The organism is Mesorhizobium sp. M0601 (assembly GCF_040320845.1).
Lineage (GTDB): Bacteria > Pseudomonadota > Alphaproteobacteria > Rhizobiales > Rhizobiaceae > Mesorhizobium.
In genome coordinates this window covers 1-57,671 of the sequence record NZ_JAMYQK010000032.1, presented here as the reverse complement: position 1 = coordinate 57,671, position 57,671 = coordinate 1, and the positions used below count along the sequence as shown (strand labels likewise).

42 protein-coding genes, 2 pseudogenes and 1 riboswitch (1 of these 45 running past the window's edge) are annotated in these 57,671 nt (G+C 61.6%); of the genes and pseudogenes, 20 read left to right on the top strand and 24 right to left on the bottom strand.

Annotation, left to right across the window (positions count from 1 at the left end):
* The 7 genes and pseudogenes from NKI41_RS24240 to trbL all read right to left on the bottom strand — a co-directional run.
* On the bottom strand, positions 1–236 hold the 5' portion of the coding sequence (locus tag NKI41_RS24240; protein WP_352502868.1) for a Tll0287-like domain-containing protein. It extends 523 nt beyond the left edge of the window; only the first 236 of its 759 coding nucleotides appear in the window; it begins with the start codon at positions 234–236; its stop codon lies off the left edge, out of view.
* A 303-nt stretch (positions 237–539) separates the two neighbouring features.
* Positions 540–827 carry a DUF2274 domain-containing protein gene (locus tag NKI41_RS24235; RefSeq protein WP_352502869.1) on the bottom strand — a complete coding sequence of 96 codons (288 nt, stop codon included), beginning with the start codon at positions 825–827 and terminating at the stop codon, positions 540–542.
* 41 nt (positions 828–868) lie between these two features.
* A pseudogene (locus NKI41_RS24230) lies at positions 869–976 on the bottom strand (DUF2274 domain-containing protein); the annotation flags it as partial.
* Entirely contained in the window at positions 973–2,187 is a 1,215-nt protein-coding gene (locus tag NKI41_RS24225; protein WP_352502870.1) for a TraB/TrbI/VirB10 family type IV secretion system protein, read from the bottom strand. The gene NKI41_RS24225 and the pseudogene NKI41_RS24230, both read right to left, overlap by 4 nt.
* Positions 2,184–3,248, bottom strand: coding sequence for a P-type conjugative transfer protein TrbG (gene trbG, locus NKI41_RS24220; protein ID WP_502901236.1), 1,065 nt, complete (start codon positions 3,246–3,248; stop codon positions 2,184–2,186). Before trbG ends, NKI41_RS24225 begins: the two co-directional genes overlap by 4 nt.
* Entirely contained in the window at positions 3,245–3,931 is a 687-nt protein-coding gene (trbF, locus tag NKI41_RS24215) for a conjugal transfer protein TrbF (RefSeq protein ID WP_352685427.1), read from the bottom strand. Before trbF ends, trbG begins: the two co-directional genes overlap by 4 nt.
* A complete protein-coding gene (gene trbL, locus NKI41_RS24210; RefSeq protein ID WP_352685426.1) occupies positions 3,928–5,298 on the bottom strand; it encodes a P-type conjugative transfer protein TrbL in 1,371 nt (456 codons plus the stop codon). The genes trbF and trbL overlap by 4 nt, the downstream gene beginning before the upstream one ends.
* A gap of 638 nt (positions 5,299–5,936) precedes the next feature.
* On the opposite strand from trbL, the gene ltrA reads away from it, so the two are divergent.
* Positions 5,937–7,463, top strand: coding sequence for a group II intron reverse transcriptase/maturase (gene ltrA, locus NKI41_RS24205; protein WP_352685425.1), 1,527 nt, complete (start codon positions 5,937–5,939; stop codon positions 7,461–7,463).
* Positions 7,464–7,591: 128 nt separating this feature from the next.
* Here the strand turns inward: ltrA and trbK-alt are convergent, their stop codons facing one another.
* The 6 genes from trbK-alt to trbB all read right to left on the bottom strand — a co-directional run bounded on the left by trbK-alt (position 7,592) and on the right by trbB (position 12,855).
* Complete coding sequence (gene trbK-alt, locus NKI41_RS24200; protein ID WP_352685424.1) at positions 7,592–7,960, bottom strand: putative entry exclusion protein TrbK-alt; 369 nt, start codon at positions 7,958–7,960, stop codon at positions 7,592–7,594.
* A 12-nt stretch (positions 7,961–7,972) separates the two neighbouring features.
* Positions 7,973–8,722, bottom strand: coding sequence for a P-type conjugative transfer protein TrbJ (trbJ, locus tag NKI41_RS24195; protein ID WP_502901235.1), 750 nt, complete (start codon positions 8,720–8,722; stop codon positions 7,973–7,975).
* Complete coding sequence (gene trbE / locus NKI41_RS24190; RefSeq protein ID WP_352685423.1) at positions 8,719–11,226, bottom strand: conjugal transfer protein TrbE; 2,508 nt, start codon at positions 11,224–11,226, stop codon at positions 8,719–8,721. Before trbE ends, trbJ begins: the two co-directional genes overlap by 4 nt.
* Positions 11,227–11,237: 11 nt before the next feature.
* Entirely contained in the window at positions 11,238–11,501 is a 264-nt protein-coding gene (locus NKI41_RS24185) for a VirB3 family type IV secretion system protein (protein WP_352685422.1), read from the bottom strand.
* Positions 11,501–11,764, bottom strand: coding sequence for a TrbC/VirB2 family type IV secretion system protein (locus tag NKI41_RS24180; protein WP_352474837.1), 264 nt, complete (start codon positions 11,762–11,764; stop codon positions 11,501–11,503). Before NKI41_RS24180 ends, NKI41_RS24185 begins: the two co-directional genes overlap by 1 nt.
* Before the next feature lie 74 nt (positions 11,765–11,838).
* Positions 11,839–12,855, bottom strand: coding sequence for a P-type conjugative transfer ATPase TrbB (gene trbB / locus NKI41_RS24175; RefSeq protein WP_352685421.1), 1,017 nt, complete (start codon positions 12,853–12,855; stop codon positions 11,839–11,841).
* Between the two features lie 517 nt (positions 12,856–13,372).
* On the opposite strand from trbB, the gene NKI41_RS24170 reads away from it, so the two are divergent.
* Entirely contained in the window at positions 13,373–13,630 is a 258-nt protein-coding gene (locus NKI41_RS24170) for a type II toxin-antitoxin system VapB family antitoxin (protein WP_352492342.1), read from the top strand.
* On the top strand, positions 13,630–14,016 hold the full coding sequence (locus NKI41_RS24165) for a type II toxin-antitoxin system VapC family toxin (protein ID WP_352685420.1): 387 nt from the start codon (positions 13,630–13,632) through the stop codon (positions 14,014–14,016). Before NKI41_RS24170 ends, NKI41_RS24165 begins: the two co-directional genes overlap by 1 nt.
* Positions 14,017–14,243: 227 nt before the next feature.
* Here NKI41_RS24165 and NKI41_RS24160 read toward each other — a convergent pair whose 3' ends face one another.
* Positions 14,244–14,537, bottom strand: coding sequence for a GSU2403 family nucleotidyltransferase fold protein (locus tag NKI41_RS24160; protein WP_352685434.1), 294 nt, complete (start codon positions 14,535–14,537; stop codon positions 14,244–14,246).
* Between the two features lie 14 nt (positions 14,538–14,551).
* Positions 14,552–14,782 carry a hypothetical protein gene (locus tag NKI41_RS24155; RefSeq protein WP_352502878.1) on the bottom strand — a complete coding sequence of 77 codons (231 nt, stop codon included), beginning with the start codon at positions 14,780–14,782 and terminating at the stop codon, positions 14,552–14,554.
* A 375-nt stretch (positions 14,783–15,157) separates the two neighbouring features.
* On the opposite strand from NKI41_RS24155, the gene NKI41_RS24150 reads away from it, so the two are divergent.
* Together NKI41_RS24150 and NKI41_RS24145 are read left to right on the top strand one after the other, a co-directional pair.
* Positions 15,158–15,832 (top strand): Crp/Fnr family transcriptional regulator, encoded by a 675-nt coding sequence (locus tag NKI41_RS24150; RefSeq protein ID WP_352685433.1) that lies wholly within the window; start codon positions 15,158–15,160, stop codon positions 15,830–15,832.
* 425 nt (positions 15,833–16,257) lie between these two features.
* Positions 16,258–16,476 carry a DUF3072 domain-containing protein gene (locus tag NKI41_RS24145; protein ID WP_352502879.1) on the top strand — a complete coding sequence of 73 codons (219 nt, stop codon included), beginning with the start codon at positions 16,258–16,260 and terminating at the stop codon, positions 16,474–16,476.
* Positions 16,477–16,710: 234 nt separating this feature from the next.
* Here NKI41_RS24145 and NKI41_RS24140 read toward each other — a convergent pair whose 3' ends face one another.
* On the bottom strand, positions 16,711–16,836 hold the full coding sequence (locus NKI41_RS24140) for a hypothetical protein (RefSeq protein ID WP_352612592.1): 126 nt from the start codon (positions 16,834–16,836) through the stop codon (positions 16,711–16,713).
* A 640-nt stretch (positions 16,837–17,476) separates the two neighbouring features.
* On the opposite strand from NKI41_RS24140, the gene NKI41_RS24135 reads away from it, so the two are divergent.
* Both NKI41_RS24135 and NKI41_RS24130 read left to right on the top strand, forming a co-directional pair.
* Entirely contained in the window at positions 17,477–18,370 is an 894-nt protein-coding gene (locus NKI41_RS24135; RefSeq protein ID WP_352685419.1) for a hypothetical protein, read from the top strand.
* A 669-nt stretch (positions 18,371–19,039) separates the two neighbouring features.
* Complete coding sequence (locus tag NKI41_RS24130) at positions 19,040–19,345, top strand: hypothetical protein (RefSeq protein ID WP_352612590.1); 306 nt, start codon at positions 19,040–19,042, stop codon at positions 19,343–19,345.
* Between the two features lie 713 nt (positions 19,346–20,058).
* On the opposite strand, the gene NKI41_RS24125 is transcribed toward NKI41_RS24130, so the two are convergent.
* Positions 20,059–20,229 carry a hypothetical protein gene (locus tag NKI41_RS24125; protein WP_352612588.1) on the bottom strand — a complete coding sequence of 57 codons (171 nt, stop codon included), beginning with the start codon at positions 20,227–20,229 and terminating at the stop codon, positions 20,059–20,061.
* Between the two features lie 358 nt (positions 20,230–20,587).
* Here NKI41_RS24125 and NKI41_RS24120 point away from each other — a divergent pair.
* The 11 genes and pseudogenes from NKI41_RS24120 (at position 20,588) to NKI41_RS24070 (ending at position 44,543) form a co-directional block, all read left to right on the top strand.
* A pseudogene (locus NKI41_RS24120) lies at positions 20,588–21,418 on the top strand (IS5 family transposase).
* 225 nt (positions 21,419–21,643) lie between these two features.
* Positions 21,644–22,279 carry an Lcl C-terminal domain-containing protein gene (locus NKI41_RS24115; protein WP_352685418.1) on the top strand — a complete coding sequence of 212 codons (636 nt, stop codon included), beginning with the start codon at positions 21,644–21,646 and terminating at the stop codon, positions 22,277–22,279.
* Between the two features lie 374 nt (positions 22,280–22,653).
* The gene (locus tag NKI41_RS24110; protein WP_352685417.1) at positions 22,654–23,784 is read left to right on the top strand and encodes a hypothetical protein; all 1,131 of its coding nucleotides are present in this window, start codon (positions 22,654–22,656) and stop codon (positions 23,782–23,784) included.
* Entirely contained in the window at positions 23,781–25,109 is a 1,329-nt protein-coding gene (locus NKI41_RS24105) for a hypothetical protein (protein ID WP_352502899.1), read from the top strand. The genes NKI41_RS24110 and NKI41_RS24105 overlap by 4 nt, the downstream gene beginning before the upstream one ends.
* Positions 25,106–28,954, top strand: coding sequence for a hypothetical protein (locus NKI41_RS24100; RefSeq protein WP_352502900.1), 3,849 nt, complete (start codon positions 25,106–25,108; stop codon positions 28,952–28,954). Before NKI41_RS24105 ends, NKI41_RS24100 begins: the two co-directional genes overlap by 4 nt.
* Positions 28,951–30,291: a hypothetical protein gene (locus NKI41_RS24095; protein ID WP_352685416.1), complete on the top strand. Its 1,341-nt coding sequence runs from the start codon at positions 28,951–28,953 to the stop codon at positions 30,289–30,291. Before NKI41_RS24100 ends, NKI41_RS24095 begins: the two co-directional genes overlap by 4 nt.
* Positions 30,288–32,333 (top strand): hypothetical protein, encoded by a 2,046-nt coding sequence (locus tag NKI41_RS24090; RefSeq protein ID WP_352612577.1) that lies wholly within the window; start codon positions 30,288–30,290, stop codon positions 32,331–32,333. Before NKI41_RS24095 ends, NKI41_RS24090 begins: the two co-directional genes overlap by 4 nt.
* A 64-nt stretch (positions 32,334–32,397) precedes the next feature.
* Positions 32,398–34,470: an RICIN domain-containing protein gene (locus NKI41_RS24085; protein ID WP_352685415.1), complete on the top strand. Its 2,073-nt coding sequence runs from the start codon at positions 32,398–32,400 to the stop codon at positions 34,468–34,470.
* 65 nt (positions 34,471–34,535) lie between these two features.
* On the top strand, positions 34,536–37,373 hold the full coding sequence (locus tag NKI41_RS24080; RefSeq protein WP_352685414.1) for a leucine-rich repeat domain-containing protein: 2,838 nt from the start codon (positions 34,536–34,538) through the stop codon (positions 37,371–37,373).
* A 25-nt stretch (positions 37,374–37,398) separates the two neighbouring features.
* Positions 37,399–43,860 carry an RHS repeat-associated core domain-containing protein gene (locus NKI41_RS24075; protein ID WP_352685413.1) on the top strand — a complete coding sequence of 2,154 codons (6,462 nt, stop codon included), beginning with the start codon at positions 37,399–37,401 and terminating at the stop codon, positions 43,858–43,860.
* A gap of 32 nt (positions 43,861–43,892) precedes the next feature.
* On the top strand, positions 43,893–44,543 hold the full coding sequence (locus NKI41_RS24070; protein ID WP_352502906.1) for a hypothetical protein: 651 nt from the start codon (positions 43,893–43,895) through the stop codon (positions 44,541–44,543).
* Positions 44,544–45,264: 721 nt separating this feature from the next.
* Here the strand turns inward: NKI41_RS24070 and NKI41_RS24065 are convergent.
* The 7 genes from NKI41_RS24065 to NKI41_RS24035 all read right to left on the bottom strand — a co-directional run bounded on the left by NKI41_RS24065 (position 45,265) and on the right by NKI41_RS24035 (position 53,610).
* Entirely contained in the window at positions 45,265–46,254 is a 990-nt protein-coding gene (locus NKI41_RS24065; RefSeq protein WP_352685412.1) for a substrate-binding domain-containing protein, read from the bottom strand.
* Between the two features lie 73 nt (positions 46,255–46,327).
* A complete protein-coding gene (locus NKI41_RS24060) occupies positions 46,328–47,383 on the bottom strand; it encodes an ABC transporter permease (protein WP_352685411.1) in 1,056 nt (351 codons plus the stop codon).
* Positions 47,383–48,900, bottom strand: coding sequence for a sugar ABC transporter ATP-binding protein (locus NKI41_RS24055; protein ID WP_352502908.1), 1,518 nt, complete (start codon positions 48,898–48,900; stop codon positions 47,383–47,385). The genes NKI41_RS24060 and NKI41_RS24055 overlap by 1 nt, the downstream gene beginning before the upstream one ends.
* Entirely contained in the window at positions 48,897–49,895 is a 999-nt protein-coding gene (locus NKI41_RS24050; protein WP_352540063.1) for a LacI family DNA-binding transcriptional regulator, read from the bottom strand. The genes NKI41_RS24055 and NKI41_RS24050 overlap by 4 nt, the downstream gene beginning before the upstream one ends.
* Before the next feature lie 297 nt (positions 49,896–50,192).
* Positions 50,193–50,648: a CopG family transcriptional regulator gene (locus NKI41_RS24045; RefSeq protein WP_352470524.1), complete on the bottom strand. Its 456-nt coding sequence runs from the start codon at positions 50,646–50,648 to the stop codon at positions 50,193–50,195.
* A complete protein-coding gene (locus NKI41_RS24040; RefSeq protein WP_352685410.1) occupies positions 50,632–52,629 on the bottom strand; it encodes a conjugal transfer protein TraG in 1,998 nt (665 codons plus the stop codon). The genes NKI41_RS24045 and NKI41_RS24040 overlap by 17 nt, the downstream gene beginning before the upstream one ends.
* A gap of 525 nt (positions 52,630–53,154) precedes the next feature.
* Positions 53,155–53,610, bottom strand: a complete 456-nt coding sequence (locus NKI41_RS24035; RefSeq protein ID WP_352470526.1) for a YybH family protein — start codon at positions 53,608–53,610, stop codon at positions 53,155–53,157.
* Positions 53,611–54,742: 1,132 nt separating this feature from the next.
* On the opposite strand from NKI41_RS24035, the gene NKI41_RS24030 reads away from it, so the two are divergent.
* Positions 54,743–56,287, top strand: a complete 1,545-nt coding sequence (locus NKI41_RS24030) for a Fic family protein (protein WP_352470527.1) — start codon at positions 54,743–54,745, stop codon at positions 56,285–56,287.
* Positions 56,288–56,469: 182 nt separating this feature from the next.
* Positions 56,470–56,586: riboswitch (TPP riboswitch) on the top strand.
* Positions 56,587–56,689: 103 nt separating this feature from the next.
* Positions 56,690–57,671 (top strand): phosphomethylpyrimidine synthase ThiC (locus NKI41_RS24025; RefSeq protein WP_352685409.1); only part of this gene is annotated, 982 nt, incomplete at its 3' end.

The following is a 57,671-nucleotide window of genomic DNA, read 5'->3' as shown; positions in this document are numbered from 1 at the left end:
ATGGCCTCTCTCGTAATGCGCTCACCGTCGAGGTGCTTGTCGCCAAGAGCAGGATCATTGATGAGCGTCTGGTAGTTCGAGATGATACGTCGCCCCGCACGGAGCAATTCCGCGAGTCGCGTTCCCGTCGCGACATCCTCGGTAACTCCCGCTCCGATGGCAGACGACACGGCGAGCGCGCAGCCGACAAGAACAGCGGCAATGAAAGTCCGCGTCAACGTTGACATGCCGGACATTTCCGTTTCCCTTCCAGGAAGGCCACTAGCAGCATAGCACGATAAAAGCCGGGGAGGCAGCGACAAACTTCGAAGCTCAGGGAAGGAGGGAACGAAATTCGCCATCTGTTCCGAAGCGTCCCTGGCGTGTAACCCATCTCCGCCGAACGTCCCTTACACCCCATTGCCACCCCATTGCCAACCCACAGCCTCGACCAACTGGATGACGGCTTCGGGTGATGGCCGTGAATTGGTCCGGAGCAAGCGAGCTTCCGCTTAGGTCGGAACCGGCATTTCGCTCAGGGTAAAGCCACCAGGACAGCTTCAGGCAGAGCCATCACCTTCAGCACCGCTTCGCGTCGTGCTGCTGGCTGGAGACGCCGCTCGTTGACGGGCACGGCCGGCCTTCGCCTTACGGCTGCGCCAGCCGCGATCCGAACCGACGAACGCTTCCAGCATGTGCGGAATCAGGGCAGCGGTGTCCACGGGTTCATAGAGCCGGCTGTGCTCGGCCGCATACTGGTCGAGTTCCTCCTTGAGGGGCTCCGGCAGGATGATCGTCATGCGGACGACACCAACCTTCGGCAGCCGACCGAGCCTCAGATCAGGCATTGTTCACCTCCTGCTTGTGAGACAAGGACATGTTGACTGTTCAGATAATCAACATAGGCAACGACGTCGCGATGAACGGCGGCAGGCAGTTCGACGGTGATCTTGACCGGACGGTCATCGGGAATGGCGGAAAGTTTCAGGTTGGTCATGATGAATCCTTTGACGTGCCGTAAGGCACAAGAACAAGGTCGCGATTGACAATCACGCGAACCGGGAAACCGGGCCGCACGGTGAGCGTAGGCTGGACATAGAGCTGATTGCGCACGAGCTGCTGGCCAATATCGGAGGCCGAATCCTGCGTGCTTTCGCGGATGGCCTTGGCGATTTCGCTTTCGTCGTCGCTGGACCCAAGCGATGTCCCAATGCCCAGTAATGTCGAGAGTGCTGCGGCCCGGAACATCTGGCCCCAATGACGGTCGACCTCGTCCTCCAGCCCGGAAAATCCTTCAGCGTCTGCGCCCTGCTGGCGCTCCAGGACGATCGAGGTGCCGTCAGGCATGATCAGCCGGTTCCAGACCAGCAGCACGCGCGACTGGCCGAAGGCGACGTGGCTGTCGTACTGGCCGATCAGCCTCGCACCCTGCGGGATCAGGAGATGGGATCCTGTCGGGCTGTCATAGACATTTTCCGTGACCTGAGCGGTGATCTCGCCGGGCAGGTCGGAGCGGATGCCGGTGATAAGGGCAGCTGGAATGACGCTGCCGGCTTGCACCACATAGGGCGAGGCCTTCGCGGCGAGCCGATCGGGGCTGACTGTGCGACGGTCTGGCTCGGCATTGACGAAGGCCAGCTTGCGATCCTGCCCGTTTTGCGCGGCGCCAGGATCGATCGGTGGCGGCCCCAGCGGCGGAATCAGACCAGATTGGGTGTCCGGTTCTATGACTCTGCCGCCAGGATCCTTTCGTCTGGGACCAGGTCTCGTGTTCGTATCGGTGAAGAGCTTCGCCACGCGTGCGGCCTCGATCTCGGCCAGTCGGCGCTGCTCCTCCGGATCGGCGCGCGGTCCACTGACGTTGGACGCCCCAATCGGCTGGCCGCGCTCCTGCGCGCGCAAGATCGGCCGGCCCAAATCGCCAGGCAGCGCGGGGCCGAGTTGCGGAACACCTGCATAGTCCTTCGGCAGCTTCTGTAGCCCGTCGGCCGTTGAGCGGTTTTCGGTGGTGAAGAGCTCGGGCGGCTGTTCGGTTCCGCGCTGTCTGGTGTCGAGCGCCCAAATCAACGTGCCGAGGATCGCAGCGCTGGCAACTCCACCGACGCCTATCAGCACCTTGCGCGACAGTCGCGTGACCCTGGCCGGTTCGGGCCGAAGGCGCAGTTCCGCTCGAATGTCCTGGTTGGGTGCATTTGCAGGGTCGCTCATCGGAACAGCCTCGTGCTGGGCGAGGTTCGTTTGCCGTCCGTGCGCACGATGCGGACGCGCTTTTCGCTTGTTTTGTCGCCGAGCCTCAATTCAGCGGCGGCAAACAGCCGATCAACGACGTAGTAGTTCTGGCGAGCACGGTAATTGACCAGCTCCGAGCCGCCCGATGGGCCGATGACAAAGAGCGGCGGCATTTCACCTTGCCCTATGCCCGACGGGAACTCGATGTAGACTTTTGCACCGTCATCGAAGGCGCGAAGCGGCCGCCAGGGCGCCATGTCGCCTTCGATGCGATAGCGAAAATTCAGTTTCTGGATGTCGACGCCGGACGCGACCGGCTGTGCGGCGGAAGCCTGCGCGTTCTGGCGCCGCAGCGCAATCAGCTGGTCCTGCGGGTACTGCCAGGAGACCGAAGCCATGTAGGTCTTTTCGGTCGAGCGCAGCTCGAGATGATAGGTGCGGCGGTCGCTGTTGATGACGAGATTGGTCTGCAGATCCGGCCGTGTCGGCTTCACAAGAATATGGACCTGCTGGCGCTCCCTTGCCCCACTTTGCGTATCGCCGATGATCCAGCGCACCGTGTCGCCGGCGGCCACAGGCCCGGAGCCGACAAGCTGCTCGCCCGGCTGCAAGGCGATGTCGGTGACCTGGCCGGGCGCGGCATAGATCTGGTAGAGCGCGCCCTCACTCCACGGATAGAGCTGGATGGCATTGACGAACCCGTCGCGAATCGGCTGCATCCTCGCTGCCTCGTTCGCCTGGCTGATACGCTGCTTCGGATCGGTCGGCTCCGGCTCCACCTTCGTAGCGTCGACTGGTTTCAACTGACCAGGCAGCGGAAGCGGTTTCGGCACTTCCACCACTTTGACCGGACCAGGCGGGTCGACCCTGCGCACCGCAGGCACCGCATCGTCGTAGGCGATTTCCGGCGGAATGTATTTCTTCGATGCACAGCCGGCGAGCGCCGTTGCCGACAGCAGTGCCAGGGCAAGCCTACGTGCCTCGGGCGCATTGTGCGTGACCGGTTTCGCCGACGTTCTTGTTGGTGCTGCACGCATCATGAAAACTCCTTCGACCAGCTGATGGCGTTGACATAGACGCCAAGCGGATTGGCTTTGAGCCGGTCAGCGTCGCGGGGTTGCTGAATCACGATTGTGAGGATTGCGGTCCAGCGCTCGGTGCCGGCCAGGTTGCCATTCTCGTAACGGCGCTCGACCCAGGCGACGCGAAACGAATCGGGGGTAGCACGGATGACGCTGGAAACCTCGATGGCGATCTGGAGTTTGCCCAATTTGGCAAAAGGGTCGTTCAACCGGACGTAATCATTGAGGGAAATGGCGCCGCGGTCTGTGGTGTAGTCGTAGGCGCGCAGCCAGTTTTGGCGGACGATGACCGGGTCGGCCGGAATGCTTCTGACCTGTTCGATGAAGCGGGCCAGATGCCAGGCGACCTGCGGATCGGTCGGCCGATAGTCGGCAACGGCCGGAGCGACAACCTGCGCTTCACCGAACTTGTCGACCTCCACCACCCAGGGAACCACTGAGCCGCGCGTTGACTGCCAGACCAATGCGAGTGCAAAACCGCCGGCCAGGACGAGAGAGCCGAAGGCCATCAGCCGCCAGTTTCTCGCCTGGACGCGAGCCGAGCCGATGCGCTCGTCCCAAATCTGGGCTGCACGCTGATATGGCGTCTCGGGGTGAGGCGTTTTTGCGTAACGAACGAAAGGGCGTCTTAAGGGGGTCATCGGCGGTCGTCCTGATCGAGGGAAACATTCATCGAGCCGCCCCCATCATCACTCGAGTGAACTGAATGCGCGGCGACGCTGGCGCCATGGCTCATGACCTGGCTACGCTTCATTCGTTTTGCCCATGCGGGCGGGGCGTCGGAACTGGTTTCGGAGGTCGACCAGTCACCCGAGGAAGCCGTTCCCGACGATCGCTCTCCACTCGTCGCACTCCAAGCCGCAAAGCGGCCGGCCTCATAGCTGTCAGACAGCGCCGACGCGGCGCGCGACATGGCCTGCTTCACCGGTCGAACGGCAGCGCTGGCACCGGCCCTGGCGACACCCGCCACGCCGGCGGCGACCGAGCCTGCACCACCTCTTCCAGATGTCGCTGCGCCAAGTTCCCAGGCGGCCGAAGTGCTGCCGGCCAGATGCGCGCCGCCGCGTGCGGCTGCTGCCGACATACGCGCACTGCCATTGAGTGCGCCTGCCGCGCCGCTCAATCCGGCGCGGGCACCCATAGCGCCAGCCACGCCAAGGCCGCCAGCGACGAGGCTCGTGCCAACAGCGGCACCTGCGCCCAGTTGCGGGGCACCGGAGACCAGCCCCGTCGCAATGCCGGGACCGAAGATCGACAGTCCCATCAGCGACAGAGCGCCCAGGACAAGCGACAGCGCATCCGTGATTGTGGGCTGTTCGGCGCCGAAGCCTTGGGTGAACTCGCCGAACAGGCCCGAGCCGATGCCGACGATGACGGCAAGGACCAGTATCTTCACGCCGGAGGCAACGATGTTGCCGAGCACTTTTTCGGCAAGGAAGGCGGTCCGGTTGAACAGCGCAAAGGGTATCAGCACAAACCCGGCAAGCGTCGTCAGCTTGAATTCGACCAGCGTGACGAAGATCTGGACGGCCAGAAGAAAGAACGCAATCAGTACGATCGCCCAGGCGATCATCAGCACTACGATCTGGACGAAATTCTCGAAGAACGATACGTAGCCCATCAGCTGGCTGGCGGCCTCGAGGATCGGATTGCCGGCATCGATGCCGACTTGCGCCACGCGGCCCGGCTGCAGCAATGCCGAGCCTGAAAGTGCCGAGCCTCCAGCCTTCAGGCCGAGCCCGGAAAAGCTCTCGAAGACGATCCCGGCAAGACGGTTGAAGTTGCCGATGATGAAGGCAAAGAAGCCGATATAGAGCGTCTTCTTCACCAGTCGGTGCAGCACGTCTTCATCAGCACCCCATGCCCAGAACAGGCCGGCCAGTGTGATGTCGATCACAATCAGGGTCGAAGTGAGAAACGCAACTTCCCCACCGAGCAGACCAAAGCCGGAATCGATGTAGCGAGTGAAAGTCTCGAGGAAGCGGTCGATGACGCCGGTGTCGTTCATGTGCGTTAGGTCCTAATCAAAGAAAGGAGTGCTTTGATTTTATTGTCGTTTCTGATCTCGCAGGGTGAGAGACCCTGCACGTCGTGTGACGCAACATGCGGCGATGAGCGGATGGGTGAGGCAAACCGGGTGCTTCCGGGGAGCCATAAATCAGCAGAACCCATCAAAGCCGGACGGACGGGGACTTCCGATCCCGTAGCCGGTCCGGCCAGCGAGCTTGCCATGGCGAGGGAAACCGAACCGATGGCGGACGCCTCGTCAGACACTGGAACCCGCCAACTCGGAAGTGGGCGGGCCGGCACGTGGTGCGAACCGCGAGCCGGTGGAGCGCTGGTCCTTGCTATGGGTACAGGGACCGGGGGCACGCAGCGTGCTGCGGGCCAGCCTCGATATGGGTTTGCGTGGTATCGAGGCCGGATTCCACACGGGGTACAGTCGGCGCCTAAAGCAGGCGAGAGATCAGTTGCGGAACCTAAGAACCCTGTCATCGCTTCCGACGCTTTCGAGCGGTGGATGGCTGAAGCGACCAGCGATCGCGGTGATAGGGGGCGGAGCCTTCGTAGTAGTCCGGGGACGGGAAAGCCGTCCACATGGCGAAGGGAGGCAGTGGATACAGCAAGCAGGCAGGAGGTGGACGTATGTCCGACGTGGTGAATACCTCGTTTGTCCTCGACATGCAGCGCAAGCTGTATCGGTGGAGCAACGAGGACCCCGACCAGGTCTTTGTTGATCTGTTCAATCTCGTATGCGACCGCAGAATCCTGAACGAGGCTTGGCGAAGGCTCGCCCGCAACAGCGGCAGCCAGACACCGGGCACTGACGGGATGACGCGGCGCACGGTCGAACAACGTCCCGGTGGCGCAGCGGGGTTCCTCGAAGAAACTCGAGAGGCGCTCCGCAATGGAAATTATTGCCCGGAACCTGTCAGGCAACGGCTCATCCCGAAGCCCGGCAAACCCGGACAGTTCCGGCCACTCGGCATTCCCACGTTGATCGACCGTCTGGTGCAGATGGCTTTGAAGCTGATCCTGGAGCCCATCTTCGAGGCGGACTTCTATCCGACCTCCTACGGGTTCCGGAAAGGACGGAGCACCCATGATGCCCTGGAGCGAATCCAGAGATTCCTTCAACCGACGAAGCGTGGACCTTCGGTCTATCGCTATGCCATAGAGGGTGACATCAAGGGCTGTTTCGACGCCATCGATCACCACGTCATGATGGAGGGAGTGCGACGACGCATCGGCGACCGCAAGGTGCTGAAGCTGATCCTCGCATTCCTGAAGGCGGGCGTGATGATCGAGGGGACCATTCGTCACCCTGTGACCGGCTCGCCGCAAGGCGGGATCATCTCGCCGATGCTGTCGAATATCTATTTGACGGCCATCGACGAGCGGTACGGGCGATGGTCCATGCGCCCCCGTGAGCCAAGTGTAAATGCCGCTGCTCGAAGGGTCAAAGACCACAAGAAAGGCAGGCCGGTGTTCTACATGGTGCGATACGCGGACGACTTCGTCGTCCTCGTTGACGGCACGAGGGAGCAGGCGGAAGCGGAAAAGTTCGCGCTGGCGGAGTTCCTGAAAACGGAGCTTCGCATGGAGCTGTCGATGGAAAAGACCCGGATCACCGACGTCGGGGAAGGCTTCGACTTCCTCGGCTACCGGGTGGTGCAGACCAAGGCGCTCCGTACGGGACGTCTCGTTGGCAACCTCTTCATTCCGAAGGGCAAGCTGAACGACCTGCGCCACAAGATCAAGGGTATGGTGACGGGCATTCCCACGGGAAGTGCGCTCGGCCAGCTCATCGACAATCTCAATCCTGTCCTCACGGGGTGGAGGAACTACTACCGATATGCCACCAAGGCTTACCGGGAGTTCAGCCATCTCGACTTCTGGATATGGCAGCGCGTGGGGCGCTGGTTGAGGAAGAAATACCCGAAGGCAACGTGGCCGACGCTGCGACGCCTTCACTTCCACAGCGCTCCGGGAAAGCGAAGGCAATGGACCGACGGGTCCAAACGCCTGCAGTTCCTCTCCGAGGGAGGAACCATGCGTTACCCGGACCAGAGCATAGCGAAACCGAACGGATGGAATACGGAAGAGGAGCACCGCCAGCGCGAAAGCGTGCATGCCTTCTGGGACGCATTCCAACGCCTCAGACATATCTGAGGACCACCCATGGACGCGCGAGCGCCCATGCATGGAGAGCCGGATGCTTGGAAACTTGCACGTCCGGTTCGGGAAGAGGGATGGAGAAACTTGTCTCCGAAAGGGGATGGAGCGCTTCATCTCTACTTTCACGGCGCCACCGTTTCGGGATAGGGCCGGTCTTCCGCGAAAGGCGGCGTTGGCGGTTGGAGCGGCGGCAGCCGGGTCGGGTCCTTTTCGATCGACGGAGCCACGTTTGGCATGATCGGGCGGGATGGCCGCAGGAAGCGTCGGCGGCCTTCCGCCCAGGCTTTCCTGCAGGCGTCGTCATCGATCGCCGCCATGCCGATGTCCCGGCATCGGGCAAGCTCGACGCTTGCCGGCTCGCCGCCCGGATATGCGGAGCGCGGGGAGGACGCGTCCTGCGAGCCGCCGCCGCGCAGCGCCATGGAGGCGGCGGTCATGGCGGCGCCAAGGGCAAGAACGGCTGTTATCCGGGCGGCGATCTTGAGATCCATGCGGTCTTCGCCTCAGTCGTGGAACATTTTTACGGATGACGCGCTGTAGCTGCTGCCCGTCATGAAACGGCTGAACTGTTCCCGCGCCTGCTCCTGTGCGGCCGCCCGCCTCGCCTGTTCAAGGGCGTCGGCTCGTCCTTGTGCCGCCAGCATCGCGGTGAGGTCGGCAACTTGCTTGGCCTGTACGGCAAGAAGCTGGTTGCCGGCCTGCGTCGCCTGAAGCACGCCGACCGCGGACTGGCTGGCACCAACCAGCGCACTCGTCTGCTCCTGTGTCTCTGCGATGTTGTCTACTGCGACGGCGCCGGTCTTCAGCGAATGCTCAAAGGCCGACACCGAGGTCTGCCAGCGTTGACGCGCGCCGTCGACAAGCTGCTGGCTGGAGAGTTCCGAACCGAAATTCTCGTAAGCGGAGGTAAACTGGCTCTCGATCTCCTGGACGCTATAGGCCAGCTTGTCGGCCTCGCCGAGCAGGCTCTTCATCTCGGAAAAATTGGCCTCGATCTGGCCAAGCAGCGAGGTTGGCAGGGAGGTGAGATTCTTCGCCTGGTTGATCAGCATCTGCGCTTCGTTCTGAAGCGAGCTGATCTGGTTGTTGATCTGCTCCAGCGCACGCGATGCCGAAAGCAGGTTCTCGGCGTAGTTCTTTGGGTCGAACACGATCAGTGCCGATGCCGGTGCCGATGACAGCGCCGTCGCGACGACGATTGCGCCGGCTGCCGCCATGCGACGGATACGCCGACCTGCAAGAACGGAATTCATGAGGGAAGCTCCTTTGTGGATTGGTCGATCACGCCAGTGAGATTGGGAATGAGGTCTGCCGCCCAGGAGAGACCACGGTTCGTAAGCCAGGCTTCGAGGAAATGGTCTCGCCCCGCCTCGGCGATTATCCGGTCGATCGCGGCCTGGTCCGATTTGGACGATGCGGCGCAGAGCGCCAGCGCGATCGGACCAAGCCCCAGCTCGAACAGGCGGTTGCCGCGGCGGCTTTGACAGTAATAGTCGCGCTTCGGTGTCGCTCGGGCGACGATCTCGATCTGGCGATCGTTGAGACCAAAGCGTCGGTAGATCTCTGTGATCTGCGGCTCGACGGCGCGCTCGTTCGGCAAGAACAGCCGCGTCGGGCAGCTTTCGACGATGGCCGGTGCGATTGGCGATCCGTCGATGTCCGAAAGCGACTGGGTGGCGAAGACCACGCTGGCGTTCTTCTTCCTCAGCGTCTTCAGCCATTCGCGCAGCTGGTCAGCGAAACCGCCGTCGTCGAGCGCGAGCCAGCCCTCGTCGATGAGCAGCAGTGTCGGCCGGCCGTCCATCCTCTGCTCGATGCGGTGGAACAGATAGGCGAGCACGGCGGGCGCTGCACCTGTGCCGATCAGGCCTTCGGTTTCGAACGCCTGGACCGAAGCCTCGCCCAGCCGCTCGTGCTCGGCATCGAGCAGGCCGCCATAAGGGCCACCGATGCAATAGGGAAGGAGCGCCTGCTTCAGCGGCGAAGATTGCAGCAATACGGACAGGCCAGTCAGCGTCCGTTCGTGGACGGGCGCAGAGGCCAGCGACGTCAACGCCGACCACAGATGTTCCTTTACCTGCGGCGTGATGGACACGCCTTCGCGCAGAAGGATGTCGACAAGCCAGTCGGCCGCCCAGGCTCGCTCTGGCGTATGATGAATATGGGCGAGCGGCTGTAGCGAAACGGTCTGAACGTCGTCCGACAGATCGGCTAAAGTGAGCAAGGGCAACGGATCGTCAGCCCCCTGCCCAGTTCCGGCATTTCTTCCGAGATCATGCCAATCGCCATGCATGGCGAGCATGGCCGCGCGGATTGAGCCGCCGAAGTCGAAGGCAAAAACCTGGCTGTGCTCGTAACGTCGGAACTGCAGCGCGATCATCGCCAACAGGACCGACTTGCCGGCACCGGTCGGGCCGATGACGAGGGTGTGGCCGACATCGCCGACGTGAAGGCTGAACCGGAACGGTGTGGCGCCTTCCGTTCTGGCGAAGAACAGCGGCGGGGCGCCAAAATGCTCGTCCTCAGTCGGTCCAGCCCAGATCGCCGAAAGTGGAATCATGTGGGCGAGGTTCAGAGTCGAGATCGGCGGCTGGCGGACATTGGCGTAGACGTGGCCGGGGATGCTGCCGAGCCAAGCCTCGACCGCGTTGACGCTTTCGGCGATGCAAGTGAAATCCCTGCCTGAAATGACCTTTTCGACCAGGCGCAGCTTTTCGTCGGCAATTGCCGGATCAACATCCCAGACCGTCACGGAGGCGGTGACATAGGCTTCGCCGATCTGATCTGAACCGAGATCCTGCAGGGCCGCGTCCGCATCGGCCGCCTTGTTGGCGGCGTCCGTATCAACGAGGACTGACGCCTCGTTGGTCATCACCTCCTTCAAAATTGCGGCGATCGATTTGCGTTTGGCGAACCACTGGCGACGGATCTTCGTCACCAGCTTCGTCGCGTCGGTCTTGTCGAGCATGATCGCCCGCGTGGACCAGCGGTAGGGGAAGGCAAGCCGATTAAGGTCGTCGAGAATCCCCGGGAAGGTCATGGTCGGAAACCCGGTGATGGTGAGTGTGCGCAGATGCGCATCGCCAAGCCTCGGCTCTAACCCGCCGGCTAACGGCTGATCGACAAGCAAGCCATCGAGATGCATCGGCGTTTCCGGCACGCGAACGCGATGCCGCTTGGTCGAAATTGTTGAGTGCAGGTAACTCAGCGTCTCGCCATCATCGAGCCAGTCAGCTTCGGGAACGAAGCCTTCGATGAGGTTGAGCACGCGGTCCGTGCGATCGACATAACTCTTCAGGAGCTCCCAAGGATCGACGCCGGTCTTTTGCCGGCCTTCGTAGAGCAAGCTCTCCATTCGCGACGCTTCCTCGGCCGGAGGCAGCCACACGAAGGTGAGAAAGTAGCTGCTTTCAAACAGCACGCCGGACCCTTCGAACTGTTCGCGCCGCTCGATGTCGAGAAGTGTGGATGCGCAATCCGGGAAGCGGCTGTCGGGGTAGCCGCTGGCGGAATTGCGCTGCGCTTCGACAAAGATCGCCCAGCCGGAGCCGAGCCGGCGCAGCGCGCCATTGAGCCGCGCGGTCGTGCCGACCAGCTCCGCCGGCGTGGCGGAGTCCAGGTCCGGCCCGCGAAAACGCGCCGTTCTTTGAAAACTGCCATCCTTGTTGAGCACCACGCCCGGCGCCACCAGGGCGGCCCAAGGCAGATAGTCGACGAGGCTGGCGCTCTTGTTTCGATATTCCGCGAGGTTCATCACGGCGAAAAACCTCAACAGCCGAAATGCGCGGGATAGCGCAGGTGCCGGCGAACCACGTCGACGAACTGCGCATCGCGCTTTGCCGCCCAGACGGCGGCGAGATGCCCGACCGCCCAGATGACGAGCCCCGCGATCCACAGACGAAGACCCAACCCGACCGCGCCTGCCAGCGTGCCGTTGGCGATAGCGACCGCGCGCGGCGCGCCGCCGAGCAGGATCGGTTCAGTAAGCGCGCGATGCACCGGCGCGAAAAAGCCACGGACTTCCTCCTCCATCAGATCAGCGCCCCGCCGCCGAAGGAGAAAAAGGACAGGAAGAACGAACTTGCCGCGAAAGCGATCGACAGCCCGAAGACGATCTGAATCAGCCGACGAAATCCGCCCGATGTGTCGCCGAAAGCGAGCGACAAGCCAGTGACGATGATGATGATCACCGCCACGATCTTGGCGACTGGTCCCTCGATCGATTCGAGAATTTGCTGAAGCGGCTCCTCCCAGGGCATGGAGGAACCGGCAGCATGGGCGGGCGCAATCGTCATGATCGCGGCGGTCGTCGCATACGACAGCTCCACGGCAAGTTTGCGGATAGCCGATGAATTGAAGCGGATCGGGGTCATTCTGAAGCTCCAAAGGGCGAGTGGTGATTCACGGTCATTGTGGTCTCGAGATTTGCTTCCAGGGTGCGGTAGTCACCGGTGGCCGCATCGAGCCCGTCGACAAAGGCGATTTCGACGAGCCGGCGCGCGGAGCCGCGGCCGGCGAGGACGGCGACGAGGTCTATGGTTTCGGCTATCAGCGCGCGCGGGACCGTGACGACGGCCTCCTGTACGAGCTGTTCCAGTCGCTGCAGTGCGCCAATGGCAGAATTGGCGTGAATGGTGCCGATGCCGCCGGGATGGCCGGTGCCCCAGGCCTTCAGCAAATCGAGCGCTTCGGCGCCCCGTACCTCGCCTATCGGGATGCGGTCGGGCCGAAGCCGCAATGATGACTTCACCAGATCGGACAGCGAGGCGACACCATCCTTTGTGCGCAGCGCTACAAGATTGGGCGCAGCGCACTGCAACTCGCGTGTGTCCTCGATCAGCACGACGCGCTCGGCGGTTTTAGCCACCTCCGCCAAAAGCGCGTTGACCAGCGTGGTCTTGCCCGTCGATGTACCGCCGGCCACCAGCACGTTCTTGCGTGTCTCCACGGCAAGCTGCAGGACGTCAGCCTGGCCTTCGGTCATGATGCCGGCAGCGACATAGTCTTGAAGCGTAAACACCGCGACTGCCGGCTTGCGGATGGCGAAAGTTGGTGCCGTGACGACAGGCGGCAAAAGGCCCTCGAACCGTTCACCGGTCCCGGGCAGTTCAGCCGAAACGCGCGGCGAGCCCGAATGCACCTCCGCACCGACATGGTGCGCGACCAGCCTGACGATCCGTTCGCCGTCTGCCGCGATCAGTGTTTCATTGCTTGCAGCGAGTCCTTCGCTGAGACGGTCAACCCACAGGCGACCGTCGGGATTGAGCATCACCTCGACAATGGCTGGATCGTCAAGGAAGCCTGCGACCGCCGGGCCGAGGGCGGTGCGCAGCATGCGCGCGCCGCGCGATACCGCTCCCTTACTGGCATGATAGTTGGTCGCCATGCGGGTCCCCGTTTCTCGCCACGAACTGGTTCTTGCCGCGGTCGGGGATCATTAGAAAAGGCAGGAGCGCCGGCCTTGCAACAAGCAAAACCGGCGATCGTGGCATGACGTGCAGAGACTTGCGAGATGCGGTGCCGCTACCGCGACAGCTCAGCAACCCGGTGCCCGACTGGCCATCGCCGCTCCAGCAGAACAGGCGGCTATATTCAAGAGGTGGCATCGCGACGGAGGATCAGCGCCTCGTTAGGTGCGTCTGACAGGATGAAGGGACTGCTTTCACGCTCTATGGACCGCTGCCGGAACGCTCTTTACCGGGGCCCCGGTAGAGTTCCTCGCCGGCCGTCGTCGGATTGGAGTCGACAGGCAGCTTCGGGAGACTGCGGTCGCCGCTTGGCAGGCGTCGGCCTGGCGATTGTCGTGGTCAATCCGGCGCGGGTAGGCGAGGCTAGCAGGTATGTTGAAGAGCGTAGAGAACTCTGGTAGAAATTGCCAGAAAGGTAGATTTTTGGAGCTTCTCGTGTCCCTGAACATCAAAAATCCAGCCACCGTTGCTCTCGCCGATGAACTCGCACGCCGCCAGGGTATCAGTAAGACAGCAGCCATTCATCAGGCCCTTAGCGAGCGCTTGCACCGCTTGGGCTTTGGAGAGACCGCTCAGGAGCGTCTGCTGGCAGAATTGCGCGCCATCCGAGAAAGAGTGGCACGATTGCCTGAACTGGATGGTCGCAGCGACGAGGAGATCATCGGGTATGACGAGCATGGAATCCCTAACTGATGGTGATCGATACCTCAGCTGTTGTAGCGATCCTTCGAAGCGAGCCTGAGGCAGCAAGGCTGGAACGAGCGCTGGTCTCCGACCCAATTCGTCTGATCCCGGCAACCTGCGTGCTCGAGGCACGCATGGTGCTGGTCAGCAGGCGCGGCGAACACGCGTTGGCTGAGATCGATCTTTGGCTGCGGAAAATCGAGGCCGACATCATTCCTGTCGACTCCGAATTGGTTGATCTTGCGACCCAGGGTTGGCTGACCTACGGCAAGGGCCACCACCCGGCGGCGCTGAATTTTGCCGATTGCCTCTCCTATGCTTTGGCAAAGCGTGCAGACGAACCGCTGCTTTTCATCGGCACAGACTTCTGCCAAACGGATATCGAACCGGCATGAGCACGAGATTGTAAGATGATCGGCTGTCTCCAGCTTGAACCTGTAATAGCACCCAATTAGTTTCGGCTCTGTCGGCTGGGCCTGCATCAAGGGGCGTCATGCCAACTTGGTCCAAAAGCAGAGCAAGCTGGCGTCTTTCGTCCTTCCGATCTGGCGCTGCTGGGCCGCGTCTTGGATGGATTGGAAGTTGAGGGCCAATCCAGCCGGCCAACTTGTAACTCAGACATTCACGGCCGCGACGCTGGCTGCACGAATAAATGATGGGCCTCGTCGAAAACAGCCCTGGGGAGGGCCCGAAGCTCGCTTGCTTCGTAGGTGAGATGCTCGAGATACTGCGTCGTCAGCCGGATAACCACTTGCGCTTGGGCCAAGTCACGACCGCGCTTGACTGGCTCGCGATCAGCTCGTTTTGAGACCCAGAATTGTGAGCAGCAAAAATACGCGGATCGGGAACCACGAGCCGTAACGGTCCGCCTTTTCCATCGATGGCGATTGCTTCGAAAGCAGGGGCGTTTTCCAATTATGCCAGACCAGATCAGCAGTGTGTGGGACCGCGAACCTGTTTTGAGAGGTACTTGAACTCACCTTCGGGCAATTGGCCGCGCAGGTGTTTGGACGACACGCGCGCGGCATCATGGCCCACCAGATTCGGATTCGCGGCCAAGAGGACGACGTCGGCATAACTGTGCCTGAGATTCTGCTCGAGATCGCCGGCGGAACGCAGCCTCAGATGGTCTTTGAAAACGTGCTCTACGGATCGAGCCATGCAACATCTCCATTTGCGGCACCGAAGAGACATTCAGCCGGAGGGTTCTGGCGGTGCCGAAAGGATGCGAGTGCGGTTGTTCCTCTGCTATGAGACAGGGGCGCGGAGGCCCGGAGAGGTGGACATGCCGCATCGACCGACGGATAATTGTCGGGACTCGCCGGTTTGAAAGGCGTACTCTGCTTTGATCGGTGATAAACATTAAGGGCATCGCCGGCTGTGAGCGAGCATCGTGCTTCCGCCCCAATTCGGGAGGGAGCCATGAGCAGCCCCAACACCTCCAAAATTGGCGTCGCAAACTCAGAAGACCGCGATCGGGCGCCACAGCCAATTCCTAGCCCAGAGCCTGTATACAGAAACGAACTGCTGCGGCGCATGTCTCCGGCCGACCTTCAATTGCTCAGGCCTCACCTTCACAGTAGCTTTCTGCCATTGAGGACGCAGCTCGAAACCGCAAACGCCGCTATCGAGGCCGTCTACTTCTTTGAGACGGGGATCGGCTCGATGGTGGCGAAACTCCGGCCGGAGGTCGACGCCGAAGTTATAGTCATTGGTTTCGAGGGCATGACCGGCTCGGCGCTGATCATGGGCGGCGATCGATCGCCGCACGACTGCTACATTCAAGCGGATGCCGAGGTTGCCAGCATGGACGCCGAGCCATTCACAAAGGCGCTTTCCGACAGCCCGACGCTGCGGCTTTTTCTGCTGCGGTACGTGCACTACGCGTGGATCCAGGCAAGCTATACCGCCCTCGCCAATGCGCGTTTGAAACTGGAAGAACGGCTGGCAAGATGGCTGGTCATGTGCAACGACCGCATAGAAGGCGACCGGCTGCCGATTACCCATGAATTCCTGTCGGTCATGTTGGGTGTACGACGGCCGGGCGTCACCCTGGCACTTCAAATGCTGGAAGGCCGCGGTCTGATCAGGTCAAATCGTGGCGAGGTCATCGTCCGTGATCGAACTGGTCTCATCACCTTGGCAAACAGCTCATATGGCCAGCCGGAGGCGGAATACGCCCGCCTGATCGGCGAGCAGGCATCTCCATGATCCGCGCCAATATCGAAGTCCGCCGATGGGATGAGACAAACTACCTAAAGCGGCAGGCCATCGCTAATGCTGGGCGGGGGGTCTCGATTCGCGAAGGGCAACCCCTGCTGGTTGCGACCGTTGAGTGAGGGACGCCGAGTCTCTCCCTTCCCGCAAAGAATTGATATGTTGAGACCGGAGGCTCTGTCAGCGCCGTTGGCGACCAGAGCAGGATATGGCTGCCAGTCCGGCGCGGGAACCACCATCCAGCCGCAGTCGACGTGTTGTCCGGGTCCCGGCCAGCGTCGTCGTTACTCCGACCGATCCCACACACTGACCAGGTCGGTGACGAGCAGCCCTGCAAACGGTCTGAGAAACCCTACCAAATGTGGCGGAACAAATCATGATCGTTTCTCATTGTGCTGATCAATCAAGGGAGATTGACCATGGGCGACCGGCACAACCCAAAAATCGAGGCATCGGCAAATGTCGGAAAAGACCCGGAAGATTGGGTCAGCGGAGATGACCCAATGACTCCCGCACAAGCCTCATATCTGAAAACTCTGGCCGAACAGGCCGACGACCCTGAGGCCTATGCCGACGGCCTTAGCAAGGCGGAAGCTTCTAAACGCATTGGTGCACTCCGGGAAAAGTTAGGCCTGTAGCGTCCGCCCGTGGCTTTTCGTCTCTAGCAAAGGACAGCCGATCGGATTGGATTGGGACAGTTTTGGTGCAGGTGACCCGCAATGAATCTTCTGAATTCAGTGCATTGTGGCTCGACCGGCGATCGAGACGACAAACGGCGGATGGGAGCGGCTCATAGGGTACAACAGCCCGGCATTCGCCCTAAACCCACCGAGACCTCGCACCCCCCGATCCAATCCTACTGTCGAAACAGATCAGGCCCTTCCGACGAGGGCGATGGTAACCAAAGACACAAACAGGACAAGGGCGATTGCAGCGCCCCAGAAGAAAACTTTTTCGGTGCCGCGTTGCTCTTCCTCGCGAGATATGTCTTTCGCCATTGTATGCATCCTTTGCGAAGGTCAGCGACTGAGCAACGTGCTGTGCCAAGGCTGGGTTCCCGATAAACTACTTGCCCGCTTCGCACTGTGAGACAGTTCTCGGAATGAAACTCCAACCGTCGGTTGGTGGACGCATCGCACCTGGTGCATCTAAAGTTCGCGTGGTCCGCGCGCACCGGGCATGTCCGACCCCCCGCTCGGTGCAACAGCGTTTGATCGACCCGCCGCATCAACCTGTGCGGCGGGCTTTTTTCCTCACGCGATGGAACACCGGCGCGCAGGAAAAGTTCTGCCCACGCAGCAAACTCTTTCCCTCATATTTTTGCTGCCAGATCGGATATCTCCGATCGGCCCGCGTCGTTCTTATCCTCCGGCGACGCGGGCTCGCCGTCCTGCTATCGGTCGAGGAACCACAGAACAACCGAAAGCACGATGCTGTCAGGACCCGGTGCCAATCGGAGCACAAACGTGAAGTTCTCACGCGGATCCTGGTCAACCGTAGCGGCATATGTAAGGCGGGAGCGTCTTCACCGATCGCCTCATCGGCTTCCTCGTGCAGGTCTAACTATACGTTCTGATGTTCTTGGACCCAAATGAGCTGCACCGCGTTGTTTGCGCGCATGCTGTGCTTCGCAATCTGATGGAAAAATCCGACGCCCCTGCTGCACCGCAGACAGCTCCTGGTGCCGAAGCGCGCTTTCCGTACGATCGTGCGGCGGTTGAGCGGTTTCGACAGACATTCCCGCGCGCCAGGTGGAGTGACGAGCGCCGAACCTGGTTCGTGCCAGGAAAGACTGCAGAGCGGCGGATCCAGCGCTGGCTTGCGCAAGAGGCGGATTTGCGAGCAGCACATGATGACAGCAAGGGACGGGATGCCTTCGCCTTCGATCCCCTGTCGAGCCGGTATCTGGAAGTCGCGGACGACCTGCGCATTCGCACGCCTTATTCGCGGACGGTTCTTGAGGAACTGCGAGCCGTTCCATGGGCGAGCTGGGACGACGAACTGCGGGCCTGGAGGGTGCCTTTCCGCTCGTACGAGGAGTTGAAGCGCCATTGGCCAAGCATCGAAAGGGCCGCAGGCCGCGCAGAACCGGAGGAGAGGAAACGGCGACGAGAAGCGTCCAAAGATTCCGAGGAATATAAAGCCGCCAGATTGCGGTATGCCGAACGCAGGCGACGTCGCTATCCACTGCCCCCAGACGATTTACCCCGGCTTGGCCGTGCCGTGGCAACGGAGCAATACGGTATCGTGGTCTTCACCGAGATTTCGGGTGAACTCGTCGACACCTCGCAGATAGCAGCGTTCTATCCGCATTTGATCGAGGCGAACGTCGACCACATCTGGGGCCGATGGCGTCCGGCGACGTTGGCTGAATTGATTAGAACATGGCCCGCTCGGCGTGCTGCCGGATTACCGGAACGGCAGCGAGGCTGGTGGCAACCGACGCTGGCCGAACTCAGGATAGCTCGCCAAATAGCTCGAAGCCTGGCGCGAAGAAGGGCACAAGGCTTATGGCATTGTTCTAGCTTTTGAAGCTGAGGCCGTTTTCCACCGTCTGTCCGGTTGCCCTAGTGTTGAGATGTCACCCCGATCGGAGCCTTCCATGTGCAACGATTGCGAACAACATACGGCTTGGCTGAACATTGCTCGATGATGACGTCGCTGGCCTTGAAGGTCCCATGCATGAAACCGACTTGACGTGCGCGTAGGCGCACGACACCAGCATCGATGATCCGGCTCCAATAACCCGCGTGGCAGTAAAGCCATCGACCGGCTTCTATGACGTTTGGAACGCACCGGCCGGACCTAGACTAACGGTGGGCGGGTGGTCAACTTGCCTTCCGAGGGAGCTTGGGAGCAGCACACGATTCCTGCTTCCGGCGTGGCGTTGCTCGAATTTGCCAGAACGATGTACCTGAACGCGAAAGATTCATGTCCGCTTCACGCTCAGCGTTTATGCCATCGCCGGACTGCGATGAAGTCCGCCGCTCCGCTACCGTGTGGCGGGCGCGCCAAGGTCATCCTGAAGGTCAAACCGTTTCTGCAGAATTTTGACGCACAAGGCCGATCCGAGGCCAACTGGGAGTGCATACCAGCTTGGAATTGTGCGGAACCGTACGAAGTCGATTGCAAGCAACCAACCTGGTTGGCCGGGCATTAATTTAGCAAAGCGTGAATTAGGAAGGCATCGGGAGGAAGACCATGCTGCACGTTAACATGCCTCGCGAATTTGAGGTCGGCGATGAGGTGGCGCTGGCAGGTATCGTGATCGCGATTCTCCCCAGTGGGCGCGCCAGGGTGAGCATTCCTTCGTATGACCATCCTTATACGATTGATCCGCCACCGAAAGTCCGGGCCGGCGACAGAGTGGTTCTTGTTGGGGACGTCACCCGCGTCGATCGCGGGGTGAACAAACTCACTGTGCGGATTGACTGCGGCGGGGTGATCACTGTCGACAATTCGGCGATTACTCGGCTGAGAAAGCGCAACCGGACTTCAGCGGGTTGACGCTCCGGATACACTGCCAGCGTCGGCGCAGGGAAGATGCAAGCGCCTTTGAACAGCCCAAGGGTGCGGCGCCGTCCGATAGATGGGAGCTCGACGGCTAGGGCACGCGTCCAGCGCAGCGCGTCCCTGGCGTCTTCCGGGTTACTGGTGAAGCAAGTCAGATTCGGGCCATCGCAAGCGCGCTTCACCTGCCGTCCGCTCTCGGCAACAGGCGGCCCGCCCGTCCAAGACGCGTAGCATGTGCCTTCGCGTGAAGGCACGCGGGCATCGCGATCGATCGTAACCTTTCTCTGCAACGAGCGCCTGTTCGCCGATCAGCAATTTCAATCGCGACAGGCTCCGGTTGGTGCGCATTATGGAGATCACATGTTTGTCCCGGCCGCGATGCCGGCAAAGGTCTGCTTCGGAGCGTCGCGAGGCAACTGGGCGACATGTTGCGGTGGAGCAAGCCGCCTGGGTTAAGAACCCGGCCACTGACGGCCATGCCGGTCAGTGGCGGCCACGACCGCACCGACAACGCCCGCAACGGCAATCAAGTCGTCGCTGAAAGCCCGCAAGGTGTCTGTCACGACATAGCGTGCCGGCGAAGCTCCGCCCTGGCGACCGGGATTCGTTGTAGGCCGACCGGACGGCAACGCCGGCCAGATGAGCGAGAACTCGGTGTTGGTCTCGATCAGGGTTGACGTTCGTCGACGACCGTCGGTAATTGCCGACTACGAGTCGAGGTCGTAGGGCTCGTGGCCCAGCTCGTTGTGATGAAGCGCCTCTGCCATACACCTGATATCGAACGCCTGGCCGCACGCCGGGCAGACGACATAATACTCCTCCTCCCGAAGTGGCGAAGCGTCGTGGTCTTGGGGAAGGACGATATCATCGTCGGGCATTGGGTCCTCCGGCAACCCGCCCGCTATGCTGGAACGCTTGCCGGCAGGATTTGTTTCAAAGTTATTGCGCCTGAGGAAAGGATCCGATGTCCGGTTTTGACAGCGATGCCGTCCCACCGGGCTGTTCAAAGTGATTATCATCTGCAACCTTTGGTTACGGCACGGGCAAGAACCTTTTCCTCCGGCGGCAAGGCTCGAATTCAACCAAGCATGCGCGGTCGAAAGACCTCCAATTCGGCAACGCACACTGCTGGCCGAGATCGACTGTGGAAACGAATGCCGAGGGGGGTGGAAGCGGTTGAGTGGCCCCGTCCGTTGTGATTCGTTTGAGTTGTCTAGACTTGAACGGGATCACGACATGGGTTGGACGGAGACCGCCCGCCGGCGATATTGCCGCGCGGGGCAGCGACATGCAAACGCGTTGACGGACAGGGAATGGGCGTTGATCGAGCCGTTCCTGTCGGGAACGAAGACAACGGGACGACCGCGGACGACAGAACTTCGGGCGGTCGTGGACGCGCTTCTCTACATCGCCTGGACCGGCTGCCAATGGCGGGCATTGCCCGACCGGTTCCCGCCGGTTTCGACGGTTCAACGCTAGTTCTATGCCTGGCGGGACAACGGGCTGTGGAGACCATCAACTTGCACTTGGTGGCTGCGGCACGCCTGCGCTGGTCGCGAGGCGAGCCCGAGCGCCGGTGTCATCGACAGCCAATCGGCAAAGACCACGGACGTTGCCGGTTTGCGCGGTAACGACGCCGGCAAGAAGGTCAAAGACTGCAAGGGCCATATCATTACCGACAGCGAGGGACACTTGGTCGGGCTGAGGGTGCACGCAGCCGACTTCCAGGACAGGGATGGGGCAGTCGGCGTCATCGCCTCCATTCGACGGCCTTATCCCTGGTTGCGCCATCTGTTCGCCGACGCCGGCTATGCCGGAGAAAAACTGTCGCAGGCTCTGGCCAATCTCGGCACATGGACCATCGAAATCATCAAGCGCTCCGACGCAGCCAAGGGCTTTGAGATGCTGCCACGACGATGGGTCGTCGAGCGAACCTTCGCCTGGCTGGGACGTTGTCGCCGGCTCGCCAAAGACTTCGAGGCGACCATCGCCAGCGCCGAGGCGTGGATCTTCATCGCCTCGATCGGCCTCATGCTTCGCCGCATGGCAGCTCCGCGTCGTGCGTAACCGAGTTTCGAGTCAGGCTCTTAGAGCTTGTTCTCTGGCTCGACGGCGCAGAAACGACCGAGGATTACTTCCAGACCAGAATTGATCGTTCGGCGCATATGAGCACAAGCCAATACTCCCGGTTGCTCGATGAAAGGTTAAAGCGATCGGTGTTCGGCTCGAGGATTACTGCACGCATTCGCTTGGTGGACCAATGCTTCGATCATTTACAAGGCAACCCGGGAAGTGCAGGAACTTTCAATTATTCGCCGGTTCAAGTACGCTTCCGATTGCCATGTCGAACGCGCGGTCAAGGAGGAGGAAGGCATGCATCGGATCGCCACTCTTGCGACTTTCAGCATAGGGCTTGCCTTTTTTGCAACCTTATCAGCGTCACAATCCCAAGCTGCACCTTGCGGTATCGTGCACAAGCAAGCCCGCCAGCCGCTGAGTGATCAAAATTTCTGGTTGCTCGCTGAACATGACGGCAAAGCTTTCGTCGACCAACGCACTTGCCTTGTTGCCCGGCTAGACAGGCTTGATCAACCCGCAACGCTGAGCGATGCGATGGGGTACTGCGCCACGCTCGGGCAAGGCGGGCCGCACGGCGACATGGGCTGGGAGCTTCCGACGATGGCGGAACTGACGAGCCTCGATTCGGCAGACTGGCCAAGTCAGCGCGAGGCGTTCGCGCAATACAAGCTGCCGCCGCTCGCACGTAGCGAAACCGAATACTGGACCCGCACTGAATGGCCGGGCCTGGCAGGGTCCTTTGCGGTCGTTGCCTTCAGTGCCCCCACCACTCTGGTGCGTCCGCTTGAAGCGTCCAAGAAGGCAGGCGTATGGTGCGTTTTTGGGGCGCCCGCCACAGGCTTGGACTAGCTGCCTGGCAGCCCGCGCAGATTGGTTGAGGTTAGGGCCCAAGGCCAGATCGTGACCTCCCGCATTCGAACCGTGGGCGCCGCACGATGCTTGGACGGGGCCAAGAGAGCGGAAAAGACAACTCTTTACGATGCGTTAACTGCATCAACACTTAGGCACGCATTTCCGTAACGGAATGCAAAAAGCCACGTGTATCGACAGACAAACCGTTCTATCTTACTTTAGCAGTGCATTTTAAAGCGAAGCTGAATTTGAATTGGCCACGCCTTCGGCGGCCAATTTCCGCTGTAGCGAACAAATACCAGAAGTAGCCTGCTAGCATATTGCCAGTAAAGAGCAATGAGGCCGCCGTTTCGACGGTGAGGGAGGCTTTTGTGCATTTTCCTTTGGTCGTTGCGTTGAAGAGGTACATCTTCAATCGAGCGATCATCGTCGCGGCGTTTCTTGTGCACGGCGAAGGAATTGACCCCGCTGCAGCCCAGCAAATCTGCGGCCCCGCGCTATCGCAGTGCGACCTGCAGACCGACCCCGCATGCCTTGAACGCACCTATGCGTGCGGTGAATACGATACCGTTATCCAGTCGCTCTTCGTCGAGCGGTTCGAACCGACGCCCGACCAGAAATACTTCGTCGGCGCCTCATTCTACGGCCGCCACATTCGCGAACGTGCCGCCGGCGTGCAGTGCGAGATGGTGAAGTTCGCGCGCGAATACCTGACCGACTATCTGTCCGGCGTCGAGACCGAGTTCACCACCAGCGGCTCCTTCGGCACGGTGCGACAGATGGATCAAATCTATCATGCCGCGCAGATGCTGACCGACCTCGGCAGCGTAACCGGTTGCCCGGAATCGGCACTCACACGCGCCGCCGTCGAGGACATCGCCCGCAGTGAGGCCGTACGCTATGCGCGCTCGGTGTTCCTGCAGCCGCCGCCGGAAGCCCGTTCCTCGTTCGAAACGCTGCAAGGCGCGCTGAGTGGCTTCGTCAGTCGGGCGTCAGACCTCGAAACGGGCATCGCGCTGCGCCGCGTCGAGATTAAGTCGGCCGACACGCACTTGAAGGCGATCCGCGCCATTTTCGCGGAGATCTTCGGACCGGTGAGCGGTGCGGGCGCGACGCTGGTCGCCAACACCTCAATCCTCGACGGGTTGGCAGCGAAGACGACGCAGATGCTGCGCTCCGTCGAAGTTTCGGAGGAAGAGTTCAAGCGGGCGCTCGGCAACGTAACGCCTGAGCAATACGCCAATCTTAATCGCAAGACCGTCGCTAGCGCTGAGGACTTTCTCAAAGTCTCCGCCTTCCACATCAATATGATCGGGGTGCTGCTCCCGACAGATCCGGCAAAGCCCTTCTGGCGACTGGATGCCGAGGTTCATGCCGACAACGCGGCACAGGGCGCATTCAATGATCTCACCAAGATTAAGGCGGACTGGAAGGCGCACGGCGCTGCGACCGGCATCTGCGCCCAGGCAGGCGCAGCCGACAGGGTGTGGTACTGCCGATGACAAGCTTCCGAGACATCGCGTTATCCGTCATCGTCAGTTGCGTGTTGGCCAGCGAAGCCGGCGGCGCATCGATTCTGGAGCGCGCTTACACATCGGAAAAACTTGACGGCTTCTGGAACGCCACGCTCTCGAACGCGACGCCCGAAACGACCCGGTTCAGCTTGCTCGCCCCCGGCCCCGTCGCCGTCGAACCGAGTCACGAGGCGACGCAGCCCAATTTCGGCCTGCCCTTCGCCGGCGAGGTGATCGGCGAGGCATCTGCCCCCTCGGGCGGCAGCCGCAGCGTCGGCTTTCCGGTCATCCCGCTTTCGGCCGACGACGCCTCGGTGCTGATGCGCCGCCTCGCCTGGGCGGAGATCTATCTCAGCCGCTACCGCTTCTTCGCCCCGGTCTCGACCGATAACGCTGAAGAACTCGCCGCCCTCGTCGGGCGACAATACGCAGCCGCGATCGAGGCTTACCTGATCACCGGGCGGCTTTACTTTTCCGGGGCCGACTTGCAGGAGAAATGCCGGCATCTGACGCGTATGAACGAGATCGATGCTGGACCTTTGTCGGGCGCAAGCGCGGATGCGCTGCCTGCTGCCTGGCGCCCGCTATTCCCGATCGTTGGGGCGGTGCGTGCACGGCTCGGCTCGGACGCGCTGGCAAAGCTGGTCTGTTCGGCCAAGCCAGTGCGTGGGCGGGCCGAGACGACCGGCCTCATCGAGACGCGGGTGCGCGAACAGATCGTCAAGGCGGTCAGGACGAAGGTCGACGACACGCTCAACCTGATGAACGCCGCTTCGACCCAATATCAGTCGCTGGTCAACGAGATGGACGTGACGATCAAGTCGGCCGAGGTGATGGAGTTGGAGCGAGTACTCGGCAACGCTCAGGCCAACATGGTGCTTGTCAAGGAGGACCAGCTGAAAGCAGCCGAGACGATCGCCACGCTGCAGGCCGTCGATCTCTCCAGCCTCAACCAGCCGGATTCGCTGAAGGAGTTCGAGGACGGTAAGGCAAGGATGGCACAGATCGTCGGACAAATCGAAGGGGTGATGACGGCTCTGTCCGGCCTCGCGCATGTCGTCGACGATCCGACGATCACGTCAGAGCTTTCTTCCTGCGCAGGACTGGCCGGCGCGTATTCGACGCTCGACCTCACGCTGGACACCGGCGCGCTGACTGCGAAGATCAATGGGCCCTACGAAGACTGCATCAATCATGCCCGGGCGGTGGTCGGGCGGTTCCAGAATCCTTCGCTTTCCAAGGCGCAGATGGCCGAACTTGCCCGGCACGTGCGCCAGATTTCCGAGGTTCTTCTGACGACGGGGCAGCCATGAGACGGTTTTTCCTGCTTTGCGGACTGGTTGCCGGCGTCGTCTTCGGCGCTGCGGGAATGGCGCGCGCGCAGGACTGCATGGCGCTCGACGTCGACGCGGCGGCCGGCCATGCCGGCGAGCTGACGACCCTGCTGAAGATCGCTAATTTCCGCGCCGACGTAAAATATATGGGTGAAGTCGCCACCGAACTCGAACAGTTCCTGACGACCTGCGGCGACGAGGCGACCGGACGGCTGGCGATCGTGTGCGATTTCGACTGCCATCTGCAACTCGGGCGCTACCGCCTGTTCCTCGCGGCCGACATGCCCTTCCTGTCGTCGGCGAGCGGTGTCAGCCGAAACGATACGCCGGTTTCGCCGCAGGCGGCGCAGGAATTCGGCCGGCAAGGCATCGAGATCGTCGACAGGGGTCTTCGCATTCTCGCGCGGCAACAAGGCAACGACCAGGGAGCCGCGGCGGGAGCGGATGCGAGTTACCGCAGCTTCGTGCGGCAGTTGACGGCGCTGTCCTCGCTGAAGATCCAGTTGCTTATGAACACCGGCGACGTCTGGTACCAGACCCTCTCGGAGGCGCGCGTCAAGGCGCTCGACTTCCTGGTCTACGATACGTTGGGCGCTGTCGGAGGCGCCGGCCTCGACAGCCAACCCAACCTCTCCAAGGCCTACACCAATTACGAGGCCGCAATGTGGGTGCTGGTCGAGACGCAGATGGATATTCCGGGCGAGTCCACCTACGACGACTTGCGCGCCGACCTGCTGCTGCAGCACAGCGACCTCGATGCCCGCATGGACAGCGTGCACAAGGGTTTCCTGTTCCTCAACATCGACCCCATGCAGTTCACCACGATCCCGTTCGAAGAACTGCAGCAGGCCCTGGCCGAAAGCGAACAGCGACTGACCGAGGTCGAGCGCAATGTCGAGGCGCTGGTTGAGCGGTGGTACGCGAACAAGGAAGGCCAAGCGACCCGCGCGATCGATGAGGAGCGGACGATCCGCAGCCAGGAAGTCAACCTGATCGCCCACAAAATCGGCAAGCTGGAGCACGAGGCGCAGACCTTCGCCACCACCGTCCAGCAAGAGATCAACGCGGTCGACGCCGAGAAGGACACGTTCGGCTATCGCCAGCAGATCAGGTCGCTGGAGATCGAGCTCGGCACCAAGATCGCCGAGTTCGAGAACCAGCGCCGTCAGATCAATGACAGGCAGGAACTCGATCTCATCGTCCTCTCCAAGGAGGCCGAAGTCGAGCGGCGCAACGAACTGCGCTGGCTGCTGAATTGGGAAATGACTCAGATGAACCTCGATCTGCAGATTTCCTCGCTCGAGAGCCAGATCACCGAATATGCCCGCCAGACCGAGCGCAACGCCAACCAGCTCGAACAGGCGGTTCGCCAGCGGCAGATCCTCCAAACCCAGATCACCAACAACCAGGGTGCGATCGCCCGCGCCAACGACGCAATCACCGAACTGCAACTGCGCCAGACCGATCTCTATCAGCGCCGCCGGGCCGTCGACCGCGAACAGCTTTGCGGCATCGAGAACCAGCTCGCCCTGATCGGAGAGGCGCCGGCCCATCCATTCACCCCGCTGCTTGCGGGCGAACAGCCGTGCCAGACAGTGACGCCGGCCTTCACGCGCAACCAGTATGTCGCCCAGATGTGCGGCCCTGATGGACAGTCGGGCCTCAGGGCTCAGCTCTTGGCCACACAGACCCAGGCCAGGGCTTTCCTGATGAAGTGCGTCATCGGTGACGCCGATTTCGCCGACGTCGAGCCGCTGATGTCCGACCAGCAGATGATCACGTCGAACGTCTCGCTGCCGCAGGAACTGGCGAACGTCAGTTGCGGCTCGTTCACACAGACGGAAACCGACTTCGCCAAGAAGCTCTATGAAGCCGAGCGTGACGCCTATGCCAAGAAAAAGGCGGACCTTGAGGAAGCCCGCGACCAGGTCGACGGCCAGTTGACCGAAGTGATCGCCTGGTTCGCTGCGTTCAACGGCACGACGCAGGCCGCGCAGATCACGCTCACCGCCATCCAGGCCGCCTACGCGATCTCCGCGGCGATACCCGAGGTCAACGTCTGCGCCTGCGGGCTCGCCAGCGGCGCGGCGACCAAGATCGACACCTCCAAGGTCGTCAAGGCGTCGCTCGAAGCGGCACAGTCGATCTTGTCGACGATCATCGCGACCGGGCGGGTGACGCAGGAGAACATCAACCAGATCAACGGCCTGCAGCAGAGGATCACGCAGCTGCGCCAAGCGAATGAGGAACTCGACCTCGACAAGGCGCTCAAGGCCCGGGCGCTGATCGACACGCATTTCCAACTCGCCGGCCGGCTGGCGCAAGGGGCCGAAGAGATCAAGGAGCTGACACTGCAGGGCTCGATGGCGGCGGTCGACTGCCAGAGCCAGGATCTCGGCATCGACGAACAGGTGGCGCGGCTCACGTCCGACCATGAACGAATACTTGCCGGACTCGATCTTCAGGCGCGCGAAAACGACATGCTCAGTTTCCAGATCACCGACCAGCAGCGCACGATCGACCGGCTGACCAATGAGATCGCGATCCTCAATCTCGAACTCGACAAGCTGTCCTTGTCGGAAGCTCAGCTCAACGAGGACAATGCACGTGTTGCCGAACTGGTCGCGGCAACCAACGGCCGCATCGAGCGCGTTCGCGCTGCGCAGACGACCGTTACCGGCCTCGCCGAGAAATCAAATGCCTCGACCAACCTGATCAACGAACTACGCGACAGGCAGAGGGACAAGATGCTGGCACTGAACGATGCCGAACTCGCCTTCGTCGAGCAGCGCATCACGCAGTCGCGCGGCAACACCGAGGAACTCGTCGCGGGCCTGAACCAGGCCAAGGATCTCGGTCTCAAGAGCCGCGCGCTCCAGGACAGCATCCTGAAGTTCCAGGGCAATATTCAGGCGGAGGTGACAAAGCAGCAAGAAGACATGACCAAGCTCGTTACCCAAATCGACGATCCGGCGACGGGCAAGAATCTGTTCATCGCGACCCAGGACACCGTAGCCGACCTGATGAAGGGCATTCCCGAATATCTGGTGACCAAGCGGCGCGTGCTTGAGACCGCCAACCGGCTGATGCACCTGATGCGCCGCCGCTTTGAAGTGGTGCAGGCCTTCACCGGCGAGGCCGCGACTGTGCCCGAGGTCTATGTGCGCAACGCAACCCAGCTGCAGGCAATGATCGACGACATTGTCGCCAAGCGCTTTTTCGACGAGCGGCAGATCAATATCGATGTCGCCCAGATCGTAGTGCCCGCCAATTCCGGTTTCGCCCGCAAGCTGGCGCTCGACGAGAATGTCGAGTTCGAGGTTTCGCCCTTCGCATCGACCGACGGGCTGATGAAAGCGAACGGCTATTTCGCGCTATGGGCGCCCAACAAATTCCGCGAGCGCAAGAATCTGACACTGATCGATGTCTTCGTCGGCACCGACTACCAGTGCACTGGCGCGCAGTGGAACCGCTTCGCCTTGCAACACCGCGGCAGCGGCTTCGTGTTCAAGCCGCTGACCAAGGGGTCGAACGAGGTCCGCGCCGACATTTCGGTCGGGCCGGAGCGGGTCGCCTTGCAGACCTTTTTCAACCAAGCCGACAGCGGCGACGAGATCAGCCGGATCATCCGCTATTGGGTTCAGGATCGCTACCAGGCGCGCAAGTTCCCCCGCGCACCCGGACCGTCGAACGACACCAGCCTGATCCTGCCCTATCTCGGCGCGCCGCTGATCGGCTCATACCGGCTGTCGCTGCAGCCGAGCGATTGCCCCTTCGACGGCGCTGTGTTCACCCTCTATTTCATCTTCGCGAGCGCGCCATGAGAGCGATCATCGCCACAGCGGCGCTCGGCATGGCGCTTGGCGCGACGGGAGCGGCCGCGCGCAACCTCTTCGTCGACAATCTTGCCGGCTATAGGATCGAATCGCGTGTTCTCGACGCTCCAAACTGCGAGGGGCCGGCCATTCCGGACGGCACGCTGAAAACCTTCGAGCAAGGCCTCTGCGTCTTCCACCGCCCGGCCCGCAGTCCCGAAGACAGCCAACGCGCCGCCAATCTAATGCGGGAGGCGCAGACACGCGGACTGCCGCCCGTCCACCAGCAGCTTGCCGGGCTGATTTCAGGTCTGGCGACCTGCGCCGAGGCGACGCGTCACCTCGACGCCTACCGCGCTTCGGGGAACCAGAGCCGGATGGAGCAGACGCTGTTCTGCCGCGACCGGCGGCACAGCCAGGCTGACTTGAATGCAATCGAATGGAACCATGCGCTGTTCGAGTATGCCGACGGGCTCGCTTCGAACCGGACGCTCGATCAGAGACTGGCGGAGATGAGCGCCTGCCAGGCCGGGCCATTGAGCGCCGATTTCGACGCCCAGTGCGGCCTGATCTCCAATCTGTCTGACACCGAGATCAATGCCTTCGCCGACGGAGCGGCCGGCAAGGTGATCGAAAACTACTTCGCCAGCGTCGAGAGCCCGATTACGGCGATGTTTTCCCGCAAGCTGAAGCGTGCCGAGGGTCTGGTGCAGAGTTCGCGCGCCGGCATCGACGGTATCAAGGCGGGCGCCGACGCGGTGAACAAGGAATACGCTGCGCTAAACCAGGTTTACGAGGCGGCGCGCGACACCAAGATGGGGCCGATCTACAACGCCTACCGCGAAGCGATCCTGAGGGCGACCTCGATCCTCGACGAGTTCGACCGCTGGAAAGGCGGCCTGTTCATAACCTCGGAAAACATCAACCTGATGCCGAAGATCACCGAACGGTCGGGCGAGATCGCGGGCGAGAAAACTCGCGTCGAAGGCCTAGCATTCGCAGCCAAGGCGAGCGGCCTGATCACCGACATCAAGCGCATCATCAATGCCGACGCCGAGAACCGCGCCGCAGTCGCCGCGCTTTGCCGCATCTACTTCTGCGAACTGACCAACCGCCGGGCAATGGCCGACGTCATCCGCACCTGCCGTCGGCCGGCGCTCGCCAACAATCCGCTGTGCATCGGCCAGAACGGGCAGATGAGCAATGGAACTCTCAAGGTCGATTTCCAGGGGCCGCACTCGATCTCGGTCAAGGAGCTGTGCCAGTCGGCCGGCCTCGATCCGTTGATGACCGAAGTCAATATGGAGCCCACCCGTGCGGCAAGCTGCCTGAGCGAACTGAGATGAGACAGGCGGCCGCATTGCTCACCCTGTTTCTCGCCAGCACTTCGGTGGCCCCCGCCGAGCCGCAGCTTGACGCTTTCGTCACCGATCAGAACAAGGACGTCTATGTCGCGCTTTTCGACGGCAAGGCGGTGGAGCTTGCCGGCTGCGCCAGCGCCGGCCAGGCGAAGCGGCTGCTGCACCTGCCTGACACCGCTATCGTCTCGGAGGCAACGTTCGCCAAGCTTCAGACCGAAAACGGCTTCGGCGCGCAGCCGCGCTTGCCATGCCCCGGCACGGCCTTCGATATCGACTGGCCGGCGACGACCGCCATCTGGGCCGATGTCGAGGCATCGGGCAACTACTATCTCCCCGCCGTCTCGGGCAGCGGTTATTTCGCCGTCCCCGCCGCCTGCGCGGAGATCAAGGCAGCGCTCGCCATCCGCGAGCGGTTGCAACTCCCTGGCGTACTGCAGGGCTTCGTCGCGCCGCCCGATGTCGGGACACCCTTCGTGTTCGATTGCGGGCGCGCCGATCTTGGCGGCACATCGAATGTAGCGGTGGCGAGTGCGGCGCGCTGGAGTCTGCACCGGTTTGAAACCTTCCTGAGCGCCGAAAGCATTGGCGACACGATCTATGTCGTGCGCTACGCGCCGCCGGGCGAAGGTGCGCAGCCCTCCTACCTGCCGATTGTGCGCCTTGACGGCAAGGCGACGCGCGACATCATTGCCGATGCAGCCGGAGCGGAAGCGGCGGAGAAGAAGCTGCGATCATTCTTCGGCATCGCTGAGGCCGAGGCCGTAACCCTGCTCGGCGCCGACGCGGTGGCGGCGCTTCGTTCGGCGCCCTTCGTCGACCTGTGTCTGTCGAATTGCGATGGCTATCAGCGCGAGCACTCGACCTTCGCGCAGCCGGGTATTGACCTCGGCCTGACGCCGCTGTCAGCCGGCCTGTCCATCACCTCGCTTGACTCCCTCGGCAATGCGCGGCTGGATTGGATCTTCGCGGAGGGGCGAAGCCTGTCATTTACGGGTTGCCCGCGTCTGACGTTGGCGCTCGGCCTCTCCGCCCCCGGCATTGGCGACTGGATGGGCGAGACGGATCGCGCGCTGACAGCCGCTCCGGCGCCGGGTACCGGGTTCGACTGTCGGGGTTCGGCCGGCGATACGTGCCTTCGCCGCATCAATGATGGCGGCACGCTGACGCTGGCGCAATTCTCTGCCGAGGGCGATTGCGCCGGGCGGGCGAATCTCAGGCTCGAACTGCCCGCATCGGTCCAGATGCCGCAGACGCTAATCCTGAAGGGATTGCCGTTCAAGACCGTGCACATGGCGCCGGCCCCCGGCGTTGCCCGCACGCGGCTCGTCGGCACCGCCAACCGAGTGCCTGCCGGCACGTCGTCATGCATCCTGTCAGCCACAGGCGTGATCATCGTCGCCGATGGATTGCCGCGGCTCGAACTCGAGCGGATCGATCTGGCGCGGGCAGCCGCTCAAACGACCGACGAGGTCGTCGCCGTGATCGCGCAGAATGGCGCGGTCGCGCTCGACGATGTGACTATCGGCACCGTGGCGGACGGACTGTCGCCGATCGCGCGGGGCGCGTCGCTGTGCCTGGCGGACCTTTATGCGCGCGGGCTCAGGGTCGAAGCAGACATGCTGGCGATCCAAGGCGTTCGGGCACGGCTGCTGATCTCGGCCCAAGCGCCTGCCCGCTCCAGCATTGTGCGCGCACGCTTCGGCGCGGTGCTCACCTCCGACAGCCTGATGCGGATGGCCTTCACCGACATCGCCGCCGCTAATCCGCTAGTTCTGCGCGGCGCGGTCGTGGCGGGTCGCTCGGACGGGCTCGCGCCCATGGCCGCTGGCCTTACGGTCGGCTCCGCCATCCAGCTCGAGCGCGGTTCGTCGGCGAATTTCACCACCTCGACGGTGTCCGGCTTCCGCTGCGCGGTCAGTTTCGCCGACAGCGCCTCCAGCGCCAGTTTCCTGCTGCCGGGCAACGACATTGCACACGACAATACCAGCCGGGCCTGCGGGCCAGGCCGCTTCAGCCTGGTCGAATAGAGCGGAAAGGAGAAACCAGATGACCCGCATAGCCCGATCGCTGCTCCTGCTGGCGCTGCTTGCGGTGATCGGCGCCGGTCGGGCCCGAGCCGAGGAACCGAAGCTCGTTCTGTTGGAGGACCCGACGCTGAACGTCACTCGCTTGCACTATCCCCTGCTCATCTCCGAAGGACGCGGCTACCGCATTCGCTGCAGTGTTCAGGCGGACGAGGAAGCAGTGATCCGCGGACTGGGCTTAGTAACCGTCCCGTCGCAAATGCTGAGCGCCGTCGACAATGCGGTCATCGCGGCCGACCCAGCCGCCAATCCGCTGTTGTGCCCATCCGACGAGCACTACCCGATCAAGGTCTTTGCGCATGATAGCGGCAGCGGGCTCGTCTACTACCTGCAGTTCCCGACCGATTTCGGGTCAACATCCTTTTCCGACCAACTCTACATTCCCGGCTGCGCGCCGTTGGTCGAAGGGTTAAAGCTCAACCTCAATCAGGCGATCGAGGCCGACCCCACCCCTTTCTTTGCCGGAAAGGTCCATACCATCGCATGCCTGGCGGGCCCGCCGCTTGTCGGACGGCCGACGACCTTTGCCAGTTGGTGCATCAAGAACGACCTTGATCCTGCCCAGCAGACGACGGTCGAGGAGCTGCTCGAGCTGACACCCGGCGGTGCCTCCGCGTTGGGCAATCCGGCGGCGTGCGCAAGCGCGCAGGACTTTCTCGCGTCGAGCACGACGCTCGACCTTGCCGGGCGACGGCTGACAAATCTCGAGCCACTGGCGACACTTACCCATCTGACGCGCCTGACCTTGTCCGGCAATGAAATAGCCGACACGCGCGATCTGGAAAAGCTGACCAAGCTTACCTTTCTCGATCTGTCGCGAAACAGGATCAGCAACATCAACGTGACTGGCGTGATGAAGGATTTGGCCGACGCCGACCTCAGTTCCAACCAGATCGCCGACCTGCGGCCGCTCGCCTCGGCGCGGGCGCTGACGCGACTGGTTCTGGCCAGCAACAAGATCGCCGACGTGTCGCCGTTGCGGTTTCTGCAAGAGCTCACGGCGCTCGACCTGTCGAAAAACCGCGTCACGGATGCGCGCGCCTTGATGGGCCTTACCGAACTCACCTCTCTTAACCTGCGCGCGAACCGTCTGGCCACGGTGCAGTCCGTCAGCGCCATCCTGCCATTCAAGCCTTCGCTGGACGGCAATCCGGTCTGCATCAGTCGACCGGAGCAATCGACCGCGGCCACCGGGAAAATTTTCGAAGCCTGCATCACGGCGATCAAGGAGGGAGACGTGGTGCTGGCAAACATGCAGACCGGCAAATGCCTGGCAGTTTCCGAGGGGCGCCTCGACACCAACGCGCCGGCCGTACAGTTCAACTGCGACGGCGACCAGTGGCGCCGCTGGAAGCTGGTCGAGACGAATGACGGTTTTCAGTTACAGAACGTGCGGACCGGAAAATGCCTGACGATTGCCGGCGGTGTCAGCACCGACAACAACATCCCGGCCCTTCAATTCGACTGCGACCGAGATCCGTCGCGGCGCTGGAAGCTGACCGCAACCGGCGACGGCTTCCAGGCTGAAAACATGCAGACGAGCAAATGCCTGACCATTGCCGGCGGGGTGAGCACCGATGACAACGTCCCTGCCCTCCAATTCAATTGCGACCGCGATCCGTCGCGGTTCTGGAGCATCCGGGCGGCCGACCCGGAAGTGTTGCTGGTGAACCGGCAAACCGAAAGGTGCCTTTCGGTCGCGGAAGGACGAACCGACAACAATGCACCGACGGTGCAATTCGACTGCGACGGCAGTCAATGGCAGCGCTGGAGGCTGGTCGAGACGGGCGATGGCTTCCAGGTGGCCAACGTCCGGACAAGCAAGTGCCTGACGATTGCCGGCGGAGTCAGTACCGAAGACAACATCCCGGCCTTGCAGTTCAACTGTGACAGCGATCCTTCGCGTCGTTGGAACCTTGTCGAGACGCGCGACGGAGTTCAGGCGGAAAACGTCCAGACAGGCAAGTGCCTGATCATTGCCGGCGGGGTTAGCAACTTGAACAACATCCCGGCCCTTCAGTCCACTTGCGATCGCGAGCCGTCGAGCTTTTGGACCATCAAGACCGCGGACGAGATGTAGCGCTGCCATTGGTTCGGGCTGATTGAGCCGCATCGATCAGCCTGAGCCTCGAAAGGAGAAACCAGATGAACCGCATCGGCCAATCGCTGCTCCTTGTTCTGGTCATGCTCGTGGCCGCCGCCGCCGGCCCGGCCCGCGCGGACGAGCCGAAGGTTGTGCTGTTCGAGGATCCGGCGCTGGAGGCGAACCGGCTGCATTATCCGTTGCTTATCTCCGACGGGCGCGGCTACCGCATCCGCTGCAAGGACCAGGCGGACGAGGAAGCAGTGATCCGCGGACTTGGCTTCGCGACGGTTCCCTCGGAGGTGTTGACCGCCGTCGACAGCGCGATCGTCGCCGCGGATCCGGCCGCCAATCCGCTGCTGTGCCCCTCGGGCGAGACATACCCAATAAAGGTGTTCGCGTACGATAATGGCGGCGGCCTCATCTACTACTTGCAATTTCCCTCAGACTTCGGCGCGACGACATTTTCCGACCGGCTCTACATTCCATCCTGCGCACCGCTGGTCACCGAGTTGAAGCTCAATCTCGACCAGGCGCTGAACGCCGACCCCACGCCGTTCTTCGCCGGCAAGATCCACACCATCACGTGCCTCTCGGGCGCGCCGCTGGTCAACAAGCCGACCACCTTCGCGAAATGGTGCATCAAGGGCGACCGCACGCCGGCTGAAACGGCGACCGTGATGGCGGTGCTCGATTCAACGCCCGGCGGAGTCTCCGCGCTCGGCAACCCGGCCGCCTGCGCCACCGCACAGACCTTCCTGGAATCGATCACGACGCTGAACCTGAGCGGCAAGGGCGTGCAATCACTCGAGCCGATTGCGGTGCTGACGAACCTCACCAGCCTGTCGATCGCCGGCAACAACTCGATCGCCGAACTCGGGCCGCTGGCCAAGCTCAAGACACTGACCTTTCTTGATATTTCCGGCAATCACGTCAGCAACATCAACGCCCTGGCGCCACTGATCGCGCTGACGCGGGCCGACGTCTCCGACAACGACATCACCGACATCCGCGCGCTGTCGGCGCTGGCGTTGCTGACGAACCTCACACTCGACGACAACAAGATCGCCAGCCTTGAGCCGCTGCAATTCCTGCAGGCGCTCTCGATCCTGTCCATCGCCAACAATGGCCTCACGGGCGACATGCTCGATCCGCTCAGCGCGCTCGGCGGCCTGACCAGTCTCAACCTCGCCAACAACAAGATCGAAACCTTCGCCAATCTCGGCAGCTTCCCCTCGACGCTGGCCATCAATCTCAGCGGCAATCCAATCGTGGCGAATGGCGGGCAGAGCTTCGTTGACCTGTGCGTGCTGCACCGCGACGCGGCGACCCCGCTTGGGCAAACCATACGAGCCATGGTCGAACTGGAGGGTGGCGGGACGTGCTTGGTGGTCGGCAACAAGCTGCTGGCGACCACCGCACTCGATTTGTCGTCGAAGATCGTCAGCGATCTGCGTCCGCTCGCCACCTTACCGCAACTCACCTCGCTCAACCTGTCCAACAATGCCATCACGGACGTCTCGCCGCTTGCCGGCCTGACCAATCTCGGCACACTCAACCTGTCGAAGAATTCGATCGCCAATGTCAGACCGCTGGCAGCGCTGTCGGGCCTGATCAGTCTCGATCTTTCCGACAATCCCGTGCAGGCGAGCGACTTCCTGTCGGCATGCCTGATGCGGAACCAGACCGACTTTCTAACGCCCGCGCAAACCGCGGAAGTGAACGCGCTGCTATCGATCTCGGGCAAGACTGTTTGCGGCAGAGCCTATGACGATCTCAGTTCGCGCCAGTTCGCCGATGCGAAGAACCGCGGGTTGACCAGCGTCTCGCTCTTCCCGGTGATGGGAAATCTGACCTCCATCGACCTGTCCGACAACCAGTTGTCCGACGTCTCGGCGCTGTCGGCGGTACCGGGGCTGACGAAGCTTTGGATCCGCAACAACCAGATCCCCTCGATCCAGGGCATCCTCCAGCTGCGCCGCCTCGAACAACTGAACATCGACGGCAATCCCCTGTCGAACCTGATCGGCATCGGAATGCTCAACAAGCTGACAAAGCTCTATTTCTCGAACACACACGTACAATCCGTGACGCCGTTGGCAGACCTGCCGCTGCTCGAGGATGCCGGCATGCGCAATCTGCCACTGCAATACGCCAGCTTCGCTGAATACTGCATCGTCTACCGGTTCGATTCTATTGCGCTCGGCGACGCCCGCGGCTTCATGGCGGCGCTCGACAGCCGCATGCAGGCCGACCACGTCGACAGCGCAGATTGCAGTGCAGCGCAGAACTGGGCGCAGTCACTGACCAGCCTGACTCTGAACAAGAAATCGATCATCGCCGTCAACCCGGTGGTCCATTTCCGGGCGCTGGGCGAACTTAACCTCTTCGACAATGTGATCACCGACGCGTCGCCGATCGCTTCGCTGACAGGACTTCAGAAACTGAACCTCGCCACCAACCGGCTATCCGCGATCCCGCGCTTCGGATCGAGCGGGCTCAAATACATCTACCTGAACGACAACCAGATCACCAATGTCGGCAATCTATCGAACATGCCGGCGTTGTCGGATATCGATCTGCGCAACAACCGGGTCTTCGATGCGCTGCCGCTTGGCTCGCTTCCGGCGCTGTCAGTCGTCGATCTGAGAGGCAATCGGATCGAGAACTTCGCTAGCGTCCATCCGGTGATCGGAAAGACCTATCTGGGCAACAATCCGGTCTGCTCCTTCCCGCAGCCGCTCCTCCCTCAAGTCGCCGAAGCCTGCAACCGCGAGCCGTGGCGCATCTTCGATGGAAACATTCACTTGCACGACGCGATCGCCGTCCAGCCCTCGGTCATCTGTCCGCGCCCGAACTGCTTACAGCTCATCATCGTGGGTCCGCAAATTCATCAGTAGTGCCTGCATCCGGAGAGGTAGTCCCATGTTCATAAAGACCCTTACCGCCCTCGCAGCCCTGGCCGCTGGCGCCGCAGTACTCGGCTCACCGGCCCGCGCCGAAGACAAATCTGCGACGTCGATTGTGCAGTTGCCCGCTGCGGGCGGCACTGTCACGCAGGAGGAAGGCAGCTTCACGCTGAACAACAATACGGGATCGGCGAACTTCACCGTGCCGCTACCCACCCTGCCGACGCGCGGCCAGTTCGGGCCGCAACTGAGCCTCACCTACAGCCAGTTCGCGGGCGATACCGGCAACGGGCTCGGTATCGGCTGGCAGTTCAATACCCAGGCGATCGCCGTCAATGACGATCTCGGCACGGCCGTGCCCGGCACCAAGCCAGGCGGCGATTTCTTCTCCCGCCTGTCGTATATGGGCGCGCGGCTCATCTTCCTCGGCAACCAGAACGGCGTCTGGGAGTACAAGCCCGAATATGCCGAGGATTTCGTCAAGATCCTCTACCACACTGGCGCGTTCGACGTCCTTTCGCTCGACCTGACGGGCGGCCTACACACCGACACCATCTCCTCCGGTTTCGAGGTGATCAACGCCAACGGAACACGGCTGATCTTCAGCGGCGATTCCTCCGTGGCAGAGGGCAATTTCGATGTAGCCGCGCCCTATGTCACGAAATGGCCCCTGGTGCTGCAGCTCAATGCCAACCGCGAAGCCATCCGCTACGAGTACCAGCGTTTCGGTGGACGCAGCTACCTGACAAAGGCCAGCTTCGCCGGCGGTCAGAGCAGCTATCAGTTCGAGCTGATCGAGACGCAATCGACGCTCGTAAGCCACACCAATGGCAGCAAACAGGAGAACGCCCGGCTCTACGGCAAGGTGACGGCCAAGTTCAAAGACACCGTCTACGCCCAATGGTGCATGGGATATGTCGGCCGTGATACCAGTGACACGTCGAAGTTCGTCGTCCGGGCGCATCCGGACTGCCTGGCGAAGGCTCAGGCCGACCTCACGCCGCTCATCGACGCGCAGTCGGTCAATGTGCTCGACCAGCTGCGCGTGCTCTACCGGTATGGTGACACCGGCGGCGAGGCGCTGGCGCAATCGACGCTGAAGTTCCCGGACATCCATTTCGGCTATTCGTCGTGGACAAGCGCCGAACTGGCGTCGCGCCCCGTCGTGTTCGAAGCGCCGAAAATGGCGTTCGCCGGCGACATCCCGCCGCAGAATTTCGAATTGGCCGACCTCAACATGGATGCACTGGTCGACATCGTGCAGACCAAGGATGACGGCGCGACGGTGCATCTCGGAAGCGGCGACCTGAACAGCGCCTTCGGCGACACCAGCCAACTCGTGCTGTCGCGTCCGACCGAGGCTGGACTAATGCGCCAGATCGCCCCCCGGCTCACCGACAATCGCTTCGCTTTTGCCGACATCCTGGGCGACAGCTTCGTCGATATCGTCGAAATCGAAGACGGGCTGATGCACGTCTATGACGGCAAAGCCGACGGGACCTTCCCTTATCTCGGCCGCTCGATCCCGCTGCCCGGCGTCTCGCCAACGACATTCGCGGGCGGCAACGGCCGCTTCGCCGACGTTAATATGGACAGCCTGTCCGACATCGTCACGACGCGCCTCAATGCTGATGGCCGCACGGAATGGCGGATATTTCTCAATCTCACCCGGCGGCAGGCCGATGGGGGTTACAACGTCAATTTCGGAGCGCTTACCAAAGCGTTCCCATTCAACAGTCAGGACGGCCAGATACTCGGCCGCAACAATGTGCGGATGGTCGACATCAATGGCGACCGGCTGCCCGATCTCGTCGTCATCCGCCCGGCTGACCAGGGCTTCTGCCTCTATGAGAACCAGGGCAACATGTTCTCGAAGGACCCGAATGCGCTGCTGTTTGGCGACGCCGCGATCAACGATCCGGTCTGCGGTCACGGCAGCTTCTCGAAGATTGGCGGCATGCAGCCCGGCGATAACCTCGCCACAATGTGGTACATCGACGCCAACGGCGACGGCATCATCGATTTCGCGTCGATGGGCGAGCGCACTGACCAGATGCGCGTCTGGCTCGGCTTCGGCGACGGGACCTACCTGAAGGATCCGCTCAGCATCGCGCTCAATCTGCGGGTTCAACTGGGCGCGTCGACGCAGACCTTCGCTTCGCGCGTCGCAGACATCGACGGCGACGGCCAGAGCGAAATCATCGTGTTCCAGAAGCCGTCCGGCGACGAGGTGAAGCCCGTCGTCGTGATTGACTTCAACCGCACCGACACGGTGCAGTTGGTCAAGGCCAACCTGCTCACGGTCGTCGACTTCGATTCCGGCCGCCGGCACGACATTCGCTATGCGACTTCGATCGACGAGATGCTGCGCGACCGCGCCAACGGCCAGCCGACGCGCAACCTGCATTTTCCCGTTGTCGTTGCCAAGCAACTCGTCACGTCGCAGGGCATACCCGGCCAGGTTCGCGCCCAAGTGCAGACGGACGAATATTTCTACCACAATCCATTTTACGATGTGATCAATCGCCGTTTTATCGGCTTCTCGGACGTCGAGAGGATCGCGTACGGCGACGAGAACGCGGCCGGCCAGCGGGTCACGCAGCGCTCAAGCCTCGATCGCGAACAGTATTACACCTTCGCGGAAACGGCGGCTGACCTGAACCTCGCCGGCAAACTGAAGATCCGCAAGACCTATGAAGTGAAGCCCGAGGCGACGCTCGTCGCGAGCGCGGAGACGACCGAGACGCTCGATCCGTCGGCGGCGGCGCTGCACTCGCTGTCGACCGCCACGCGCACCCAGAAGCTGCCGACGACGGGGATGATGTTGAAGTGCGAGTCGTCGGTTTGGGAGACGTTTTCGCGTGGCGACGGCTCGTCCTATCTCAGAAAGGTCAAGGAGACGCTGACCGGTTCCGCCGGCGACGCCGAACAGCAGGACCCGGCCGATCCCGAATGTAAGGACCCGGTGAAGGTCCAGACGTATGCCGATTTCGACGAATTCAATATGCCCGCCTCGGAAACTGTGCAGGTTCGCGATATCCCGGGACCCGCGGATTTGACCATTCAGGGCTTTAGCCGCACCACCCAGACCGGGTATGCGCAGTCGCGTGCCGATCTCGCCGCGCTCAGCATTGTCAACGCCGCATCCGAGCGCCGTATCCTAACCGGAACGCGACTGCTCAGCCGTGAAAGCTTCACCTATCTAGCCGACGCGGGCGGTCGCATGGGCACCCGGACACTCGAAGTCTTTTCCGGCCTCAGCAACTTGCCGGCGTCGCTCGAGCAGTTCCGCAACGCCACCCGCACCCTCACCAAGAGAATGGGCTATGACGTCTTCGGCAACACCACCGCGCTGTCGGACGACCTTGGGCAGACAGAGGCCGTTCTCTACGAAGAGACCGGCACCTTGCCGATGAGCCACACCAAGATGGCGGGTGGTGCGCCTGAGCTCAACCAGATCACGTCAATGACCTACGACGGGCCACGGGCCGGAGCTGTGCGAACGATGACGACTCCCCTCGGCATGGTCGTCACCAACGACTATGACGCGCTCGGCCGTAGGATCCATGAGGTGGCAGCCGACGGTGCGGAGAAATTCTACAGCTACAAGATCGGCGAGAGCGGCCTGCCCTCACTGATCTTGACATCGAAGCGCCGTTACGCAAGCGCTGCCCAAACTCCGGAAAGCGAGAGCGAATTCATTGCCGAGCTCGCCGCCTACAACGCCCGCGGCAACCAGATCGCCGACCTGGAAAGCGTTGCCGAGGGGGGCGTGCGGGTCCGCAACTTCGCGCTCTACAATCGCAACGAGAAACTGGTCTTCCGCTGGACCCCATTCGTGGTCAGGAGCTTCGGCGGTATCGACGATCTGAACCTGCAGAAGGTCTTCGAGCTGGGCGACGTTCCGCGTCCGGATCACGAAATCGGCAACACATATACCTACGACGCAACGGGCCGCATGGTGCGTGAGTCTTACCCGTCGGGCAAGGTTTCCGAGATGACCTTCGGGCCTTGGGGCACGCACACAATAACGACCTATGCCGATCAGTTCGACGGTACGGTGCGGAGCGAGGAATATTCGCTCAGCAACGAGAACGGGGTGACCGGCTTCATCGCCGCCAATGGCGACGGCGTGATGCAAATTTCCCGCTTCGTGCGCGATTCCTTCGGCTATTTGAGCGAGATTTGGCTGCCGGGCGAAACTGCGCCTCGACGGTTGATCTACAATTCGGTCGGCGACATCGAATTCCAGTCGATCCCCGGAATGGGCGACCGGTACGCCTTCTACGACGCGCGCGGGCGGCAATCAGCGATCGCGCGCGTCGGCGTGAACGGCGAAGCTTCCGTGCAGACGTCCACCTACGACTTCCTTAACCGCAAGCTCACAGAGGTTGACGACGGTGTCCTCCATCTCGAATACAGCTACGACCGGGGCGTCGAGATAGCCTCTGCGGCCGGGTTCGAAGTGCCGATCGCGTTGCCGCTCGATAAAATAACCGAGGTCATCATCCACGATCCCAACGGCCTGTTCGATGCGGCCGAACGCTACGCCTACAACGCGAACGGCCGCATGACCGCCAACGAGGTGGAGATCAACCACGCAAAGTATGCCGATCGCTTCCATCACACGCTTGATGGCCGGATCGATTCATCGATCGGCCCACGCGGCCTGACGTCGAAATTCGCGCTTGGACCGGACAAGAATCTCCGCTCCGTGACGGTATCCCATCCGGACTTCGCCGGCCCGCAGAAAGTGATCGAGAACATCACGTACAATCCGGAAGGACGGGTCGAGCGCGTCAACTACCGGCTCGGCGCCTTCACGCAGATGACCTACGATCCGACGACGCTGTTCCTGACGCATATCGTCTCGCAAGCGGGAGGCGTTCCGCTGCAGGACTTGACCATGGCTTTCAACTCGAACGGCTCCATCACACAGATCGTCGATGCGCTGGGCAGTGGCGCCGGCGACGCGACCCATGTCGACCGTTCCGGCACCTTTCACTATGACTTCAAGAACGAGCTCGTGAGTATCGATCGCTATGGCAAACATGCCGAATTCGGCTATTCGCCTGCCGGCACCTTCGCCCGCAATGACGAGCTCGATCCCGGAGCACGGATTGTCCCGGCGGCAGCCAGCGCGACCGGCCTCATTCCGACCGGCAGCGCGTCCAAGCCATATGGTTTCGATGGCTTCGGCCAGCTGGCGACGTCGCCGAACCTTACCGGCACTGTCTTTGACATCAACGGCCGGCTCATCCGAGCGCAAACCGCGACCAACGACGTCTTCTACGGCTACGACCAGACCGGTCGACGCCTATACAAGAAGATTGTCGCTCCGGACGGATCGAAGCCAGACCAGCTTTATCTCTATCCAGTGGAGACATTCGAGGTCGGCCCAAAGGGCGAAGAGAGCTATGTCAACATTGCCTCGACCAAGTTGGTGCGGCTCGAGCACGGCACCGGTAAATGGTTCTATTACCTCAAGGATCATATCGAGAGCAGCGACTATGTGATCGCCTCGGGCGGCGCCCCGGTCGAGCAAATGCTCTATCGGGCATACGGAACCGAGCACAAGCCAGAAGTACTGGCTCCTGCCTGGGCCGATCACTTGACAGACATTTCGGGCGAGTTGCCGCGCGAAAAAACCCACCATCGGTTCACCGGCAAATATCTCGACGACGATACCGGGCTCTACTACTTCGGTGCCCGCTACTACGATCCGGCCCTTGGCCGCTTCGTGTCACCCGACCCGCTGTATGTCGGCGATCCTGAGCGCTGCACCGGCAACCCCACATCATGCAATCTCTTCGCCTATGCCAACAATAATCCGATGGCCTATATCGACCCGACAGGTCTCAAGGAGATCGTGGCCGGCGATGCCGCCTATCGGCGGCAAGTTGAGGAGGATATCCAACGCACAGACCCGACTGCCCGAGTCGACAGCAAGACCGGCGAAGTTTCGCAAAGCTGGCTCCACGGGGCCTGGCTCGACGTCAAGGACTTCTTCGTACCCGGTACCGGGATGGATACAGGGCGCGAACTCACCAAGAGGATTGTCGACAGCCCAGAAACGGTGACGATCCAGAACGTGGCCGGCCGCACCGGAACCGATCTCGCCGATCATACGAAGGATCCGACGACGACACCGGGAGGGGCGGTCATCTCTTACGATCCGGCGGCAGCCCGTATCCGCACGTCGAGCGAGTTCGACAAATCGACCGGCACGGTCGCGACAAACCCGGCCGATCCTGGCATCGTGCTCGCCCATGAGCAGATCCACGCCTCCCACATCCAGGCGGGACAGATTTCCGGCATGGGTCCAGCCACCTACAACGGGCTTGATGGAAAGCCACATACCTCCATGGACGAGGAAGCGCGGACCGTCGGTGTCGGCGGAACGCCGCGGCCTGACGACATAACGGAGAACCAATTGCGCGACATGCTCGGTATCAAGCCGCGCAACCACTACAACTGATTCGCGGCAACGCAGAAGGACGGAGGCATGACATGCGTAACTTCCCTCTCTCTACGGCAGCGCTGGCCGGGCTGGCGATGCTCATCACTGCGGCGGCCCTCGCTCAATCCATGAACCCGCAGATGAAGGAGCCGCAAGCGATGCCACTCGATTTCCTGACCTGGATCGATCGTGACGCAGACTGGCTGCAGAAGCAAATTGCCGCACTTGGCGGGTCGGGAAAGCTCACCATCGATGGCGGCATTCTGGAGACGACCGACCTTGATACGTTGAAGGCAGCCAATCGCATTCGTGCCTTTGCCTACCTCGCGACCAAGGGGCTGAGGCCTCCCTATTTCGATCTGACGATCGCTGCGGGTGACGCGACGAAGCGGTGCGTCACGCAATTCCCCCGCAGCATTGCTCCAGGCATCGGTCCCATGGATTTCGCAAGGAAGAGTTTCCCGGCGGACGCTGCCGACCAAACCGAACTGAAATCCTGCACGGTCGCAGGTCAGGGTAAAGACTATGCCGGGCTTGACCGGGCGACCTTTCGAGATCGCTACTTCGATGCATCAGGCACATTGAAGCCGGAATTTCGCAACCTCGGCGACGATCCCGCTTTCAGAGCCAAGGCGATCGACGAGGGCTTCTTCCTGGCGACGGAGGATTATAGCGGGCTGTTGCAGCTGGACCTGCGGTAGGCCAGCCGCGAGGTAGCAAGCAACACCTGGCGCCGACGAAACGCTAGACTTGTATTGTCCACGTGCTTTGTGGGGCCGACCAGCGCCAGCACCAGGCGGGGCCGGTCCTTGTCGCCTTCTCCGCGCCCTCCCGGTGTGCCAATGCCAGAGATAGGAATATCGGAAGACCTGTGCGACCTTGGACTTTGGTTTTGGCTCAGAGAGCTCGTCGTGAGATGGTCGAGACTGGGCTCCATGCGGAGACTTCGACCGCAGCGATATCGTCCTTGTTGAGCTCCGCTATCAACTCGACCCGCCTATCGCGCTTCAACAGCCGGACAAAAACCTCGTAGGCCAGCAGCACGGTGCGTGCGATGACGACCGGATTGCGGACGGAGGTATCTTCATAAGCGCCGAAGTTTTTCTCGAGAGGGCGGCGGCGGTGACGGTGGCGGTCATCGGCGTCACGGGTTTAACCCGGAATAGAGGCGCTTTTCGCGCTTTCCGCGAGTGCCTGGCGCCAACCAAATGGAAACGAGCCCGTGACAAGGCTGCTTGCAAGATCCAGCTGAAATCGCGGCGAGACGGGCTGAAGCCGTCTACGCGCTCAACTGCTTGCCGTCCTTCGACCGCCGGGATCTAGCCGGAGTTTTGACCGACGACGACCACGCCGGCTCGCTCACAAAAACAACAAGGCCCACTCCCGGGCCTTGTCGTATCACCTCTGCTGTCGGCCCTGCCCTCAGTTTCCCATCATCTGCTTGGCATTTTCCGGCGTGATCGCGGTCGTGTCCACCGTAACCGTCGGCTCCACCGACGAAGCACACTCAAGCAGGATCTTTTTCGACATCTCGATCGCTTCCTTGGCGCCGGTCGGGTAGGTGAAGGTTGCCGCCCAGTCGCCCTTGGCCACGGCCTCGATGCCGCCGGCCGGACCCGGCAGGCCATCGGTGCCGATGATCTTGACCTGCTTGCCCGCGCCCTTGGCTGCGAGCAGCGCACCCGCCGCCATCATGTCGTTCGAGGCATAGAGCACCTTGATGTCCGGGTGCGCTTGCAGCATGGCGGAAAAGGCGGTCTGAGCTTTGTCGGGCACCCAGTCGGCGGCCTGCTCGGCCACCACTTGGATTTTGGCATTCTCCTTCACACCGTCCTTGAAGCCGTTGAGCCGCTCCACCGCTGGCGTCGAACTCGGCAGGCCTTCAAGCACCGCCGCCTCGCCGCCTTCCGGGAGCAGGGTCTTTGCGGTGTATTTGCCCGCTTCGAGCGCGATCTTGTAATTGTCGCCGCCGATGAAGGCGGTGTAGTCCTTGCCGGGGTCGCCTACCGTTTTGCGGTCTAGTTCGATGACGGGAATGCCGGCATCCAGCGCGCGCTTCACCGCCGGGGTCATGGGTGCTGCCTCGAAGGGCGAGATCAACAGCAGATCAACTTTCTGGGTTATGAAGTTGTCGACCTGCGAGGTCTGCGTGTTGACGTTGCCGGCGCCGTCGGCGATCTGTAGCGTGAACTGCGGCACATCCTTGACCGCCGCGGTCAGCTCGTCATTGACATGCTGGCGGTAGGGCTCGGCATTGTTCGCCTGCGAAAAGCCGATGATGAACTGGCCGTCCTTGGCGCAGGCCTTGACCATCGGGTCGGCCGCTTGGGCAGCACCCGCCATGCACAGGCAAGAGCCTGCCAGAAAGGCGACCTGCAGGGCGCGCCTCGATCCTTTTTCCATCGTTGTCATGCTTGCTCTCCTCCTCGTCGGGCCTATGGCCAGACCTTGGTTTCATGGTCTTCCAAATGCTGCCGCCGGCCTCCTATCGTCCCAAACCCTCGCGGCGGCGAACGAGGGATTGAAGCACTGCCGCCACAACGATGATCGCGGCGGTCGCGAGCAGCTGCATGGCGGGGGTAATGTTGTTGAGCTGAAGGATGTTGGCGAGCGCGCCGAGCATGATGGTGCCGGCAACGGTGCCGACCATCGAGCCGGCGCCGCCGAACAGGCTGGTGCCGCCGATGACCACGGCCGCGATGGCCGTGAGCTCATAGCCCATACCGTCATTGGCGCTGCCGAAGTTGAACTGACCCGCATGCACGATGCCGGCAAGGGCGGCGGCAAATCCGGTAATGGCATAGACCGAGATCTTGACCATAGAGACAGGAACGCCCGAAATGCGCGCCGCTCGCTCGTTGCCGCCGACGGCAAAGACATAGCGGCCGAAGCGCGTGGTATTCAGTACCAGGGTAGCAATAGCGGCGAAGACGATGAAGACGATGGTCGCCACCGGCACTGTGTTGTTGAACAGGCGCTCGCCCAGTACCGCGAAGACAGGTGGCGCCAGGCCGGGCCCCTCGCCATAGGAAATATTAATGTACTGGTTGCCGGAAACGACCAGCGCGAGACCCCGCGCCGCCTGCAGGCCGGCGAGCGTGACGATGAACGGCTCAAGCCGAAAGCGGCTGGAAATGGTGCCCTGGATCACGCCGAAGACGGTGCCCATTACCAGCACCGCGAGAATGGTCGGGATAAGCCCGAAGCCGCCGGAGATCATCATCGTCGCGGTGACGACGCTGGAGAGACCAAGCACTGCCCCCACCGAAAGGTCGATGCCGGCGGTGATAATGACGAAGGTCATGCCGATGGCGATAATGCCGGTCTCCGACACGGCGCGCACGATGTTGGCCATGTTGTCGGGCGCAAGGAATAGTATCTCGCCATGGCGCCTGGGCGAGAAGATGACGCCGCCGATCGCCACCAGCACCAGGCCGATCAAGCTCTGGAAGCGCACGATCAGCGCGAGTGGATCGCGATGCTTTGCGGCCGGTGCGGCTAGCACCGGACCGCTCGCAACCGAAATCTTCCGTTCGGACATCACGCCTCCCTGCCATTTGCCGCTGCCATCACGGTGTGCTCGTCAACGCCACCGGTGAATTCCGCTACATTGCGCCCCTGGCGCAGCACTACGATGCGGTCGCACAGGCCAATCAGCTCCGGCATTTCGCTGGAGGCAACTAGGATGCCCAGGCCTTGTGCAGCCAACTGCCGCAGCCGCTGATAGATCTCGCCCTTGGCGCCGACATCGACGCCGCGCGTCGGCTCGTCGAGCAGCAAGAGCCGGGGATTGCCAAGTATCTCCTTGGCCAGCACCACCTTCTGCTGGTTGCCGCCGGACAGCGCGCCGACCGCGATGTCGGGATTCTTCGGCCGAATGTCGAACTGGCCGAACGATTGTTTCACCGCCTCGGCCTGGCGGCCCGGCGACATCAGTCCGCCCGGCGATATTCGCCGGATCACCGACATGACGAGGTTGAGGCCAACCGCCATCCTCAGCATTAGGCCACTGCCACGGCGGTCGTCGGTGACGAAGGCGATGCCGGCAAGGCGCGCGGCTCTGATCGAATCAAGCTTGATCGGACGGCCGGAAATGACCACGCCGCCCTCCCATTGGCCGGAAAGGCCGGTGCCGTAAAGCGCGCTCAGGAGCTCGGTGCGCCCTGCCCCCATGATGCCGGCCAGCCCGACGATCTCGCCTTCATGCACCTCGAGTGAAAGCCCTGTCGGGGCCTGCCAGCCGGCGCTTTCGCGCGCTAGCCGGAAGCTGGCATTGCGCAGGCTGAGCAGAGCCCGGCCGACGGCCGTGGTGCGCTGGGGATAGAGTTCGTCCAGTGGGCGCCCGACGAGCAGCCGCACCAGTTCGGCCTGCGGTGTGTGCGGATCGGTGATGCCGGCTACACGTCCGTCCCGCATCACCGTCACCCGGTCCGCGATCTGCGGCACTTCCTCCAGACGGTGGGAGATATAGACGATGCCGACGCCACTGGCGGCGAGCTTGCGCATGATGTCGAACAGCCTCTCGACCTCGCCCACCGTTAAGGCCGCCGTCGGCTCGTCCATGATCAAGACCCGCGTCGCATAGGACAACGCTTTGACGATCGCAACGACCTGGCGTTGCCCTATCGAGAGGTCGCCGACTAGCCCAGCGGGATCGATAGCCAGTTCGATAGCTTCCAGACGCTTGCGAGCTTCGCGGCGCATCCCCGCCACATCGAGCAGTCCGCCCGAGCGCATCAATTCGCGGCCAAGGAAGAGGTTTGACGCCACATCGAGCGTTGGAACGAGATCAAGCTCCTGAAAAATGGTCGCAATTCCGGCCGTCTGCGCCTCGCGCGGGTTGTTGAACCGCACCGGCTTGCCGTCAATCTGGATTGTACCTTCGTCGGGTGCGTAAACTCCCGACAGCAGATTCATCAATGTCGATTTGCCGGCGCCGTTCTCGCCCAGCAGGGCGTGGATCTCGCCTGGCTTGAGATCGAAATCGACACCGCGTAGTGCCTGAACGCCGCCGAAGCGTTTCACGGCCCCTGTCACCGATAGAAGCGGCGCGCTCATGCCGGCCTCCCGCAGGATTGACGGGCATGCAGCGTCGCCTGAAGCCGCACCGAGCGGGGCTCTGTATCCGTTGATGCAATTCGGGCGCTAAGCAGCGATGCGGCCTGCCGCCCGATTTCGGCGCAAGGCTGCGCAATAAGGGTCAGTTGCGGCTCAAAACAATCGGCCCATTCGAAGTCGTCAAAGCCGACAAGTGAAAGATCCCGAGGTATTTCGAGACCTTTTTCGCGAACCGCTCGGACCGCTCCGATCGTCGCCATATTGTTGCCGGTGACCAAGGCCGTAGGCGGCGAAGGCAACGACAACATCGCGCGGGTCGATGCCGTAGCGCTCGCCGTGTCGACGTTCCCTGGCTGCAGATATTCCGACACGTAGGCAAGTCCGTTAGCCATCAAAGCTGACTTGAACGCATCGATACGTTCGCGAGTCGTAGCAAGGCCCGGCTGCCCTGCAATGAACCCAATCCGCTGATGGCCGAAGGATGCGACGTGATCGATAAGAGCGCGCATCGCAGATTGGTTCTCAACGCCGATCTGGTCAAATCGTTCGTCGGCAAACCGGTCGATCAGAACGCAGGGAACCATTTTCTCGGCAAGGTAATTGGTGGCTCGCTCTGGGGCACCCGAGGGCGCCAAAATAACGCCGTCAACACGTCGTTGATGGAAGGCGCGAACGACCGCAAGCTCCCGATCAGGATCGTCCTGCGTGTCGGAAAGGAAAACCATGAGGCCAAGACGCGCGCATTCCGCTTCCACGGCACAGATGATGTCAGTGAAATACGGGTTCGAGATCGCCGAAATCGCCAAGCCGACGCTGTTGGTTGAAGCGACCTTGAGGGAACGCGCCAGCCCATTGGGCTGATATCCAAGCAAAGCAATCGCTTCGTTAATGGCTCTCGATTTCGCAGGCGAGACAAAGCGCGTGCGGTTGATCACATGTGACACCGTTGAGACCGACACCCCGGCACGACGGGCTACCTCAACCATCGTTGCCATTGCGGCTCAAACGGAGTGCTACTCGCAAGCGCTCCTCCCTGATGTTGCGCTTTAAACCCGCTCTGTCCTGGCGGATACAATAACCATAGTGCCATCGAAACGTTTGCGCAATCGATTCGATAGTCGTTTTGATCTGATTAGACTAATGTTGTCTGGAATGGAGCAAAGCAGACATACGACGTCCGCTCGCTTACCACCCGAACTTTGTGGGCACGTTTAGGAACGGTGCGCGAGCAGATACCAACCCGTCGGAAAGATCACGGTCCCGAGAGACGCTTCAATCTGGCGTCACGCGCCTTATCGGCTCGCTGGCGGCACTGGCGGGACATCGTCGGCTATCTCCTGCCTGAGCCTTGGTCCTTTGCTGAGCCGGCGACCGAGCGCATCGACGAAATTGTCGTAGCGCTGCAAGCCCTTGGCGCGCGCCTCCGCTTGCGCCGATTCCGGCAAGGCTGGAGTCGAGTTGAGCCAAAACCGGACGAACAATGCTAGCGTCTCAATAGCAATTCCGACGTCCCGCTCGACCCGCTGCACGCGTCGATCGATCTGGTCGAGGCGGCGAGTGATCGCCGCTTGCTTTCGTTCTTCGGCATCAGGCGACAGGAACGACGCGAGCGCAGCCTCGGCGACCAGTGACAGCGAGACCTCGCGCCGCCCAGCGTAATCCGCCAGTGCCCTCATTATGTCAGGGTCGAGATAGGCAGACAGACGTCTTTTCTTGGCGTTCTTCATGCGCTCAAAGCTCAATGCCATCATTGGGGTCAAGGGCGGCCTGACGAGCTGCGCGTCTCATGGCTTGATCGACACTGCGGCGACGAACGGCGTCATCATCGGGCTCGTCCCTGTCGAGGTCGAACTCATCGTCGCAGCGTGCCGTTCGTTCCGGCGCGATGTCTTCGTGTTCGGGAAGCTCGGGCTGGCGGCGAATGCCGCCATTGGCCGGATCCTCGTCCTGCTGATCCCTGGCAAGCCTCAGCTTGCGAGATTTGCCTTCCGGCCCAGCAAGAAGTGTCGTGTCGGTCCAGTCGTCAGGGCGAGCGTTCTGCGTTGTCCCTCCGGTCCTTGGTGGCGGCAAGACACGCTCGGCAAGACGCGGGTCGGCAAAGTAGCGTGCCTTCTTCGCACGGATTGGGAACTGGCCCGAGATCATAATGATCGCCTCGGTCGGCGGCAGTTGCATGATCTCGCCCGGCGTCATCAGTGCACGCGCCGTTTCCTGCCGCGACACCATCAGATGCCCGAGCCAGGGCGACAATCTGTGCCCCGCATAGTTCTTCATGGCGCGCAACTCGGTCGCGGTCCCCAGAGAGTCTGAGACGCGCTTGGCCGTCCTTTCGTCATTGGTGGCGAAGCTCACCCGCACATGACAATTGTCGAGGATGGAATTGTTCGGTCCGTAGGCCTTCTCGATCTGATTGAGCGATTGTGCAATCAGGAACGACTTGATGCCATACCCGGCCATGAAGGCCAGCGCGCTTTCGAAGAAATCGAGCCTGCCGAGCGCGGGAAACTCGTCCAGCAGCATCAAAAGACGCTGCCGGTGATCCTTCGCGTGAAGATCTTCGGCGAGCCTGCGGCCGATCTGGTTAAGCACGAGTCGCATCAGCGGCTTTGTGCGACTGATGTCCGATGGCGGTACGACCAGATAAAGCGTCGTCGGCCGTGCCTCCTCGACAAGGTCTGCCATCCGCCAGTCACAGCATGACGTCACCTTGGCCACAACTGGATCGCGGTAGAGGCCCAGAAAACTCATGGCTGTCGAGAGCACGCCGGAACGCTCGTTCTCGGACTTGTTAAGCAGTTCCCGAGCAGCCGACGCCACGACGGGATGCGGGCCTGCATCACCCAAATGCCGCGTCAGCATCATGGCGCGCAGCGTTGCCTCGATTGGCCGCTCTGGATCGGAAAGGAAGTTCGCCACGCCTGCGAGGGTCTTGTCTTTCTCCGCATAGAGCACGTGCAGTATTGCGCCGACCAGCAACGCATGGCTGGTCTTCTCCCAGTGGTTGCGGCGTTCCAATGTGCCTTCTGGGTCGACCAGGACATCCGCCACGTTCTGCACATCTCGAACTTCCCACTCGCCCCGTCGCACCTCCAGCAGAGGATTGTAGGCTGCTGATCCAGCATTGGTCGGGTCGAACAGAAGCACGTGGCCGAAACGGGCCCGCCATCCGGCCGTCAGTTCCCAGTTTTCGCCTTTGATGTCGTGGACGATTGCCGAACCCGGCCAGGTCAGTAGTGACGGCACCACCAGGCCGACGCCTTTGCCGCTTCGGGTCGGTGCGAAACATAGCACGTGTTCCGGACCGTCGTGGCGCAGATAGTGTCGGCCCAACATACCCAGGATCAGCCCATCCTGACCGATCATCCCAGCGGCCTTGATTTCGTCTCGCGTCGCCCAGCGCGCCGAGCCGTAAGTCGTGGTGTCCTTTGCCTCGCGCCCCCGCCACAGCGACATCCCGATCGCTGCGACGATAGCCATGAGGCTTCCGCTCGCCGCAATCGCCGCGCCCTCCAGGAAGACCTTCGGCGCGTAGGCGTCGTAGAAAAACCACCACCAGAAAAAGGCTGGCGGCGGATAAACGGGCTGTCCAGCCAATTCGAACCACGGCGGACCGAGTTGGCTTTGAAAGCCGAGCCGCCCTGCCGTCCACTGTGTTGCTCCCCATGTCGTCGCGACGACGATCAGAAAGGCGGTGAGTATCTGGCCCCATAAAACCTTGCTTGCCGGCATCGATCGTTTCCCAAATGGATGATCGGAACAACCGAAAAGCTCGAATTCCTAAATCCGCAAGAAGAAAGGGGCGGTCGAAGCAGCATGGCGTACCCGGACGTGGAAAGACTTGCCCGATGCGGGCTCGAATGTTGAACGAGCATCGGGGGGCTGCTTTCTTCTGGAGCCGTTGAGCCGCTACTTTGCCCAATGATAATTAGTTGTCTCGGCTCAGATGGCATTTGACGAGATGGACGGGTTCTTGGAGAACCGCGGATTGCCCACGACCAAATGAACAAGAGCCCTCAGCGGCGCGCCGAGCCGGAGAACGCTCTAGTCCCGGCAAGTGGTGGTCAGCCGGAATTGCCGTTCTGCTGAGCTCGAATCTTACCGCCTCCCTGATCGGTAGCGCGATAGATCCAGAGCCGACTCGATGAGCAGACCCATCAAGTCTGTTCAATTTTGTTAATCAATTCAGTCACATCAACTATTGCCATGGACTTTCGTTGGAACTGTTGCGCGCGCCGGCCTCACGGGTCGCGGAATCTATTGGGCCGCACCAAAGTTCCAGATGTCCCGATGCAGGCGCCACGTCCCGTCGTCCCCTTTTTTCCAAACGACAATGTACTTGCCCGCAACGGTGGAAGGGGCACCGCCTTTGCTCGGCACACCGAGCGTAAATGCGCCAACTTCGTAGGCGAGATTCCCGCTCTCTTCCACTTCCAGCGCCTTCAGGGTGAGATTCTTCATCCCGGCCTTGATTGCGCCCTGCCAGAATTCTTCCACGCCCTTGCGGTCATCGACGCGTTTGCCGTCGGGTGGCAGCAGGGCGGCATCGTCGGTATACATTTGACCTACCGCTGCTGCGTTTCCGCTGTTGAAGGCGTCCATGAATTTTACCAACGCCGCTTCGATGTCCTCACGAGCCGAGTGGGCGGCCGCAGACAATGCAGACGAAAGAAGCAGCACAGCAGCAAATGCAAATGACTGAACCAGTCTCATTTCGTCCTCCCTTGCGTGCCCGACATGCCCACCCGATGAATAGCGCCGACCCAAGGGCGCCGCGGCGCGTTCGATGGCCAGGCGCGTATTTTATTAGACTTATCTGATATGACGGCGCAAGCGCAACTGCGACCCTCGGAATGACCAGCGTAGCAGCTGCCGGAGAACTTCAAAGCGGCGGCTACCGCCTCACTGCCCTCCTCGTCTCGACGAAAGAGTTCGTTCGAATGATGCTTTTCCGTGGCTTTGCTCGCAAGTTTTCGTCAGCCAGCACAGGGCCTCCTCTTACGGTCGCTGGTCGTCAAGGCCCAGCGGCCACTAGCTGACAGTCCCCCCCGTAGCCAAGCCGCTGGGCCCCTCGACGTGGGGAACGAGCATTGGAGACGATGTCGCGCTTTCCGTTACAGCCCGAAGGCGGGTGACAGATGACCGCGTCAGCCTCTCCACTCCGAGCTACGATTTCACGCATTCGATCAGGCACAGCTCTCTCGGGCACCAAGCATGAGTCAGCTCCCGAATGAGCAGGTGCCGCCCAGTTCGGCTTCGGCCCTTGCGCGCGCAAAGTATTGGGCGAGATCGATCGGCAGTCCGATCGGCAAATTGGGGCAGCGATGGCGAGAATGAATGCCAGGAACTTCCCTTCGGTGCCGCTTCGTCGATCTGTTTGCCGAGAAGACGCGCGCTGCGTGCCGCCCCCCATACCGCAGAGAACTCACTTCAGGTCACACACACACGACGCCACCGAGATCCTGCATCACTTTTCTACTCCGACGCCGCCACGTCACCAAGATCAGTCGCGAGCGTGATCGCGGCTATCAAATCGGGATCGCGCACCGGAGTGCTCTATGAGTGAGCCCCGAACGGCGCGCTCGAGCAATCCGGCTCGACGTAAGGCGGGCCATCCGTGCCGGCCTCGTGACTAAGACGGGCGAATGGCGGTTCCTGGACTCACCTTTTTGGTCTGAAGTCGCTTCCTTGAGCCGGTGGCGGAGTTCTTGCTTGATCGACCTCAGCACTATTTTAGAATCGGTTTTCGGAAAATTTGTCTTGTGGCATCAATTTTCATGGGATAGGATCATTTTTCATAGGTTTTGCCGACTAAACCAAAATTCAATGGAAGGATTCGCGTTTCATGCCTGCGGTGCAACAGCACCAATTTTCAGGTCCTGTTACCGTTTTTCAGGAAATCCGCCTTCCTGAAACGGCGACCCCGGCCGGGTACAGCGCCCTGATCGGAGCCTACAGGCTCGCCGCGCCCTTGCCCCGTAGGTTGTTCGCCACTGGCGAGCATCATCGCATTACCGAACGGGATGGCTGGCGGATCATGACCCCCCGCCATGCCCCAAATCCTACCCTCGAAGGCCACCTGACCTTTGCGCTCAAGTACGAGGGACTGGACCTTGCCGTCCTCAAGCGGCTGTTCCAAGTGACCGGTCCCGCGCCGATCGAGGCGCTGGTCCGTGAAAGCCCGACCGGCAGTTATGCCCGCCGCATCTGGTTTTTATATGAATGGCTGAGGGACGCGCGTATCGATCTGCCGGACGCGGAGGCCGGACGATACATTCCGGTTGTCGATCCCGAGCTGCAGTGGCCCGGACCCGACAAGACCGCTTCGCGCTATCGCGTAAGGGACAATCTCCCCGGCACGCGTGAGTTCTGCCCTCTGGTGTTCCGCACCAAGATTCTCGAAAAATTCATCGGCCTTGAACTACCGCGGCGCGCGGAGGCAATCGTAGCGGACGTGCCGCGCGACCTCCTTGCTCGGACCGCCGCCTTTCTTTTGCTCAAAGACTCGCGATCAAGCTATGCGATCGAGGGCGAGCACCCGCCGCAAGATCGCATCCAGCGCTGGGGCCGCGCCATCGGCGAAGCCGGCCGCTGGCCGATCGATCGCGATGAGCTGCTGCGTCTGCAAAGAATTGTACTTGGTGACGCTCGTTTCGTAAGACTTGGCTTCCGAAAAGAAGGAGGTTTCGTCGGGGAGCATGATCGAGACAACGGTACGCCCTTGCCCGATCACATCAGCGCTCGGCCCGAGGACCTGCCGCGGCTAATCGATGGAATGGCGGCGTTCGATCAGGGCCCCGCGCAAAAGCTTGATGCAGTCGTAGCCGCCGCAATCCTCGCCTTCGGCTTTGTCTATATTCACCCGTTCGAGGACGGAAACGGCCGCATTCACCGCTACCTAATCCACCACGTCCTTGCCATGCGCGGCTTCAATCCGCCGGGAGTGGTCTTTCCCGTCTCGGCCGCGATCCTGGACCAGATCAACGAGTACAGGGGCGTGCTCGAGAGCTATTCGCAGCGCCTTCTGCCGTTGGTGGAATGGGAACCGACGCCGCAATTCAACGTCCGGGTGCTGAATGACACCGGTGATTTCTACCGGTTCTTCGATGCAACCCCGCACGCCGAATTCCTCTATGCTTGCGTTCAGCGGACGATCGAACGGGACCTTCCCGAGGAAACCGCATTTCTGCAGCGCTACGATCAGTTCCGGCAGCAGGTGGACGCCTTTATCGACATGCCCGAGCGGTTGACCGATCTGCTCTTCCGTTTTCTTCACCAGAATGATGGCCATCTATCGAACCGCGCGCGCGAGAAGGAATTCGCCGCGCTGACCAGTGACGAGGCAGGAAGAATCGAGGCGATCTACGCGCAAACCTTTGGTGCCCATTGAAGGTGTGATCATCAGGATCGATTTTTAGTCCGACGCTTTGCGATTCCCTTGTCCTTGCCTTCATCTCCGACGCTTGACTTGTCGCCGAGACATGCACGATTTTTTCCGCACGGTCTGACCGGCCGCCGATCAGCCGCGGCCAGAACGCGCTTGACAAACCGGAGCGGTCCCGTCCAACCTCACGCATTCACCAGGGGAGTCCCGGCAAGGGGCTGAGATACTGCTGGCTTTCGCGGCGCAGTGACCCGTTGAACCTGATCCAGTTCATACTGGCGTAGGGACGGTGCAAGCGCTTTGCGGGAGTTCACGCCCGAGGTCCTGTTTCGGCAGGTCGACAGAAGCGTCTTTTCATCCTTCCGGCACAGAACTGGGTCTCCAATGCACGAGCAAAGGAGCCTCAAGATGAATGCCCTCACCCCCGCCGTGTCGACGGGACCGCTGCCTGCCTCACGCAAAATCCACAAGCCCGGTGCCATCCACCCGCAGATCAGGGTGCCGATGCGCGAAATCTCCGTCCATCCGACGGCAGGCGAGCCGCCGGTGACCGCTTACGATCCGTCCGGCCCCTATACCGACCCGACTGTCGAAACCAGCATCGAAAACGGCCTTGCACGGCTTCGCCATGAATGGGTCACCGCGCGCGGCGATGTCGAAGCCTATGACGGCCGCCACGTCCGGCCAGAAGACAATGGGTTTGCGGCGGGCGAGCGCCTAACACCGGAATTTCCAGTCCGCAACCGGCCACTCCGGGCCCAGACCGGCAACGCGGTGACACAGCTTGCCTATGCGCGCGCTGGCATCATCACGCCCGAAATGGAGTTCGTCGCCATCCGCGAGAACCTTGGTCGCGAGATCCTGCACGGCAAGCTTGAGCGCGACGGCGAGGCCTTCGGCGCGGCGATCCCCGACTTCGTCACGCCTGAATTCGTCCGCCACGAGGTGGCGCGCGGACGGGCGATCATTCCCGCCAACATCAACCATCCCGAGAGTGAGCCGATGATCATCGGCCGCAATTTCCTGGTTAAGATCAACGCCAATATCGGTAACTCCGCCGTCACATCGTCGATGGCTGAAGAGGTCGAAAAGATGGTGTGGGCGATCCGCTGGGGCGCCGACACGGTGATGGATCTGTCGACCGGCCGCAACATCCACAACATCCGCGAATGGATCGTCCGCAACTCGCCGGTGCCGATCGGCACGGTGCCGCTCTACCAGGCGCTCGAGAAAGTCGGCGGCATTGCCGAGGATCTTACCTGGGAGGTTTACCGCGACACGCTGATCGAACAGGCCGAACAGGGGGTCGACTATTTCACCATCCACGCCGGCGTGCGGCTGCATTACATCCCGCTGACCGTTGACCGGGTCACGGGTATCGTCTCGCGCG

What these genes read in the sequence shown, in the direction of transcription:
- NKI41_RS24235 (WP_352502869.1), bottom strand. Translation starts at nt 827, where the DNA reads ATGCCTGATCTGAGGCTCGGTCGGCTGCCGAAGGTTGGTGTCGTCCGC.
- NKI41_RS24225 (WP_352502870.1), bottom strand. Translation starts at nt 2,187, where the DNA reads ATGAGCGACCCTGCAAATGCACCCAACCAGGACATTCGAGCGGAACTG.
- trbG (WP_502901236.1), bottom strand. Translation starts at nt 3,248, where the DNA reads ATGATGCGTGCAGCACCAACAAGAACGTCGGCGAAACCGGTCACGCAC.
- trbF (WP_352685427.1), bottom strand. Translation starts at nt 3,931, where the DNA reads ATGACCCCCTTAAGACGCCCTTTCGTTCGTTACGCAAAAACGCCTCAC.
- trbL (WP_352685426.1), bottom strand. Translation starts at nt 5,298, where the DNA reads ATGAACGACACCGGCGTCATCGACCGCTTCCTCGAGACTTTCACTCGC.
- ltrA (WP_352685425.1), top strand. Translation starts at nt 5,937, where the DNA reads ATGTCCGACGTGGTGAATACCTCGTTTGTCCTCGACATGCAGCGCAAG.
- trbK-alt (WP_352685424.1), bottom strand. Translation starts at nt 7,960, where the DNA reads ATGGATCTCAAGATCGCCGCCCGGATAACAGCCGTTCTTGCCCTTGGC.
- trbJ (WP_502901235.1), bottom strand. Translation starts at nt 8,722, where the DNA reads ATGAATTCCGTTCTTGCAGGTCGGCGTATCCGTCGCATGGCGGCAGCC.
- NKI41_RS24185 (WP_352685422.1), bottom strand. Translation starts at nt 11,501, where the DNA reads ATGGAGGAGGAAGTCCGTGGCTTTTTCGCGCCGGTGCATCGCGCGCTT.
- NKI41_RS24180 (WP_352474837.1), bottom strand. Translation starts at nt 11,764, where the DNA reads ATGACGATTGCGCCCGCCCATGCTGCCGGTTCCTCCATGCCCTGGGAG.
- trbB (WP_352685421.1), bottom strand. Translation starts at nt 12,855, where the DNA reads ATGGCGACCAACTATCATGCCAGTAAGGGAGCGGTATCGCGCGGCGCG.
- NKI41_RS24165 (WP_352685420.1), top strand. Translation starts at nt 13,630, where the DNA reads ATGGTGATCGATACCTCAGCTGTTGTAGCGATCCTTCGAAGCGAGCCT.
- NKI41_RS24155 (WP_352502878.1), bottom strand. Translation starts at nt 14,782, where the DNA reads ATGGCTCGATCCGTAGAGCACGTTTTCAAAGACCATCTGAGGCTGCGT.
- NKI41_RS24150 (WP_352685433.1), top strand. Translation starts at nt 15,158, where the DNA reads ATGTCTCCGGCCGACCTTCAATTGCTCAGGCCTCACCTTCACAGTAGC.
- NKI41_RS24145 (WP_352502879.1), top strand. Translation starts at nt 16,258, where the DNA reads ATGGGCGACCGGCACAACCCAAAAATCGAGGCATCGGCAAATGTCGGA.
- NKI41_RS24140 (WP_352612592.1), bottom strand. Translation starts at nt 16,836, where the DNA reads ATGGCGAAAGACATATCTCGCGAGGAAGAGCAACGCGGCACCGAAAAA.
- NKI41_RS24135 (WP_352685419.1), top strand. Translation starts at nt 17,477, where the DNA reads ATGGAAAAATCCGACGCCCCTGCTGCACCGCAGACAGCTCCTGGTGCC.
- NKI41_RS24130 (WP_352612590.1), top strand. Translation starts at nt 19,040, where the DNA reads ATGCTGCACGTTAACATGCCTCGCGAATTTGAGGTCGGCGATGAGGTG.
- NKI41_RS24125 (WP_352612588.1), bottom strand. Translation starts at nt 20,229, where the DNA reads ATGCCCGACGATGATATCGTCCTTCCCCAAGACCACGACGCTTCGCCA.
- NKI41_RS24105 (WP_352502899.1), top strand. Translation starts at nt 23,781, where the DNA reads ATGACAAGCTTCCGAGACATCGCGTTATCCGTCATCGTCAGTTGCGTG.
- NKI41_RS24100 (WP_352502900.1), top strand. Translation starts at nt 25,106, where the DNA reads ATGAGACGGTTTTTCCTGCTTTGCGGACTGGTTGCCGGCGTCGTCTTC.
- NKI41_RS24095 (WP_352685416.1), top strand. Translation starts at nt 28,951, where the DNA reads ATGAGAGCGATCATCGCCACAGCGGCGCTCGGCATGGCGCTTGGCGCG.
- NKI41_RS24090 (WP_352612577.1), top strand. Translation starts at nt 30,288, where the DNA reads ATGAGACAGGCGGCCGCATTGCTCACCCTGTTTCTCGCCAGCACTTCG.
- NKI41_RS24080 (WP_352685414.1), top strand. Translation starts at nt 34,536, where the DNA reads ATGAACCGCATCGGCCAATCGCTGCTCCTTGTTCTGGTCATGCTCGTG.
- NKI41_RS24075 (WP_352685413.1), top strand. Translation starts at nt 37,399, where the DNA reads ATGTTCATAAAGACCCTTACCGCCCTCGCAGCCCTGGCCGCTGGCGCC.
- NKI41_RS24070 (WP_352502906.1), top strand. Translation starts at nt 43,893, where the DNA reads ATGCGTAACTTCCCTCTCTCTACGGCAGCGCTGGCCGGGCTGGCGATG.
- NKI41_RS24065 (WP_352685412.1), bottom strand. Translation starts at nt 46,254, where the DNA reads ATGACAACGATGGAAAAAGGATCGAGGCGCGCCCTGCAGGTCGCCTTT.
- NKI41_RS24060 (WP_352685411.1), bottom strand. Translation starts at nt 47,383, where the DNA reads ATGTCCGAACGGAAGATTTCGGTTGCGAGCGGTCCGGTGCTAGCCGCA.
- NKI41_RS24055 (WP_352502908.1), bottom strand. Translation starts at nt 48,900, where the DNA reads ATGAGCGCGCCGCTTCTATCGGTGACAGGGGCCGTGAAACGCTTCGGC.
- NKI41_RS24050 (WP_352540063.1), bottom strand. Translation starts at nt 49,895, where the DNA reads ATGGCAACGATGGTTGAGGTAGCCCGTCGTGCCGGGGTGTCGGTCTCA.
- NKI41_RS24045 (WP_352470524.1), bottom strand. Translation starts at nt 50,648, where the DNA reads ATGGCATTGAGCTTTGAGCGCATGAAGAACGCCAAGAAAAGACGTCTG.
- NKI41_RS24040 (WP_352685410.1), bottom strand. Translation starts at nt 52,629, where the DNA reads ATGCCGGCAAGCAAGGTTTTATGGGGCCAGATACTCACCGCCTTTCTG.
- NKI41_RS24035 (WP_352470526.1), bottom strand. Translation starts at nt 53,610, where the DNA reads ATGAGACTGGTTCAGTCATTTGCATTTGCTGCTGTGCTGCTTCTTTCG.
- NKI41_RS24030 (WP_352470527.1), top strand. Translation starts at nt 54,743, where the DNA reads ATGCCTGCGGTGCAACAGCACCAATTTTCAGGTCCTGTTACCGTTTTT.